This is a genomic window from Burkholderia diffusa, assembly GCF_902499115.1.
GTDB lineage: Bacteria > Pseudomonadota > Gammaproteobacteria > Burkholderiales > Burkholderiaceae > Burkholderia > Burkholderia diffusa.
The window spans coordinates 1-56731 of the sequence record NZ_CABVPN010000037.1; the positions used below are offsets into that span (position 1 = coordinate 1).

Here is a 56731-nt window from a genome sequence, read left to right on the forward strand (position 1 = left end):
GTCAAACAACTGGTCAAGCGAATCGATCAATTCGTTTCCCACTACAACGAAAACTGCAAACCGTTCGTCTGGACCGCGTCAGCCGATTCCATCCTCGAAAAGCTGCATCGACTTTGCTCGCGAATCAGCGGAACAGGACACTAGCCTCCCGGTTTCGGCCCCGGATACCGGCCTGCAGCGTCCGGCGACCGCATGCGCAGGCTCAGGCGACGGATCGCGAATATCCGCAGGTAATCATGCACGCGGGCATCTTTCGTCAGCGTCGCGATTTCGTCGTCGAGCATCCGTCGCAACGCGTCGTCCGAAATCGACAGGTCGCGCGCCAAGGCCGCCAACGACGCGAACAACCGATCCTGGTTCATCACCGCCCTCCCGCAAGGCCAAGGCCTTCATCCACGGTCGTCCTGGCTGAATCCATTGATACGCGCGGCAGCGCCACCGCGCTTGACATGAGTCAACAAGCCCCGGATCGATGCGCGGCCCTGACCGCAGATCCAGCCGGCCGGCGAGGGTGTTCCGGAGTTTGACTTGCGTCAATCGCCGACCTGGGACCACGCATAGACTGGATAATTTGCCGGACACCGCGCGATGGCAAGCGCTCGTGTGACATGCATGCCGGGAGACCTGCCCGCACTCGCGTGGCTCGCGGTTGGGACGGCGTCCGCCCAGGTGCCGGCGCCCGCCGCGCTCGTCGACCCGCATCAATGCATGTTCTGCCACACCGCCGACATGTCGTTCCTCGCACCGTCGTTACACCAGATCGCGGAGCGGTATCGGGACACACCGCGTGTCGAGGACTTGCTCGCGAACAAGCTGAGACTGGGCGGCCGCGCGCACTGGGGCGACACCGCGATGCGGCTGCCCGCCGAGCGTGGCGGCTCGCTGTCCTCCTGGCACGCGCATACGTTGACTCGCTGAGTCATGAGCCAGCAAAAACGTCGGCCGACGGTGACGGCGGCCACCCTCCTTCATCGATTCGGAGCCCATCGTGCGAATCACCCTGCATCTCGATACTTTCGCCTGCGACAACCCTTCCGCCTATGCCATTCTCTGGATCGACACGGCCATGGGCCGCTGGTCGCGCGAAGGTCATGCGGGGATGGACCTGCCCGCGTGGGGGACGCTCGTCCGCGACGGCAGCGCCACCCTGATGACGGGCCCCGACAACGCCGGCGCCCTGTGCTGGCTCGACGATTTCAGCCTCGACACACCGTCCGCGCCGTTCGAAGGCCAGGCCGGCATCGCGCGCTGGCTGCGCGATGCCCGGCAGGCGCCCGTGCCTGGCGAATGGCGGGTGCAGTGTGTCGACGATACGGCGGAGATCCCGGAGCACGAGATATTCACGGGTGACGAAGAAGATTAGCCGGACCAGCGGCGCCGGCTGCGCCGCCCCCGTCGCCCTGGCGGATCGACTCACGCCAGGCGAACCGCGGCGGACCGAAGCGTCGTGCCACGGCGAATCGCGTCCGATGCGCGGAACGTGTCAGCGCGGGTTCTCGTGGGTTTCAGCGGCGGTCCCGGCGAGCTGCCACTCCGCAAGATCGAACGCCCGCTGCAGCGCGTCCAGGGGATCCGCGCCCGTCATATGCGGAACGGGACGGAATTCCCCGTTGCGGGTGATCAGATCGAGTCGTACGTCATACGTCGGCTCGCGGGCCGACATGCCCATGGCCTCGATCGCGAGATGGCAGCCGGCCAGTTGCGTACAGAACGGCTCGAGGCGCATCAGCTGGATGCTCGCTTCCGCCTCCAGCCGAGCCGACCCGGCGAAGCCGAAGTAGGCGATCTGCATCCCGATTCCCATGTTCCGCTCCTGTTGATCGCACCGATTGACGGCGAGAGCCGGTTCTTCATCTTCAGTGTGGTGCGTTCGCAATGCCCGATTTCGTGCATCCATCTTCCGTGGCGCTGGGTTTGCATCGTTGATATGAGTCAAGCGACGGACATCGCCGCACGCTGTCCGCCAACCCGCGCCGGTCTCGCGAAATCGGTGCCGAGCATCCAGCCGGCCGGCAGCGCGGCGGCAACCCGCCGCCGGCTCGTTCCTCTGGAGACGGTGCCGGCATCGGCGATCCGCGCCGGCAACAGCCGCAGGCCCGATCGGTGCGCGGGTCGGACAACCGGACCTTCGGCAACACGCACGGCTGGACCCGCACGAAAGCCGGGGCGGTTTCATCCCGGGCGCCATCAGGCATCCGGCTACAGGCGATCGCGCCGGACCCGCACGACTCGCGGGATCGCCGGCCGCCGCATCGCGATCAATCCCCCGACGCCGGAACAACAGGACAGCATGCCGACATAGAGCGCCCAGCCGTCGTGGGCCAGCATGGCGTGCACCGTTGCGATGAGCCCGGCTTGCGACGCGAAGATCGCAACGTTGGCAAAACACTGGCGAAAATCGGTGGGAAACATGCCGCTCTCCTGGAAAGGGATGACGACTACGACGTTTAAGGCATCCTCATGGGTAGCCCGGGCCGCGGAAATCATCGGCACCGGACAGCCGGCCACGCGCGGGAACCGCACGGCCGCGCTGCCCGGCACTGCGCGCCGGATGCCGCGGCGGCGGCCTGCAAGACGGCAGACCGGGTTCTGCCCCCGCCCGCGCCGCCTGCCGCACGAAACCATCGAACGCGGCAGGCGTAGCCACACGTTCATCTTCGAAGCTTCGGAATCCGCAGCGTTGACTTTTATCAAGCGCTGACACCGTTCCGGCTGTCCGTAGAAAAAACGCGGTGCCGCCCGGATTGCCCGACTGCGCCGTCGACGACTCGCAGCGTCCCCCGTTCACGCCAGGCGATGCCGACCGCCTCGATCGCGCAGTCGACGCCGATCCCGTCGGTCAAGGTCAAGGTCATGATCTCGCCGGCCGTGTCGCCCGCGCGAGCGTCGATGCAGTCGGTTGCGCCGAACCGGCGCGCAACCTCGAGCCGGTTCCAGTCGGGATCGATCATGATGATCCACCCGCTTTGGTAAGCATGCCGAATTGACATACCGTGGATGAGGACTCGGTGAAAATCAACACGCGATCTGCATATAGAGGCCACCGCCTCCCCGACCCGCAGCGCGCTGAGTCGATGCAACCGTCGTCCAGCCATGTCGCCCCCCTACCCACCAACCCACATCGCTACCCGCACTTCGTGAGGAAATCGTGCGGGACGTCAACGGTAGCCGCGAGCACGCCGCCACCCGCAAAACGCTTTGAAATCAGCGATGCAGAGGACGTCACCGAAAGAGATCGGAACAGGCCGGAAGGCCAATGTGGCGGAAGGCAGCCGGAGTCGAACCGACCCGGGAGTGTCTGACACCCCCAACCGGGTTTGAAGCCCGGCCGTACCACCGGATACGAATGCCTTCCGTGGGAAAAACAAAAGAACGACGAGCGCCTACGCCTGTATACCCACCCAACCGCTATCAGGCCGCAGGAAGTGAAGATCGCGGTGGAAGCGAGTATACCCAACCCGATCGAAGAATTCGAGAATCTGGATCGCGCGCTTGCGGCCGAGCCCGGTCGCGTCACGAAACGTCGCCGCATCGAGCCCGCCGCCGCGCGTCGGGGCGAGAAGCGCCACCAGCCCGGCCAGCTCGCGCACGACATCCGCGTGATAGAACAGGTCGCGCACGACCTGGTGCACGTCGCCGCGTCGCGCGAGCTTGCGCAGCAGCGTGCGCACGGCATCCTCGGCCGCGCCCGTGTCGCGCGCCAGATCGCGGACCCACGGCGGATCGAAGCGCCCCGCACGAATCAGCGGCAGCAGTTGCCGCGCCAGCGCTTCCTCGCGCGCATCGAAACTCACCGAATGCGACGGCAGATGCAGCCACGGCCCGCTTCGCGCAACCTCCCCGCCATCCACCAGCGCATCGACCAGCGCACGCCACAGCGCATCGCCGACGAGCGGCGCCGCCATTCGCCGCAGGCGCGCCGCATCGAGCCCCTGCTCGTCCGGCATGCGCTCGTGATACGCGCGCAGCGTGTCGATCGCCCGCGCCTGCAGCGTATTCCAGTGCGCGCGCGCGATCACCGCGCCGTCGTTCGACGCGCGCTCGCGCTGGCCGATCGCCAGGGCGTCGTCCGGCAACGCGAGCGCGCCGGGCGCGAAGCCCGTCAGGTGCGTGAGCATCGTGCGTGCGATACCGAGCGGCGCCTGCGCAAGCAGTGCATCGAGCCGCCCTTCGTCGAGCCATGCCGCCAATGCGTCGAGCCATGCGCGACGCGCGGGCGTACGGCGTTTGCGTGCGGGACCGAACGGGTCGAGCACGCGGCCGCCGCCGACGGTGCGCGTCGCCTGCGGATTGCGGACGATGAAGCGATCGCCCGGCAGCGCGAACACAGGTTCTTCGAACACCAGTTGCACGCGCATCTGCTGGCCGGCCGCGAGCGTATCGCCGTCGAGCAGCGCGACGTGCGCGACGCGATGCAGCGTGCCGAGATGCACGTGCAGCGGCGCCCAGTGCGTCAGCGTGAGCCCCGCATCGGCCAGCAACTTCAGGTCGACGTCGAGACGCGACGACGTCGCGACGAGCCGCGCGTCCGCGACGGTATCGCCACGCTCGACGTCCGCCTTGTCGATGCCGGCCAGGTTCAGCGCGCAGCGCTCGCCCGCGCGGCCCGCGTCGACCGACCGGTTCTGCGCATGGATGCTGCGCACGCGCGCGGCGGCGCCGGTGCGCACGACCGCGAGCGTGTCGCCGGTCGCCACGCGGCCCGCGAACGCGGTACCCGTCACGACGGTGCCCTGCCCGGCGAGCGTGAACACGCGGTCGACCGCGAGCCGGAACAGGCCGTCGTCGCGGCGTGCACGCCACGCGAGCGCCGCATCGGCGAGATGACGCTTCAATGCGGCGACACCCGGATCGTCCGCGCGCGTCGCACAGGTTTCGAAGATCGGCGCGCCGTCGAGCGTCGTGCCGTGCAGCCACGCGGCAATCTCGTCGCGCACCGCCGACAGGCGTGCGGCGTCGACGCGATCGCACTTCGTCAGCGCGACCGCGCCATGCGTGATGCCGAGCAGTTGCAGAATCGCGAGATGCTCGCGGGTCTGCGGCATCACGCCGTCGTCGGCGGCGATCACGAGCAGCGCGAAGTCGATTCCGCACGCGCCGGCCGCCATCGTATGAATCAGCTTCTCGTGGCCCGGCACGTCGATCAGGCCAAGCACGTCGCCATTCTCGAGCGGCGTATACGCATAACCGAGTTCGATCGAGATGCCGCGCGCCTTCTCTTCCTTCAAGCGATCGGTATCGACGCCCGTCAGCGCGCGCACCAGCGTCGTCTTGCCGTGGTCGATGTGCCCTGCGGTTCCGACGATCATGCAGCCGGCCCCGCGACCTGCACGCATTGCGCGACGAATGCCGCTTCATCGGCCGCTTCGAGGCAGCGCAGGTCGAGCCGCAGCGCATTGTCGGCGATGCGGCCGATCACCGGACGCGGCCATTCGCGCAGTTTCTTTTCGAGTTGCGCGAGCGCACGGCCGCCGCGCTTGCCGTCCGACGTGCGCACGACGAGCCCGGCGCTCGGCAACTGATCGACCGGCAGCGCACCGCTGCCGATCTGGCTGAACATCGGCTCGACCGTCACGTCGAAACCGCTGTCGAGGGCGGCCTGCAACGCCGGGCGCACACGTTCGGCGGCCTCGGCGATATCGCGCTGCGGCCGCGTCAGCAGGCGCAACGTGGTGAGCCGCTCGCGCAGGAACTCCGGCGCCCGGTAGAGCCGCAGCACGGGTTCGAGCGCGGCGAGCGTCAGCTTGCCGACGCGCAGCGCGCGCTTGAGCGGATGTTTCTTGATCTTCGCGACGAGCGCGCGATCGCCGACGATCAGGCCGGCCTGCGGCCCGCCGAGCAGCTTGTCGCCGCTGAACGTGACGAGGTTCGCGCCGGCCGCGACGGTCTCCTGCACTGTCGTCTCGTGCGGCAGGCCCCATTGCGACAGATCGGCGAGCGTGCCGCTGCCGAGATCGACGGCGACGGGCAACCCGTGCTCGCGCGCGAGCGGCGCAAGTTCGGCCAGCGTCACTTCCTTCGTGAAGCCGCTGATCGCGTAGTTGCTGCAGTGCACCTTCATCAGAAGCGCGGTGCGCGGGCCGATCGCGTCCGCGTAGTCGCGCAGATGGGTGCGGTTGGTGGTGCCGACCTCGCGCAGCCTTGCGCCCGCGCGACTCATGATGTCGGGGATGCGGAATGCGCCGCCAATCTCGACCAGCTCGCCGCGCGACACGACGACTTCCCGCTTCGTCGCGAGCGCGGACAGCGCCAGCAGCACGGCCGCCGCGTTGTTGTTGACGACGGTCGCGGCGTCCGCGCCCGTCAGTTCGCACAGCAGATCGTCGATCAGGTCGTCGCGATCGCCACGACGGCCCGTGGCAAGATCGAATTCGAGGTTGACCGGCCGCGTGAGCACGTCGACCACCGCGCGCACCGCGTCGTCGGGCAACAGCGCGCGCCCGAGGTTCGTGTGCAGCACGGTGCCGGTCAGGTTGAACACGGTACGCACCGCGCCCGCGCTCTGCGCGGCCAGCGTGCGCGCGACGGCCGCGGCGATGCGCGGCTCGTCGAGCGGTTCGGCGGCCGCCGGATCGTGCTGCGCGGCGGTACGCCAGCGTTCGAGCTCGGCGCGCACTGCGTTCAGCACGCGCGTGCGGCCATAGTCGGCGAGCAGCGGTTGCAGCGGCGCCGACGACAGCACACGCTCGACCGACGGCACGCGCGCGAGCACGGCATTCAGTTCATTCAAACCCGGTTCGGTCACGTCGTGGTGGCTCCAGTCTCATGCTTCGCAGTTGGCCGGCGCCGGCGCTCGCGCACCGCCCCGGCGACTGCCGTCAATCCGCTTCCCGCGAGACGTCCGGCCACAGCAGCGGGTTCGGCGAACTGCGCTGGTAGCCGGCCTCGTTCATCAACAGGTCGAGCGTGAGACTCGCGAGATCGTCCGCCAGCGGCTCGAACTCGTAGTCCTTGTCCTGATAGCCGATCTTGCGATAGGTCTTGCACTCGTCGCACGATTCGGCCTTGACGGCTTCGCTGCCACCCTCGATCCCGTGATACGCGATGCCCTTCGTCGAGTCGCAATGCGAGCACTTCGTGCGCACCATGTGCCACTCGGTCGTGCACAGCCCGCATTGCAGGAAGCGGTAGCCCTGGTACTGGCCGCCGACCCGCACGACGCTCGCGACCGGATGCGTGCCGCACACGGGGCACAGCCCCGGCTGGTCAAGGTACGGAACGTCGGCCGGTGAAACGCGGCTGGCGAGATCCGTCCAGACGACCTGTAGCGCCGCCATCAGGAACGGCGCGGTGGCCGGGTCGACTTCGGCGAAGCGCAGCGCGAGGACCGCGTCGGCCTGCGCGTCGAGTTCGGCGGGCGCCATCAGGCGCAGCCGGTCGAGCAGCTTCGCGAGCTGCGGGTTGACCAGCCCGGCGCCTTCGACCCGGTCGAGCAGTTCGTACAGCACGGCGCGCCAGCGCGGGTCGCGCTCGCCGCCGAGCGCCGGCACGAGCGGCATCGAATGCTGCTGAGCACGTGCGATCGCTTCCTTCGACGGCAGCGGCAGCTCCAGCGTCTGCAGCGTCGCGTGCTGCGCATCGGCGACGGTGGCCATCAGCCGCAGGTAGCCGCTGATCGGGTTCAGGTCGGCCAGCTTGCGCAGCCGCGCGGCGCGGGCCGAGAACGCGGTGGCGCGCTCCGGCAGGCGAAAGCGCGGGATGGCCGAATGATCGAGTGCCGAGATCTCGGTCGGTTCGAGAATGCGTTGTGTCACAAAAATGTCTTCCAAATAAACAAGCGCCGACAGGTCGGCGCTTCGGGCGGTTCCGACGGCTGACGGGCCGGCCCGCCGCGATCGGCGAGCCGCCCCGCTCCGGTGCGTTATTTCACGCTTTCACGGAACCACTTCGGGTGATGCTTGCGAGCCCAGCCCAGCGTGACGGTGCCGCGCACCATCGCGCCGATCGAGCCCTTCACCCACAACGCCGCGTAAATGTGCACGATGATGCTCGCGATCAGCACGAAGGCCGCCACGGCATGCACGACAGCGGCCGCGCGGATCACCCCGATCGGGAAGTAGAACGAGAAGTAGCGCCGCCAGATCACGATTCCCGACAGCAGGAGCAGCAGCAGGCACGCCACCAACGTAAAGAATAGCAGCTTCTGCCCGGCGTTATAGCGCCCGACAGGCGGCAGCTTGTCTTCCTGGTTGGTCAGCACGTCGCCGATCTGCTTCAGCCACTGCCGGTCGTCCGCGTCGAGCGCGTTGTGGTGCCAGAAGCGCACCACCAGGATCGCGAACGACACGAACATCACGAGGCCGACGAACGGATGCAGGATCCGCGTCCACTGGCCGCCGCCGAACAGTGCGGTGAGCCAGAACATCGACGGATGGAACAGCGCGAGCCCGGACAGCGCGAGCAGCACGAACGTGATCGCGGTGATCCAGTGGTTCGTGCGCTCGTTCGCCGAGTAGCGGACGATCAGGTTGGGGTCGTCGTGCTTCATTTTCCGTCCTCCTTGATGCGTCGCGCCTCGTCGCGGGCGGCGGCTTCCTCGTCCTCGCTGACCTCGTTCGGACCGACCCGGGTGTAGTGGAAGAACCCGGCCAGCGCGGTGAGCGCGAGACCGGCGACCGCGAGCGGCTTCGCGATGCCCTTCCACAGCTTCACCATCGGGCTGATCGACGGATTGTCGGGCAGCCCGTGGTACAGCGACGGCTTGTCCGCGTGGTGCAGCACGTACATCACGTGCGTGCCGCCGACGCCCTGCGGGTCATACAGCCCCGCATGCTCGAAGCCGCGCTCTTTCAGGTCCTCGATCCGCTCGGCCGCGTGCTGCTTCATGTCCTCCTTGGTGCCGAACACGATCGCGCCCGTCGGGCAGGTCTTCACGCAGGCCGGTTCCTGGCCGACCGCGACACGGTCGGAGCAGAGCGTGCACTTGTACGCGCGATGATCCTTCTTCGAGATCCGCGGAACGTTGAACGGGCAGCCGGTCACGCAATAGCCGCAACCGATGCAGTTCTCCTCGTGGAAATCGACGATCCCGTTGTTGTACTGCACGATCGCGCCTGGCGACGGACACGCCTTCAGGCAGCCCGGATCCTCGCAATGCATGCAGCCGTCCTTGCGGATCAGCCACTCGAGGTCGCCTGCCGGGTTCTCGTATTCGGAGAACCGCATCACCGTCCACGAGTGCTCGGACAGGTCGGCCGGGTTGTCGTACACGCCGACGTTGGTGCCGACCTCGTCGCGCAGGTCGTTCCACTCCATGCATGCCGTCTGGCATGCCTTGCAGCCGATGCACTTCGATACGTCGATCAGCTTCGCGACGCTCCCGGTCACCGGTTCGCGCACCGTGGGCGGTGGCGTCGTGGTGGCCGAGACGCGCTTGATATCCAGCGATTGCAATGCCATCTCGTCCCCCTTACGCCTTTTCGACCTTCACCAGGAACGACTTGAATTCCGGTGTGTACGAGTTGCCGTCGCCTACGGACGGAGTCAGGGTATTGGCGAGATAGCCAGGCTTCGTCAGCCCCTTGAAGCCCCAGTGCAACGGGATGCCGACCGTCTGGACCTTCTTGCCCTCGATCGTCAGCGGCTTGATCCGCTTCGTGACGAGCGCGACCGCGACGATGTAGCCGCGCTTGGACGACACCTTCACGCGATCGCCGTGCGCGACGCCGACTTCCTTCGCGAGATCTTCGCCGATCTCGACGAATTGCTCGGGCTGGATGATCGCATTCAGCCGCGCATGCTTGGTCCAGTAGTGGAAATGCTCGGTCAGCCGGTAAGTCGTCGCGACGTGCGGGAACTCCGACACCTTGCCGAACGACGCGCGGTCGTCCGGGAACACGCGGGCAGCCGGGTTGTTCAGCGCCTGCGGGTTGTCAGGGTGCAGCGGATTCGCCGCGAGCGGCGTCTCGAACGGCTCGTAGTGCTCGGGGAAAGGACCTTCGTTCATCCCTGCGCGGGCGAAGAAGCGCGCGACGCCTTCCGGGTTCATGATGAACGGACCCATCCCGTTTTCGGGCGGCTCGTCCGCCTTGAAGTCCGGCACGTCGGCCCCCTTCCACGCACTGCCGTTCCAGCCGATCAGCTTGCGGGTCGGGTCGAACGGCTTGCCGGCGACGTCGCACGACGCGCGGTTGTACAGGATCCGCCGGTTGGCCGGCCACGCCCACGCCCAGTTCAGCGTCTGGCCGATGCCGGTCGGGTCCGAGTTGTCGCGCCGCCCCATCTGGTTGCCGGCCTGCGTCCAGGCACCGCAGAAGATCCAGCAGCCGCTCGCGGTCGTGCCGTCGTCCTTCAGCTGCGCGAACGCGGCGAGCTGCTCGCCCTTCTTCACGAGCGTCTTGGTCGGATCCTTCGGGTCGGGCAGATCGGCGAGCGCCTTCCCGTTGAACTCCATCGCGAGCTCTTCGGGCGTCGGGCTTTCCGGGTTCGCATACGGCCAGGTCAGGTTCACGATCGGGTCCGGATACTTGCCGCCGTCCGTCTGGTACATCTTGCGCATGCGCAGGAACAGCCCCGCCATGATCTCGAGGTCGCTCCTCGCCTCGCCCGGCGGCTCCGCGCCCTTCCAGTGCCATTGCAGCACGCGGCTCGAACTGACGAGCGAGCCGTTTTCCTCCGCGAAGCACGTGGTCGGCAGACGGAACACCTCGGTCTGGATCTTCGACGCATCGACGTCGTTGTAGTCGCCGTGATGCTTCCAGAACTCGGAGGTCTCGGTCGCGAGCGGATCCATGATCACGAGCCATTTCAGCTTCGCGAGGCCTGCTGCCGTCTTCACCTTCGACGGCGCCGCCGCGAGCGGGTTGAAGCCCTGGCAGATGTAGCCGTTCATCTTGCCGGCATTCATCAGCTCGATCGCCTGCAGCAGGTCGTACTGCTTGTCCAGCTTCGGCAGGTAGTCGTAGGCCCAGTTGTTCTCGGCTGTCGCCGCATCGCCCCACCACGACTTCATGAAGCTGACGTGGAAAGCCTTGTAGTTCTTCCAGTAGCTGAGCTGGTTCGGCCGCAGCGGCAGTTGCACGCGCTTCTTGATGTAGCCGTCGAAATCCTGCTCGGCCTGCATCGGCAGCGTCATGTAGCCCGGCAGCAGGTTCGACATCAGCCCGAGGTCGGTCAACCCCTGGATGTTCGAGTGGCCGCGCAGCGCGTTCATGCCGCCGCCGGCGATGCCGATGTTGCCGAGCAGCAGCTGCACCATCGCGCCGGTGCGGATGATCTGCGCGCCGATCGAATGGTGGGTCCAGCCGAGCGCGTACAGCACCGTGCCGGCGCGGCCGGGAACGGCCGTCGTCGCGAGCATTTCGCACACCTTCAGGAATTTCTCCTTCGGCGTGCCGCACGTCTGCTGAACCATGTCCGGCGTATAGCGCGCGTAGTGCTGCTTCAACAGGTTGTACACGCAGCGCGGATGCTGCAGCGTCGGGTCGACCTTCACGAAGCCGTCGTCGCCGCGTTCGTAGTCCCAGGTCGATTTGTCCGGGTACGCGTGTTTCTCCGCGTCGTAGCCGGAATAGATGCCGTCGTTGAACGCGAAGTCCTCGCGCACGATGAACGAGAAGTCCGTGTAGTTCTTCACGTACTCATGCTGGATCTTGTCGTTCGTCAGCAGATAGTTGATCACACCGCCCAGGAAGACGATGTCGGTGCCGGTGCGGATCGGCGCGTAGTAGTCGGCCACCGAGGCCGTACGCGTGAAGCGCGGGTCGACGACGATCAGCCGCGCCTTGCGGTGCGCCTTCGCCTCCGTTACCCACTTGAAACCGCACGGATGGGCCTCGGCTGCATTGCCGCCCATCACTAGAATCACGTCCGCGTTCTTGATGTCGACCCAATGGTTCGTCATCGCTCCACGGCCAAACGTCGGGGCAAGACCTGCCACCGTCGGGCCATGTCAGACACGCGCCTGATTGTCGAATGCGAGCATCCCCAGACTGCGGATGGTCTTGTGGGTCAGGTAGCCGACCTCGTTGCTGCCCGCCGACGCGGCCAGCATGCCGGTCGTCAGCCAGCGGTTGACCTTCGCGCCGTCTTCGGTCGTCTCGACGAAGTTCGCGTCGCGGTCGGCCTTCATCAGCTTCGCGATCCGGTCGAGCGCGTCGTTCCACGAGATCGGTTCCCACTTGTCCGAGCCGGGCGCCCGGTATTCGGGATGCGTCAGGCGGCTCGGGCTGTGGATGAAGTCGATCAGGCTCGCGCCCTTCGGGCACAGCGTGCCGCGATTGACGGGATGGTCGGGATCGCCTTCGATATGGATGATGCTCGGCTGTGCGTTCTTCGCGCCGTCACCGAGGCTGTACATCAGGATGCCGCAACCCACCGAGCAATACGGGCAGGTGTTGCGCGTTTCGACTGTGCGCGCCAGCTTGTACTGTCGGACCTCGGCGAGCGCTTCCGTCGGAGAAAAGCCCATCAGGGCAAGACTCGATCCGGCAAGCGACGTGGCCGTCACCTTCAGGAACTGGCGCCTGGACATTTGTAGCATGATGGTCTCGGCGTTTTTGTGGGGTGAGGTGAAACTGAAAGGAATTATAGACAGTTCAGGCAACTATGATCGAATCCTCGGATCAATACCGATGTGTCTGATCCCGCCGATGTCCTTGCGTTAAACGCCCAACCGAACCGTCATGAAACGACAGATTACGTCCGAAGCCACCCGTCTCGCACAACAACAGGCCAACTGGGCACTCAACGCGTTCAAGCGCTTCTCGTCCGACCGCTGCTCGGCGATGGCCGCGAGCATCGCGTTCTTCTCCGCTTTTTCGCTCGCGCCGACGCTCGTGATGGTGATCGCCGTGGCCGGCTGGTTCTACGGCGACGACGCCGCACGCGGCCAGGTATTCGAGCAGGCGCATCAGCTGATCGGCGACGACGCGGCGGCCAGCATCCAGACGATCGTGCAGAACGCCCATCGCGCGGGCCAGCGCGGCGGAATCGCGACGCTGATCTCGTTCGCCGCGCTCGCGATCGGCGCGTCGGCGACGTTCGCGTCGCTGAACACCGCGCTGAGCGTGATCTGGCCGAGCACGGAAAGCCGCTGGTCGAGCATGCTCGGGCTCGTGCGCGTGCGGCTGGTTTCGTTCGGGCTCGTGCTCGGCGTCGCGTTCCTGCTGATCGTGTCGCTGGTGCTCGACACCGCGATCACGTTCATCGGCACCTGGCTGCTCGGCGATTCGCCGTACGTCGCGATCACCAACCTGCTGCAGTTCTTCGTCGGCATCGCGGTGCTCGCGGGCGCGTTCGCCGCGCTGATGAAGTTCCTGCCCGATGCGCGCGTCGCATGGCGCGACGCGATGACCGGCGGGATCGTGTCCGCGATCCTGTTCTCGGGCGGCAAGAAGCTGTTCGCGCTGTATCTCGCGCGTGCGGGCACGGCAAGCGCATTCGGCGCGGCCGGATCGTTCGCGGTCCTGCTGATGTGGCTGTACTTCTCGGCAGCCGTGCTGCTGCTCGGCGCGGAATTCGCGGCCGCGCGCGGCGATGCGCATCGCCGCACCGGCAACGTTGCGGCCGTGTCCGCGCAGGCGGATCGCGCAAGCGGCGACTGATTCCCCACGTATTGCTTCGCGCGCACCGCGCGCATCGTGTCACCGCCCTACGCGACCGCCGCCCTTTGCGCAACCACCCCGCCCCGCAGGGCATTCCAGCACGTTGATGCGCTCTTTACATAGGCAGGCGATGCGCGCTGCGAAGGCAAACGTTTGCATGCCTCGATTTCCGTGCGCGAACCCGCGAAACTTGCCCTTCTCCTGCCGGGCGCATCACCCGCTGCAACAATCGCGGCGCAGCAATTGTCAACTATTTCAAAAAGAGGAACAGTCCTTGATGTGCTTGATATATATGGACTTTTTCCCGCTGTTACCTTTTCGAGACACTTTATTTTTTAAGCTTTCTTGCATGTATGGCACTGAGCTATTCTCCAATCCGCAACAAATAACGAATGACGATTCATTTGCGTGGAGATACTCAACGATGAAGAAACTCGCACTCTCGACCCTCTCGCTCGCCCTGCTGGGCGCCGCTGGCGCTGCTCACGCTCAATCGAGCGTCACGCTGTATGGTGTGATCGATACGTCGATCACGTATGTTCACGGTAACGACGGCCAAGCCAACAACTCGTGGTCGATGGGCAGCGGCAACCTGCAAGGCAGCCGCTTCGGCCTGAAGGGTGCAGAAGACCTCGGCGGCGGCCTGAAGGCGATCTTCCAGTTGGAAAACGGCTTCAACTCTGCATCGGGTGCGCTGGGTCAGGGTAAGCGCATGTTCGGTCGCCAAGCTTACGTCGGTCTGGAAAGCAACCAGTACGGTACGCTGACGCTGGGTCGCCAGTACGACCCGATCGTCGACCTGGTTCAGGGCGTCACGGCTGACAACTATTTCGGCAGCGTCTTCGCAACGCCGGGCGACGTCGACAACAACGACAACAGCCTGCGCGTCAGCAACGCGATCAAGTACACGTCGCCGGTGTTCGCCGGGTTGCAGGTCGAAGGCATGTACGCCCTCGGCGGTGTTGCAGGCAAGACGGGCTCAGGCCAAACCTGGTCGGTCGCAGCCGCCTACAACAATGGCCCGATCGGCGTTGCTGCTGGTTACTTCTACGCAAACAACCCGACGCCGACCGCCGGCGCGCGCACCGACTGGACGTCGACGACGTCGGACAACATCGTCGACGGCCCGATCAACCAGGGCTACGTCTCGGCGAAGTCGATCGGCATCGCGCAAGTCGCCGGCCAGTACGCCATCGGCCCGGTGACGCTCGGCCTCGGCTACAGCAACGCACAGTACAAGCCGGACGCATCGTCGGGCTTCGGTTCGACCGAGAAGTACAACACGGGCCGCGCGTTCGTGACGTATCAGGTCACGCCGCCGGTGCTGCTGGGTGTCGGCTACTCGTACACGAAGGCGAGCGGCAACACGGACGCCAAGTACCATCAGGTTTCGCTGGGCGCGGATTACTCGCTGTCGAAGCGCACGGACATCTACCTGGTTGGCGCATACCAGCACGCAAGCGGCACGCAGCTCAACGCCGACGGCACGACGTCGCCGGCACAAGCTTCGGTCGGTTCGTATGGCATCGCCGGCACGAAGTCGCAGGAAATCGTTGCACTCGGCCTTCGCCACAAGTTCTAAGAAGTACGTTTCCGGTGTGCATGGCGTCTCCGACGCCATGTCGCCGAACTGCAAAACCAGTCACCGGCTTCGGCCATGGCTGGTTTTTTTTCGTCCGTTGCCGGCGGCGCCGTGGCGGGCGATGGCCGCGGTCGGCACTCTGGGTACGGCAACCGGCCGGGAGCGGTTCCTGAGCCGCCTGTCGCGCGCTGGAAGCCTGTCCAACGCATCCGGACACCCCTTGCTGTCCGAGATCTGCATACGGCCGGTCAGGCGCACACCGCCGCACGGGCCACGCCACATCCCTCTTGACGCCTGACAACGGGATCCGTCATCGCAACGGACGCGTGTCCGTGCGCCCTGCCGATTTCGATGCCGTGACGCGAAGCACTATGCTTCGACGTGTCGATTTCGACGGCATTCGCCCGTCGTATCGATGGCGGCACGCGAATTGCGCCGTCCCTCATCGACATCCGACAGGAGACGCTCCATGACGATTCAGAAGATCACGCCGTTCCTCTGGTACGTGACGGAAGCCGAAGAAGCCGCGGCCTTCTACGCCGGCATTTTCCCGAACTCGCGCGTCGTGCGCGTCACGGCGGTAGCCGGCACCAGCGGCACCCGGATGGTCGAATTCGAGCTGTTCGGCCAGCCGTTCATCGCGATGAGCCACCCGCGCACCGAGACGTTCAATCACGCGATCTCGCTGATGGTCAGTTGCGCCGACCAGACGGAACTCGACCGCTACTGGAGCGCGCTGCTCGACAACGGCGGCACGGCCGACGGCTGCGGCTGGCTGCGTGACCGCTTCGGCGTCTCATGGCAGATCGTGCCCGACGCGCTGATCCCGATGATGGCCGACCGCGACGAGGCCAAGGCGGCGCGCGTGGCCGCGGCCATGATGCAGATGACGAAGTTCGACGTCGCCACGCTGAAGGCCGCCTACGCCGGCACGGCGGGCTGACGAAGCACGGGCGCTGCGGCCTCCTTCGCGCGGGCATCGGCACGCCTGTGGAGCGCGTGCGATACGCGCATGATCGCGGTCGTCGACGCGGTTGCCTCGCACCGCGATGCAATCGCGGGCAGCGGCCGTTCGCGCGCTGCTACGCCGACAACATGGCTTCGACGATCCGTCGCACGGAACGCACGAATGCGGCGACCGGTTCGCCCGACAACAGCGTGTCGGCACCCTCACCGCCGCCGCGCAGATAGACGGTACGCGCGGCCGACAGGACGGGCCGGTACGTGTCGGGCAGGCGCGCCGGCGCTCACGTCGCGGCGACATCCTTCGGCGCGATCCCGCCGGTTGCGGCGCCGTACCAGATGCGTGCGATCGCGAGCACGACGTTGCATTCGTCGCCGCGCCAGTCCGGCTCGGCATCCCACTGCGCACCGTGAAGTCGCTTGCGGGCACCGCGTCGAACCATGCGGCCGCGCGCGGCCCGCGCAGCGCAACGTCGTGCTGCCGCACCTTGGTCAACAGAATCGCCAGATCGTGATCGACGCACGCCGGCTCGACGATACCCGCGCGACACACGCGCAACGCGTGGCGATGCCCAGCCGCGCGCCGGCACGAACACGACGATCCGGCCATCCGTGCAAGCGGCCCGCAGCACCGGATGCGCATCACGTCATGCCGTATCCGCGCCATGCGATGCCGACGCGGCCGCGCGATTTGCGCGGCGCAATAAAAATCCCCGCACGCTTTCGCGTACGGGGACCGTCGGACATCGCAACGGCCGCCGCATTCGGCGACCGTTACGCGGCATTACGCAGCCGCGTCCTTCAGCTTCTTCAGCGCACGTGCCTTCACGCGCACGCTGGCCGGCTTTGCCGGGAACCAGCGCTCTTCGCCCGTGAACGGATCCTTGCCGAAGCGCTTCTTCTTCGCCGGCACGACTTGCGCCGTGATCTTCAGCAGACCCGGCAGCGTGAACTCGCCTGCGCCCTTCTTGTGAACCGAGCCCAGCACGACGTTCTCGAGTGCGACGAGCACTGCCTTGACCGCCTTCACTTCGACAGCTGCGCGCTCAGCGATGTGCGTTGCGAGCGATGCCTTCGTGAACTTGTCCTTCAGCGGCGTCGGAGCAGCCGGTGCTGCCTTCGCGACAGCCTTCTTGGCCACTACTTTCTTCGCGGGCGCAGCCTTTTTGGCAGCCACTTTCTTGGTGGCCGGTGCGGCAGCCTTCTTGGCCACCTTTTTTGCGGAAGTCGCCATGTTTCTCCTACCAGGTGTGGTCGTTGGATACACGAAGCGTGCAACGCGCGCGCTTCAACGCCGGATTCTACAAGCGCCTTGACGCTTCGTGGAGTACTTTTATGCGTTTTCGCGGGGTTTCCCGCAGGTTTTGTTGCGCGCGACCGACTTCGACGGCACGCCAGGGTCTGTTTACGCCTGGAACGCGCATGCGCAAACAGACCCTGGCATCGAAAAACGCCTTCACGTATACGTCCAAACGCGTCCGATCGCGAATTACGTTCGATATTTGCGCACCTATACTGACTTCGCTCAGTGCCCCGGATGCCTTCATGCGCGAAGTCAGATACGTCAAAGGACTCGACGGCCTGCGAGCCATCGCCGTCATCCTCGTTTTCCTGTCCCACAAGGGCCACGTCCTCGCTGTCGACGTGGGCAAGCTCGGTGTGTGGACGTTCTTCTTCATCAGCGGATTCCTGATCGTCGGCGAACTGCATCGCAATCGTCAGGCGATCGAGTGCGGCGCGATGACGCGCCGCCATGCGCTGGCGCTGTTTCTCGCGAAGCGCGCGCTGCGGATCTTTCCCGTCTACTACCTGCTGCTCGCCGCGCTCGCGATCGCGCACGCGCTGTTCTACCAGCGCGGCGTCGATCTCGGGCTCGCGTGGCACGCCACGTTCCTGTCGAATTACTGGATCGGTGCCGTCAAGGACGGCTGGCCGGGCTCCACGTCGCACTTCTGGAGCCTCGCGGTTGAGCAGCAGTTCTATCTGATTGCGCCGCTCACGCTGCTCGCGGTGCCGGCCGCACGCCACGTCGTGCTCGGCGTCGCGGCCGTCGCGCTCTGCGCGTTCGCGCATCTCGCGCTCTACGCGGTCGACGCATCGCCGGTGCTGATCTACGCGTTTTCCCCGTGGAATTTCGCGCTGATCGCGCTGGGTGGCGTCGGTGCGATGGCGCTCGCCGATCGCGGCCAGGACGTCGTCCGCCGCATTCCGCCCGGCTGGCTAGGCGCCGCCGGCGTCGTGTTCTTCCTCGCACTGCCCGCGTTCACGATGCTGCCGGACGTCGTCACGGGGCTCGCGGATCTCGGCCTGTCCGCGTCACTCGGCGCGCTGATGCTGTGGATCGTCACCGAACCCGACCATCCGGCCGTGGCACTGCTCGACTGGGCACCGCTCGTCTATCTCGGCACGATCAGCTACGGCTTCTATCTGTTCCACAACCTGATTCCGGCACGTTTCGGGGAGATGCCCGCGCTGTTCGCGCACGTGCCGATGCCCGCAATCGTCCGGGACGTGCTGCCCGAACTGCTGCAGTTCGCGCTCGCCGTGCTGCTTGCCCATCTGTCGTGGCGCTATCTGGAAAAGCGCCTGCTCGACTTCAAGAAGCCGATCGCCGCGATGCTGGACCGGTACTTCGTCGCGCGGCCGAGCACGTCGCCGCGCTGAGCGTGATACCGGCACGGACGCGACGCAGCCGGTAAGCAACCGTCGCTCGTCAGGCCGCAAGCGACCGGCGCTTCGGCACCGGTTTCATCACCGCGATGTCCCGCATCCGGCGCACCGTGCAACGCGCTCGAGCCGACGTCGCCGTCTGGCGGCATACCAGAATCGTCGCGCACGCACCCGCTGGAATGCGCCCGAAATCAGTATCGCCGCTCACCCGCCGCCGCACGCCCGCGCTTCGTCCACACGCAAAAAAGCCCCGACGCACGAGGCAGCCGGGGCCAACGGAACAACCACCACCTGAAACAACGGAGCAGCGCGACTGCTTATGCGACAGCAGCCAGCGCGGGCAGACAGGTACGCAGGTACGCCTCGAATTCGCGGCTCACTTCCGGATGCTGGAGCGCGAGTTCGACGGTCGCCTTGAGGTAGCCGATCTTGCTGCCGCAATCGAAACGCGTGCCGTAGTAGCGATACGCGAGCACCTGTTCGTTCGCGAGCAGCGTCTGGACCGCGTCGGTCAGCTGCAACTCGCCGCCGGCGCCCGGCTTGAGCTTGCGCAGGTGATCGAAGATCGTCGGCATGAACACGTAGCGGCCGACCACGCCGAGGTTCGACGGCGCGTCTTCCGGCGCCGGCTTCTCGATGATGCCCGACAGCTTGATGATGTCCTCTTCCCACTCGCGGCCTTCGACGACACCGTACGAGCGGCTGTCCTCGCGCGGGATCGTCTCGACCCCGATCACCGAGCTGTGATAGTGGTCGAACACGTCGACGAGCTGCTTGAGCACCGGCTGTTCGCCGTGCAGCAGGTCGTCGGCGAGAATCACCGCGAACGGCTCGCCGTGCACGAGCTTTTCCGCGCACAGCACCGCGTGGCCGAGACCGAGCGCTTCCGGCTGGCGCACGTAGAAGCAGTTCACATTGCTCGGCTTGATGCCGCGCACGAGTTCGAGCAGCTTTTCCTTGCCGCGCGCCTCGAGTTCGGCCTCGATCTCGTACGACTTGTCGAAGTGATCCTCGATCGCGCGCTTGCTGCGCCCGGTCACGAAGATCATCTCGGTGATACCGGCGTTGATCGCTTCCTCGACCGCGTACTGGATCAGCGGCTTGTCGACGACGGGCAGCATCTCCTTCGGGCTCGCCTTCGTTGCCGGGAGGAACCGCGTGCCGAGACCGGCGACGGGGAACACGGCCTTGGTGACTTTCAACATGTTCGCATCCTGGTTGCGTTGACTGCGCCGCGTCACTGGACGACCCGGCGCGATTGTTTTTCGAACGGCATATCGAGAACCGGCGGCACGGCCAATTCCACTCCGCTCATTTTCGATATGGACCTATTGCCCATGTTTCCGGAAAATGGATAATCCGCGCACCCGGTCGATATTGCCGAACCCAGTGCCGAAACATAAACAAATTACCGATTTTCCGGATACAAATTCTTACGATTCGAATTCCTCGATATACGGGACGCCGCCCCGCTCGAGGCCCGGGCGAATCGGCTCGTTCTTCAGCGCCTCGCGGTACGCCGACAGCACGGCCATGACCAGCAGTACTGCCGCGCTCGCGATCCAATGCATGTCCATCTTGCCGCTCCTTGCATCAATCAACTGGAGCTTCAAACTATCAGAAAAAAATCGGCAAATAATTGTGGCGGCGACGGAACCGCTTTCAGACCGGAATAAAACCACCATCTGAAACATCATTATTTCCCGGCGAGATTTTTTTATTCATTCGATCGAATTCTTGCGCATTACGATTGGACCATCCCCTTCATCCGTCGCAAGGAATCGAATCGCATGCAAGCTTTCAGCGGATCGTCTTTGACCGCGCCACCCGTCGCCGACCACAAGGAACACGTGATCGACGCGATGCGCGGGTTCGCGGCGCTGCTCGTCGCCTATTTCCACTGCCGCCAGGTCGTCTGGGTCGGCATGCAGAGCTTCCATCACGCTTACGGTCATGCGCTGAACCCGAGCGTGATCGCCGGCTACCTGACCTTCCCGTTCGCGTGGGGCTCCGCCGGCGTGCCGATCTTCTTCGTGATCAGCGGCTACTGCATCCATCGCAACGCGGCGCTCAAGCTCGCGGCCAACCCGGCGTACCGGCTCGACGCACCGAACTTCTGGGCGCGCCGCTTCGCGCGCATCTACCCGGTGCTGCTCGCCGCGCTGCTGTTCACGCTCGCGATGGACGCGGTCAGCCTGCAGATCGCGCCGGTCAGCCACAAGATCCGCGACGTCGGCCTCACCGCGTTCCTCGTGAACCTGTTCTCGCTGCAGGGCGTCGCCGGCTACACGTACGGGTCGAACGGCGCGCTCTGGACGCTGTCGCTCGAAGTGCAGTTCTATGCGATCTACCCGCTGCTGTTCGCGCTGCGCCGCCGGATCGGCATGCCGGCCATCGTGGCGGCCGTCGCGCTCGTCAACGTCGCGTCGGCGTGGCTGCTCGAACGGCACGACCTGCAGCTCTTCACGTCGTACTGGCTGTCCTGGACGGTCGGCGCGTGGATCGCCGACGTGCGCGCGCAGCCGGCGCGCGGCACGGCCGCCGTGCCGTCGCGCGCCTGGTATCTCGCGGCGGCCGCGCTGCTGGCCGCGGGCTGCGGCGCGTTCCATTTCGGCCAGTACGGCGCGTTCCAGCTGTGGGCTGCCGGCTTCGCGTGCTTCCTGTACCGCGCGCTCGCCTGCCCGCCGCGCCCGACGCCGCTCTTGCGCGTGCTCGGCTGGTTCGGCGACTTCAGCTACTCGCTGTACCTGATCCATCTGCCGCTGTTCGTCTGCGTCGGCTCGGTGCTGTTCCACTCCGAACTGCAACTGTCGATCTGGCCGTCGATCGCGTTCATGGCCGCCGCGATTCCGGTCGCCTACGTGTTCTACCGGCTGTTCGAACGCCCCGCGATGATGTGGTCGGCCAGCCTGAAGCCGACGCGTGCGGCCCGCGTCGTGGCACCGGCACCCGAACGGGCTGTCTGAGCGCGCCATTACCGGCGCTCCCTGCCCCCGCGCGAACTCGAGTCGTGCGGGGGCATTTTCATGGGCGTGACGCGCGCGGGGGATGCATTTGCGCGTCGGGTGCGGCTGGTATGACGCACCGAAGTGCACATACGGCGTCACACGCCGCCCGGGCGGCTGCACTACCGTCGCATCGCCCGCCCCCTCGCCGGCCTCACTGCATGGCCTCACGGCGTTCCGTGAAGCAATGCCGATCCAGACGGCGAGGGTTCCCCCAAGGCCCCGTGCGCGAACGCATCACCAGCTCGCCTCCGGCAACCCGCGCCTGACGCGTATCAGGCTCCCGCCCGCCCAAAAAGCGGAACCCTCATGCAGCGCACCGCCGCATGAGGGCCCGTTTCCCGGCGCATGGCGTCGATTCGCGCCGCCGCACCGCACCTACCGCTTCTTGGCCTTCGCGGCCTTCGCCGTATCCGCGAGGATCTTCTCGACCCGCTCCACATAGGTCTCGGTGCCGAACCGGCGCACCGCGGTCGCCCGCCCGCTCGCGACGAGCCGCTCGCGCAGCGCGGCGTCGTGCCGCAGCCTGCCCAGCGCATCGGCCAGCGCGGCCGCATTGCCCGGCTCGCACAGCAGCCCGTTTTCGCCGTCCTCGATGATCTCGACGACTCCGCCCGCGCGGGCCGCAACCACCGGCCGCCGTGCGAGCATGCCCTCGACGATCACGCGCCCGAACGGCTCCGGCGTGATCGACGTATGCGCGACCACGTCGACCGCCTTCATGCACGCGGCCACGTCGCGCTGGAAGCCGAGGAAGTGCACGCGATCGTCCATCCCGTGACGCGCGACGATCTCGTGCAGCTGCGCCGCATATTCGTCCTCGCCGAACAGCGGCGCGCCGACCAGCACCACGTGCATCTCGGGATGACGAGCCGCGGCCTCCAGCAGCAGGTGCTGCCCCTTCCAGTGCGCGAGGCGGCTGAACGAGCCGACCAGCCATGCGTGCTCCGGCAACCCGAAGCGCGCGCGCAGCGCGGCCTGGCTGGTCGTGTCCAGCGCGTCGAACGGTTCGGCCGAAATGCCGTTGAACACGACGTCGACGTGCTGCGGCGTGAAGCCCGTCAGCGCACGGAATGCCTGCGCGGACGCGTCGGAGTTCGCGATCACGCGCGTGACGCCGAACCGCGCGCAGTACTTGATCGCCATCAGCTGCTTGCTGCCGAAATGGTCGCCGCTGACGATGTCGCGCAGGTGCCAGACCACCGGCTTGCGCGCGAGCCGCCCGGCCAGCGCCGCGACCACCATCGCGCGCTGCGTGTTCGCGTAGATCACCTCGGCCCGGCGTGCGCGCCGTGCGACGTCCCGCACGAGCGCGAAAAGCTGCTTCAACGCGCCGGCCGACACGCCGCCCTGCTTGCGTACCCCGGCGAGCGCGCCCTGGTCGAGCACGTCGACGCGCGCGCCGATCTCGTCGAGCGCCGCGCGGAACGGGCCGTCGTCGAACAGCACCACGTCGGCGTTCGCGCGCATGTGCTTCATGATCTCCAGCAGCGACAGCTCCGCGCCGCCGAGCACACCGCTCTGGTCCAGCACGAGCGTCGCCGGGCCGCGCGCGGGCGGCATCGGCGCGACGGCCGTGCCGCGCTGCGCGGTCGAGCCGGGCAGCGCCGCCTCCACGTAGTCGAGAAAGCGCCGCCGGAACGTGTCGGCGGAGAAGCGCTCCGCATTCGCGCGGCACGCGTGCGGCGTGAAGCGCTGCGGCGCGCGTTCGAAATCGTCGACCGCCGCGACGATCGCGTGCGGCGTCTGTTCGTCGAAGAACAGCCCGGTCGGATTCGCGTGCGAGCACGGTTCGAGCACCGTCTCGAGCGCACCGCCCTTGCCGTATGCGATCACGGGGGTGCCGCATGCCTGCGCCTCGACCACCGAGATCCCGAAATCTTCCTCGGCCGCGAACACGAACGCCTTCGCGCGCCGCATCCGGTCGTGCAGCACCGCGAACGGCTGATAGCCCATGATCTCGACGTTCGGGCCGGCCTTCGCGCGGATCTTCTGCATCTCGGGGCCGTCGCCGATCACCACGAGCTTGCGCTCCGGCGTGCGCGAGAACGCTTCGACGATCAGGTCGATCTTCTTGTACGGCACCATCCGCGACGCGGTCAGGTAGAAATCGTCCTTCGCCTCGTTCAGCGAGAAGCCGTCGACGTCGACCGGCGGGAAGATCACCGCCGCGTCGCGGTGATACACCTTGCGGATGCGTCGCGCGATGAACGCGGAGTTCGCGACGAAGCCGTCCACCGCATTCGCGGTGCGCGTGTCCCAGTTGCGGATGTAATGCAGGATCATCCGCGCGAGCAGCGACTTCGGCCCGTGCGTGAGGTTCGACTGTTCCAGATACTGGTGCTGCAAGTCCCACGCGTAGCGGATCGGCGAATGCACGTAGCTGATGTGCATCTGGTCCGGCCCGGTCAGCACGCCTTTCGCGACCGCATGGCTGCTGGAGATCACGAGATCGTAGTCCGACACGTCGAGCTGCTCGATCGCGAGCGGCATGAGCGGCAGGTAGCTGCGGTACTTGGTGCGCGCGAACGGCAGTTTCTGGATGAACGAGGTCGTCACCCGCTTGCCGCGCACGAACGCGCGATCGTCGAGAAAATCGACGAGGCTGAACAGGTCCGCGTCCGGAAAGCACGCGACGATCTGTTCGAGCACGCGCTCGGCGCCGGCGTACGTGACGAGCCAGTCGTGGACGATCGCCACGCGCAGCGGGCGCGACGCATCGCGTGCGCCCGCCTGTGCGGCCGGTTCGGCCCGGCGCAGCGCGGCGGTGTCGCCGGCTTCGGCCACGGCGGCACCGGCCGTGGCGAGGTTCAGGATGGCGTGTTCCGCCAGATCGCGATTCATACGGTTTTCCTCGCATTGAGACGGACGAACAGGTCGCGCACCAGCGCGCGCAGGGCCGGCGTCATCGTGAACGACCATGCAAGGTTCAGCACCAGCACGACCGCGCAGAGGCCGATCGACTCGCCGAGCCCCGACCACGCTTGCGCGAGAAACAGGCTCGCGAGCAGGAAGGCGAGATGCGCGAGCATGTCGAGCACGATCGCGCGCATCCGGATCGCCGACAGGTAAAGCAGCACACCGTAATCGACCAGCGCGCGGGTCGCGACGACCACCGCCGCGCCGATCAGCCCGAAGTGATGAATGCCGAACCACAGGCCGCCGACGAAGAACGGCATCTCGACGAGCCCGGCGAACGCCGCCCGGGCCGGATTGACCTGCGACTGGATCAGGATCCGCGTGACGCTCGCCTGGCCGACGAGCCATACGCTGATCACCAGCACGCGCCCGACGGGCGCCGAATGCGCGGCGAGATCGGCGCCGACCCACAACGTGAGGAACGGCGCGAGCGCGAAGATCGCGATGATGCCGACCGGCGTGAACACGCCGTTCAGGAATTCGAGCGACTGGCGCGCGAGCGTGTCGGCATGCTCGCGGCCGACCGCCGACAGGCGCGGAAACAGCGTGCGCACCAGCGCGTTCGGCAGCATGTTCAGCCGCGTGACGAGGTTCTGCGGGACGGTGTAATAGGTGACGAACTTCGCGCCCATGCCGGCGCCGAGCATCACGCGATCGAGCGTGTCGGCGATCATGCTCGTCGTGCTCGCGATCAGCATCCAGCCGCCGAAGTTGAACAGCCCTTTCGCGGTGCCCCACTGCGGCGGATCGATGCGCCGGATCCCGAGCACCTTGATGCTTGCGTGACCGAGCATCACCGCCGCGATCAGCCGCGCGACGACGGCCGCGGCCAGCACCGTCTGCAGGTTCGGCGCGATCCACCATGCGGCGCCGAGCGGCAGCAACTGGAACAGGAACGTGCCGATCGTCTGGTTCGTGTTGAACACGCCGAACCGTTCGGCACCGTTGATCGCGCCGGCGAACACCCACGACACGTTCGCGAGCGGAATCGCGAGCGCGAGCCACGGCAACGCGAGATACACCTCGTGCTGCATCGCCGCCGACACCTTCGTGAAATACGCGGTGTAGACGAACGCGCCGAAATAGATCAGCAGGCCGCCAACGATGCCGGTGCCGAGGTTCAGCCAGAACGCGCTCCAGAAGACCCGCGCGCTTTCGTCCGCGTTGCCGCTCGCGAGCGCCTTCGAGATGTGGTTCTGCGCGGCCATGCTCATCCCGAGATCGAGGATCCCGAAATAGCCGATCAGCGTCCACACGAGGCTGACGACGCCGTAGCGTTCGACGCCCAGTGCGTGGATATACGCGGGCACCGTCACCAGCGACACGAAGGTCGGCAGGATCAGCCCGATGAAGTTGATCGAAACGTTCTTGAGTATGCCTTTGTCCATGCTTCTGCCTTGTGTGACGCCAACGACGACGGCGCGCCGCCCGTCACGGTTTCCAGCGATACATCAGCACCTTGCCGCGCGCGTCTTCCTCGACGAACACCAGGTATTCGCCGTTCTCGCGCCGGAACGCGCTGATGCCGAACGGCACGTCGACCCAGCCCGACGCCTTGCCGACCTCCGCGCCCGGGCTCATCACGCCGACTTCCTTGCCGGTTTCCTTGTCGTACACGTGGATCTTGCCGACCGGCTCCACCGTGAAGATGTAGCGGCCCTCGATCGTGATGCCGATCAGGTCGAGGATCGGCTTCGCGTCGAGCTGCCACGGCAGCGCGACCGTGTAGCGCACCACCGGCGAGCCGGTCGACCACTTGTCGAAGCGCACCAGCACGCGGCCGACTTCCTTGTTGATGCCCGGCTGCGGCGGCGCGTCGGCCGTGTAGCCCGTCACGTACAGCGTGTCCGTCTGCGGCTCGTAGATCGCGCGGCGCAGCTGCGTGAACGGCTGCGGCATCGGATAGGTCGTGACCTTGTCGTACGAGTAGATCGGGTTGCCGGCCTTGTCGATGCCGCCGTAACTGAAGCGGTGTATGCCGCGCACGTCGCTCGTGCGCCAGATGTCGCCCTTCGTGTCGACCCACCAGCCCCAGCCGCCCGCCTTCGCCTTGCCCGTCGTGTTGGTCGTGAACTCGTCCTCGTCGAGCCGGCCGTTGCCGTTCGCGTCGCGCCAGATCCAGTCGCCACCCGGCGGCTTGTTCGGCACCTTGTCGACCGGCCGCGCGCGGCCCGCGATCAGGCCCGACGGAATCGCCACCTCGCCGTCGCGCTTCGCATCGAAGCGGTAGATCTTCAGGTGATCGGCGTACATGTCGGTCAGGTACAGGAACGTGCGGCCGTCGACGCGCCGCGCCATCGGCATGCCCGGATACTGGTCCGTGTGGAACACGGGGTCGTCCGGATACTTGAAGCGGTTCGACAGGAATCCGACATATTTCCAGTCCTGGCCCGGCGGCTTCGACAGGTCGAGCTCGAAGCGCTTGTTGCCCGTATACATGCTGTTCGGCCGCGCGGGGTCGAGCCACGCGCCGTCGACGAACAGCAGCCCCTGCACCTGCCAGCGGAGCTTGCCGTCCGGCGTGTAGCTTTCCAGCACCGCGCCCAGCCCAGCCCCGATCGTGTCGTGGCGCGGCCCGATCCCGTTCATCGACACATAGATGTTGCCGGCGCGATCGACGCCCACGCCCGTCAGCCCGTTGAAGCGCTGCGGCCCCGGACGGCCAGGCACCGGGCCCGCGAAGATTCCGCCGCGCTCGCCGAGCGTGCCCGACGGCGCATAGCCCTTGCCGCCTTTCGAGAAAATCAGGATCTGCTGGCGCGGCCCGTTGTCCGCGACGAGCACGCGCCCTTTCGCGTCGACCGCCACGTCCACCGCATCGGTACCTTCCGGCAGCGGCGGCGCGTCATCGAGCTTGCGGCCGTCCGCGCGCACGTGCACGAGATGCGCGGGCCCGCCGATCGTATCGGTGAGCAGCCACAACGTGCCGTCGCCGGCGAGCGCGATGCGGCCCGGCTCGTGCGCACTCCACGTGGCCTTCTTCTGCATCGTCTCGGCGTCGTACACGTCCACCGCGTCGTGCGACGGATTCGTCGCGAACAGCGTCTTGTCGTCGGCCGCGAGGCCGCCGACTTCCGCCTTCGCCTCGCCCACTTCCGACCGGGCCGGGGCCGGCACCTCGTTGACCATCATGAAGCTGGCGGCCATCCGCGCGCGACCGGCATCGGCACGTCCGCCAGGCGCGACCTGCGGCGCCGCGCGGAACGGCGCCGGCTGCTTCATGTCGCCGATCGTGCGGCGCGAAATGCCGAACCACTGCTTGCCCTTGCCCGGCCAGATGCCGGGCGACTGCAGATGGCCGCGCTCGTTGCCCACGCCGATCGCGACGTACGCATACTTGCCGTTCACCGCGACCGCGTTGCCGCCGAGGTTGCCCCAGCCGTGCGTGCCGCCGGCGAAGCCGAGCATCTTCCCGTCCTGGTAGACGCTCGCCTCGGCGCCGCTCTCGTCCCACGGCGCGTTCGTATACACCTTGCCGTCGGGTGTCACCGCGATCGCGCGAATGTCGATCTGCGTCCAGCTGCCGTCGCCATAGCCGAACGTGTTGCCGATCCACGACGTAGTCGCGGGCAACACGGTTTCAGCCGGAGCGGCGCTCGCGGACAGCGCCGCGCATACCGTCATGCCAACCAGAATCAGACGTCGCAATGCGCTCTCCAGACTCGATACGGAAGCGACCGGCGCCGCGGCATGCTGCCTGCCCTGATGCCCTGTCGCTAAATAGGTTTCAAACGTCGCGATGCAGGTTACAAGCAAAAATAATCACAAGAAATTTGGAAATATTTGGGGATGTTTCGAGCTGAAATATCGAGCCGGAACAACGAGAAATTGGCCCGGCAAAGCGGAAATATCGACCGCCTTTCACGCGGCGATCCGTAGAAAATGCCGCTCCGGCCCGCGCGCCGGGGCGCGTAGCCTGCAAACCTTTCATGTCGCGATTGAAACAACCGGCATTCGAATGTTTTCAGCCGGATAAATGACATGCGTTTTTTTGCCGATTTCTTTTCCCTAGAATCGATTTCGATTCAATATTTCATTTAAACGCATGCATTACGTTCACGCATCGGATGCGCGGCGCGCCGCGGCATCGGCCGCGCGTCGCGAAGGAGCGGCGCGATGACGGGCATTTCGCGCACCACCGACCTCGCCCCGCCGCAACACGGCCGCATCGTGCAGCTCGACGGGCTGCGCGCGATCGCCGTCGGCGCCGTGTTCCTCCAGCACGCGCTGAAGGCGCCGCTATGGATGGGCGTCGACCTGTTCTTCGTGCTGAGCGGCCTGCTGATCACCGGCATCCTGCTCGATCGAAAGGCGCGCGGACAGTCGTACTTCAGCCACTTCTACGCGCGCCGCGTGCGCCGGATCCTGCCGCCGTACGTGCTGCTGCTGATCGTGTCGACGCTGCTGTTCGGCGCGAGCTGGCTGCCGCACTGGCCGTGGTTCGCGTTCTTCTCGACCAACATCGGACTGTCGCTCGGCAGCATCGGCCACGACAGCCTGAACGTGCTGTGGTCGCTCGCCGTCGAGGAGCAGTTCTACATCTTCTGGCCGTTCGTCGTGCTGTGGTGTTCGGAGCGAGCGCTGCTGTGGATCGCCGCCGCGCTGATCGTCGCGGCGCCCGTGCTGCGCGCGATCGCGACGCCGTGGTTCGATTCGTTCTGGCCGATTTACTACCTGACGCCGTTCCGCATGGACCTGCTCGCCGCCGGTGCGCTGCTCGCGATCGTGCTGCGCCGCGACCGGCGCGCGCTGGAGCCGTTCTATCCGCTCGCGATCGTCGGCGCGCTCGTGTCGCTCGCGATCCTCGGCTGGCTGCACCTGTCGTTCCCGCGTTTCCGCGCGGCGAACACGCCGCTGTCGAACGCCGCGCTCTACAGCATCTCGCTGCTGCTGTGCACGTCGATCGTCGTGATCGCGCTGCGCGGACGCGGCCTCGTGCAGCGCGTGCTGACGAACCCGCTGCTCGTGTACGTCGGCACCGTCAGCTACACCGTCTACCTGATTCACCTGAGCGTGCTGTACGCGCTGTGGCCGTTGCACCTGAACCGCTTCGTCACGGCCGCGCTCGCCCTCGCCATCACGCTCGCGTACGCCACCGTGAGCTGGTACGGCTTCGAGCGGCGCCTGACGCGCGGCCCCGCACGCGCCACGGTGCCCGCCACCGTGCGCACGACAGCCTGACTTTCTCAATCCATCGATTCGACCAGGACATTGCCATGAGCCAAACTCGCAAGAAGGCCATCATCACGGGGATCACCGGGCAGGACGGCGCCTACCTGACCAAGCTGCTGCTCGACAAGGGCTACGAAGTCACGGGCACCTACCGCCGCACCAGCTCGGTGAACTTCTGGCGTATCGCCGAGCTCGGCGTCGATACGCACCCGAACCTGTCGCTCGTCGAGCACGACCTGACGGATGCCGGCTCGAGCCTGCGGCTGCTCGAACGCACGCAGCCCGACGAGCTGTACAACCTGGCCGCGCAGAGCTTCGTCGGCGTGTCGTTCGATCAGCCGGCGACGACCGCCGAGGTCACCGGCATCGGCCCGCTGAACCTGCTCGAGGCGATCCGCGTGGTCAGCCCGAAGACGCGCTTCTACCAGGCATCGACGTCCGAGATGTTCGGCAAGGTGCAGGCCATTCCGCAAACGGAAACGACCGCGTTCTACCCGCGCAGCCCGTACGGCGTCGCGAAGCTGTACGCGCACTGGATGACCGTGAACTACCGCGAGTCCTACGACCTGTTCGGCTGCAGCGGCATCCTGTTCAACCACGAATCGCCGCTGCGCGGCCGCGAGTTCGTCACGCGCAAGATCACCGACACCGTCGCGAAGATCAAGCTCGGCAAGGCGACCAAACTCGAGCTCGGCAACCTCGACGCCAAGCGCGACTGGGGCTTCGCGCTCGAATACGTCGAAGGGATGTGGCGAATGCTGCAGGTCGACGAGCCCGACACCTACGTGCTCGCGACCAACCGCACCGAGACAGTCCGCGACTTCGTGCAGATGGCGTTCGCGGCGGCCGGCTACCAGATCGAATGGACCGGCAAGGGCGAACAGGAACGCGGCCTCGACGCGTCGAACGGCGACGTGCTCGTCGAAGTGAATCCGAAGTTCTACCGCCCTGCCGAAGTCGACCTGCTGATCGGCTGCGCGGACAAGGCCAAATCCAAGCTCGGCTGGGCGCCGGAAACGACGCTCGAGCAGCTTTGCCAGATGATGGTGGAAGCGGACCTGACGCGGAATCGTCACCATGACACGTACTGATGCCGGACGCTCGTCGCGCCGCGCATTCGTCACGGGCCTGACGGGCTTCACCGGCCGCTACATGGCGCAGCAGCTCGAGGCGGCCGGCTACGACGTGTGGGGCACCGTTGCGCCCGGCGCGGCGCGGCCGGACGATCCGGCGTTCGCGAACTGCACGCTGCTGCCGGTCGACCTGCTCGACGCGCAGGCGATGCGCGCAGCGGCCACCGATGCGCGACCCGATGCGGTCGTGCATCTGGCTGCGCGCGCACACGTCGCGCAGGACGAGCCGTCGCAGACTTACGCGGTCAACATCGTCGGCACGCGCAACCTGCTGGCCGCGCTCGCGGGTCTCGATCGCCGTCCGTCGGCGGTGCTGCTCGCCAGCAGCGCGAACATCTATGGCAATTCGACGGCCGGCGTGCTCGACGAAACCGTCTCACCCGCCCCCGCGAACGACTATGCTGTCAGCAAGCTCGCGATGGAATACGCGGCGAAGCTGTGGGCCGACCGCCTGCCAATCGTGATCGCGCGGCCGTTCAACTACACCGGCGTCGGCCAGGACGAGGCGTATCTGCTGCCGAAACTCGTGTCGCACTATGCGCACAATGCGCCGCGCATCTCGCTCGGCAATCTCGACGTGAGCCGCGATTTCTCCGACGTGCGCGACGTGACGACCGCCTATCTGAAGCTGCTCGAAACCGCGCCGGCCGGCGAGACGTTCAACGTCTGCTCGGAGCGCGCGTATTCGCTGAAGGAAGTGCTGGCGATGCTGTCGCGGATCGCCGGCTACGTGATCGACGTGACGATCGATCCACGTTTCGTCCGGCACAACGAAGTGAAGCGCCTGAGCGGGTCGCGCGACAAGCTGCGGCGCGCGGTGGGCGAGCTTCCGGTGACGCCGCTCGACGACACGCTGCGCTGGATGATGGAAGCGATGCGTGACGAGCATCGGCCCGCGCAGGCCGGGCACGCCGGCTGATTGCGTCAACGCGCGCGGCGCCGGCCAAAAAACACGGGCCGCTCGATCAGATCGAGCGGCCCGTCGTCATGTCGGCCCTGTAACCTGCCGCCGCGCTCAGCCCGCGAGACCGCGCGCGAGATCGTTGCGCAGGTCGCCCGCGTTTTCCAGGCCGACCGCGAGGCGGATCAGCCCTTCGGTGATCCCCGCGGCCGCACGCGCTTCCGGCGTGATGCGGGCATGCGTCGTCGTCGCCGGATGCGTGATCGTCGTGCGCGTGTCGCCGAGGTTGCCGGTGATCGAGATCAGCTTCGTGCTGTCGATCACGCGCCACGCATTCGCGCGCTGCTGCTCCGACGTGTCGCCCTTCAGCTCGAACGACACGATCGCGCCGCCCGCCTTCTGCTGGCGCTTCGCGAGTTCGTGCTGCGGATGCGATTCGAGCCCGGGATAAAACACGCGCGCGACGGCCGGGTGCGAATCGAGCCAGCGCGCGATTTCCAGCGCGTTCGCCGACTGCTTCTCGACGCGCAGCGACAGCGTCTCCATCCCCTTCAGCAGCACCCACGCGTTGAACGCCGACAGCGTCGGCCCCGCGCTGCGCACGAACGGGAACACCTTGCCCATGATGAATTCCTTCGAGCCGACCAGCGCGCCGCCGAGCACGCGGCCCTGCCCGTCAAGGAACTTCGTCGCCGAGTGCATCACGACGTCCGCGCCGAGTTTCAGCGGCTGCTGCAGCACCGGGCTGCAGAAACAGTTGTCGACGACGAACAGCGCGTTCGCGGCCTTCGCGATCTTGCCGATCGCCTCGATATCGGCGAGTTCGGTCAACGGGTTCGACGGCGTTTCGAGGAAGAACATCTTCGTCTCGGGCCGCACCGCTTCCTGCCATGCGTTCAGGTCGGTCGGATCGACGAAGGTCGTCGTGATGCCGAACTTGCTGAAGATCTGCGAGAACATCCCGAGCGTCGAGCCGAACAGGCTGCGCGAGCTGACGAGGTGATCGCCCGCCTGCAGGGCGGACATCACGACCGACATGATCGCGGCCATGCCCGATGCCGTCGCGATGCAGGCCTCGCCGCCTTCGAGCGCGGCGAGACGATCCTGGAACATGGTGACGGTCGGGTTCGTGAAGCGCGAATAGGTGAAATAGTCTTCCGAATTCGCGAAGCGCTCGGCCGCCTCGGCCGCGCTCGTGAAGCAGAAGCTCGACGTGAGGAACAGCGCTTCCGAATGCTCGTTGAAGTTGCTGCGCAACGTGCCCGCGCGCACGGCGAGCGTGTCAAAGTTGAGGGAGTCGTCCATGTTCCGTTTTCCGTATTCGAGGGTCGCGCCGCAGGTCATGCGTCGGGCGCGAACCCAGCCACAAAATCAGGCCAAAACAAAAAGCCCGCTATGCGTCGGCATCAGCGGGCTTCGGTGCGGTACGACAGCGATCGACTCGGGCCGACTGTCGCCGGCCTTCGCTTTAGCTGTTTTGGGAAGTCGCCCCGCGTCCGCAAGCTGAATCAAATCGACGCACGGCGACATCCTATCACGCTTCGTCGGAAGCGTGCGGCTGCATCACTCGACCGACAGTTGCAGGTTCATCTGCGAACGCGCGGCATCGCCAGCCGTGTCGCGATCAGCCTGCGACGCCGGTGCGAGACGCGCACGCTCGATCGCATCGAGGTACTCGGGCGTCACGGCGCCGGTGATGTAGTTGCCGTCGAAGCACGACGCCTCGAATTGCTCGAGCTTCGGGTTGATGTCGCGCACCGCGCGGCGCAGGTCGTCGACGTCCTGGTAGATCAGGTGGTCGGCGCCGATGATCTTCGCGACTTCCTCGTCGGTGCGGCCGTGGGCAACCAGCTCGCCGCGCGTCGGCATGTCGATGCCGTACACGTTCGGGAACTTCACGGGCGGTGCAGCCGACGCGAAGATCACCGACTTCGCGCCCGCATCGCGCGCCATCTGCACGATCTCGTGCGAGGTCGTGCCGCGCACGATCGAGTCGTCGACGATCAGCACGTTCTTGTCCTTGAACTCGATGCTCATCGCATTGAGCTTCTGGCGCACCGACTTCTTGCGCACGGCCTGGCCCGGCATGATGAAGGTGCGGCCGACGTAGCGGTTCTTGAAGAAGCCTTCGCGATACTCGACGCCGAGCTTCGCGGCGACCTGCATCGCGGCCGGACGCGACGAATCGGGAATCGGCATCACGACGTCGATCGGCACGTTCGGCAGCTCGCGCTTGATCTTCTCGGCGAGGTAGTCGCCCATGCGCAGGCGCACGTTGTAGACGGGCACGCCGTCGAGGCACGAATCCGGACGCGCGAGATACACGTATTCGAACATGCACGGATTCAGCGTCGGGTTCTCCGCGCACTGCTGGCTGTGGAAGTTGCCGGCCTTGTCGATGAAGATCGCTTCGCCCGGCTGCACGTCGCGCACGAATTCGAACCCGATGCCTTCGACCGCCACCGACTCAGACGCCACCATCCACTCGGTGCCGTGTTCGGTCTCGAGCTTGCCGATGCAGAGCGGGCGAATGCCGAACGGATCGCGGAACGCGAGCAGGCCGTAGCCGGCGATCAGCGACACGATCGCGTACGAGCCCTGCAGGCGGCGATGCACGCCCGCGACCGCCTTGAACACCGCGGCCGGATCGAGTTCGAGGCCCGTCGTCGACAGCTGCAGCTCGTGCGCGAACACGTTGAGCAGCACTTCGCTGTCGGAATTGGTGTTGATGTGCCGGCGGTCGATCCGGAACATCTCGTCCTTCAGCTGTTCCCAGTTCGTCAGGTTGCCGTTGTGCGCGAGGATGATCCCGAACGGCGCGTTCACGTAGAACGGCTGCGCCTCGGCTTCGCTCGACGCCGAGCCGGCCGTCGGATAACGGACCTGGCCGATGCCGAAGGTGCCGGGCAGGCTGCGCATGTTGCGCGTGCGGAACACGTCGCGCACCATGCCGTTCGCCTTGTACATGTGGAAATTGCTGCCGTCCGCCGTCGCGATGCCCGCTGCGTCCTGACCGCGATGCTGCAGCAGCAGCAGGCTGTCATAGATCAGCTGATTGACCGGGGATTGGGAGATAACGCCTACGATGCCGCACATGGCATGTCCTTCAGAATGACAAAATCGGTTCCGTCCTGCCCGGCCGCGTCGTCACACGCGTACGTACTGGGCCATGCCGTCGGGCAGGAGCTGCTTCAGCTCATGCACGCCCTGTTCGGCGAAAGGACGCAATAGCGCATTGCGCCAGAAATCCTGTTTGGGCAATTCGGTCAGCCCGGCCGCCGCGACCAGCAGCACCACCAGCACGCAGCCGCGGACGAGCCCGAACATCATGCCCAGCGAGCGATCGACTCCGCCGAGGCCCGTCGCCTGCGCGATCCGCGACAACAGCGCGTTCGCGACACCCGCGACGAACACCACGCCGATCACGATCAGCGCGAACGCCAGCACCCACTGTGTCAGCGCGCCGCCCGGCCAGTTCGCCGGGATATATGGCACCACCAGTCCGACATAGCGGGCCGCGATCGCAATCGCCGCGATCCAGCCGATCAGCCCGAAAATCTCCGAGACGAAACCGCGCCACGCGCCACGCAGCGCGGACAACGCGATCACCGCCAATACAGCGTAGTCGAAAGCCGTCAGCATCGCACGTTACTGCGTGAGTCCGGCTTCGCGCACCTTCGCAATCGCGGCGGACGCCGCCGCGCGATCCGCGAACGGGCCGGCACGCAGCAGTGTAGCCGTGCTGCCGTCCGCCTGCTTGCGATGCTCGACATATGCGGGCACCCCCGCCGATTTCAACTTGGTGGCCCACGAACGGGCCGTCGTGTCGTCCTTGAACGAACCGAGCTGCACCGCGAAGCGCGCACCGGCCGACGATGCGTCGCCGCCGTCGGCCGCGGCGTCGGCGTTCGCGACCGTCGCGGGCGCCGGCTTCGGCGCGGGTGCGGCCGTGGCCGGCTTCGCAGCGGGCTTCGGCGGCGTCACATTCGCCGTGGTCGCCGGGGCCGTGGTATCGGGCTTCGCGGCCGGCTTGGCCGCATCCTTGGCCGCCGGCGCGGGCACGGCCGCCACGACGACATCGGATGCCGGCGGTTCGTCATGCGCGACACCTGCCTGCACGTCGGACGCGTCGTCGTCGCGCGGCGCGACCGCCTGATGCGCGGGCCGGTTCGGGATGTCGATCGCGATGTCGTCCGTCACCGGCTTCGGGTGCGAATCGAGCACCATCGGCAGCACGATCACCGCGGCGACGACGAGCGCGATCGCGCCGACGAGACGCCGGCGGGCGCGTTGCTTTTCTGGAAGGGTCGGATCGAGGAGCAGTGCGTCCGATTCCGGACGCTCGGTGCGGCGCGTGCGTCGCTCGACGCGTTCAGTGCGCTCCGTGCGCACGTTCCGGGAGGCCCCGGTACGACCGCCGCGCCGCGGGGGCGCGTCGTCGTCTTTCTTGCCGAACGAGAAAATTCCCATGAATGGCTGAGTCCGAAACTGCCCGTCAGTCAGTGTTGCTGCGATTTCCGGTAGGCCATCACACCTGCCACCGTATGGAAACTGCCGAAAACCACGATTCTATCATTCTCGGATGCTCTTTTTAGTGCATCGCGAAACGCTTCGGCGGGCGACGCGAACCGCGTCACGCTCGAATCGGCCCCCTCCTCCACGCCGACCTTGCGCAGCGCGGCTTCGAGCTGCTCCGCGCTCGCCGCGCGCGGCAGCGGCAGGTCGGTCACGCACCAGTGGTCGACCTCGCCCTTCAGATGCCGCAACACGCCGTCGATGTCCTTGTCGTGCATTGCACCGAACACCGCGTACGTGTACGGGAAGAAGCCCATGTTGCCGAGATTTTGCTCGAGCACGGCCGCCGCATGCGGGTTGTGCGCGACGTCCAGCACGATCGCCGGCTTGCCGGGCAGCACCTGGAAGCGGCCCGGCAGTTCGACGTTGGCGAGCCCGAGCCGGATGTCCTGCGCGGACACCGGCAGCACCGGGCGCAGCGCCTCGAGCGCGGCCAGCGCGGCCGATGCATTGATCAGCTGATTCGCACCGCGCAGCGCCGGATACGCGAGCGCCGGGTAGCGCTTCTCGCGACCGAGGTAGCTCCACTGCTGGCGCTCTGCGCCCGCCTGCGCCTCGTAGCGGAAATCGCGGCCGACGAGCCACAGGTCGGCGCCGATCGCTTCGGCGTGATCGATCAGCGTTTGCGGCGCGGCCGGATCGCCGCAGATCGCCGGCTTGCCGGCACGGAAGATCCCCGCCTTCTCGAAGGCGATCTTCTCGCGCGTGTCGCCGAGGTATTCGGTGTGATCGATGTCGATGCTCGTGACGATCGCGCAATCGGTATCGATGATGTTGACCGCATCGAGCCGGCCGCCGAGGCCGACTTCGAGGATCACCGCGTCGAGCCCGCGCGACGCGAACAGGTGCAGGATCGCGAGCGTCGTGAATTCGAAGTACGTGAGCGACACGGGCTCGGGCAGCGACGTGCACGCTGCCTCGACGGCTTCGAAGTGCGGCAGCAGCTCGGCGTCGCTGACCTGCTGGCCGTTCACGCGCGCGCGCTCACCGAATTCGAGCAGGTGCGGCGACGTATGGCAGCCGACCTTGTAGCCCGCGCGCACGAGGATCGTCTCGAGAAACGCGCAGGTCGAGCCCTTGCCGTTCGTGCCGCCGACGGTGATGACGGGGCACGCGAATTCGAGCTGCAGCGCCGCCTTGACCTGCCCGATGCGGGTGAGGCCCATGTCGATGCCGACCGGGTGCGCGCGTTCGAGATGCGAAAGCCACGCGTCGAGAGTGGGAAAAGTGCTCATCGGTTCAAATCTGGATCGGGACCGCCACTACGCCAAAAAACGAAGCGCGCCGCCTGACGCTGAAGCCAGGCGACGCGCAGTGTTCACAACCTCGCGCCAATCAGGCCAGCGCGTCGGCCGGTTGCCGCTGCAGCAGCGCGAGCAATTGCGCGATCTCGTCGCGCATCTTGCGGCGGTCGACGATCATGTCGATCGCGCCCGTCTTCAGCAGGAATTCCGCGCGCTGGAAGCCTTCCGGCAGTTTCTCGCGAACCGTCTGCTCGATCACGCGCGGGCCGGCGAAGCCGATCAGCGCCTTCGGCTCGGCGATCACGACGTCGCCGAGGAATGCGAAGCTCGCCGACACGCCGCCCATCGTCGGGTCGGTCAGCACCGAGATGAACGGCAGCTTGGCTTCTGCCAGCTTGGTCAGCATCGCGGTGGTCTTGGCCATCTGCATCAGCGACAGCAGGCTTTCCTGCATCCGTGCGCCGCCCGACGCCGTGAAGCAGATGAACGGCACTTGCTGCTCCAGCGCATTCTGCGCGCCGCGCGCGAAACGCTCGCCGACGACCGAGCCCATCGAGCCGCCCATGAACGAAAACTCGAAGCAGGCAGCGACGACGGGCAGCGTATGGATCGCGCCGCCCATCACGACCATCGCGTCGGTCTCGCCCGTTTCGTCCATCGCTTCCTTCAGACGATCGGGGTACTTGCGGCTGTCCTTGAACTTCAGCGAGTCGACCGGCACGATTTCCTGGCCGATTTCATAGCGGCCTTCCGGATCGAGCAGCCCGTCGAGACGCTCGCGCGCACCGATGCGCATGTGGTGATCGCACTTCGGGCACACGTGCAGGTTCGCGTCCACGTCGTTGCGGTACAGCACGGCCTCGCAGGACGGGCACTTGACCCACAGGCCTTCCGGAATGCCCTTGCGGCTTTTCGGGTCGGTCTGCTTGATCTTCGGCGGCAACAGTTTGTCGAGCCAGCTCATCGTATGGTTTCCTGTTCCGTGGCGGGGCGGGCCGACCGGCCCGTTCCCGCTTCCTGTGTTGTGTTTATCGCGCCGTATTGCCAGCGCCGTCCAGGGCGGCGCGCAGCTCGGCGATGAAAGTCTTCAGCGCGGCGACGGCGCCTTCCGGCGCGGCGCTCTCGAGCAGTTGCACCAGCCGGCTGCCGATCACGACGGCGTCCGACACTTCGGCCACCGCGCGCGCCGTTTCGGCGTCGCGGATGCCGAAGCCAACGCCCACCGGAACCGGCACGCGCGACTTGATGGCCGGGATTTTACCCGCAATGCTCGAAACATCCAGATTTCCGGCGCCGGTCACGCCCTTGAGCGACACGTAGTACACGTAGCCGCTCGCGATCTTGCCCACGTCGGCGATGCGTTCGTCGGTCGACGTCGGCGCGAGCAGGAAGATCGGATCGATCTGCGCGGCGCGCATTTTCTCGGCGAACACGCCCGCTTCCTCGGGCGGATAGTCGACGACGAGCACGCCGTCGACGCCGGCCGCCTGCGCCTCGGTCGCGAACGTGTCGACGCCCATCCGCTCGATCGGGTTCGCATAACCCATCAGTACGACGGGGGTTTTCTGGTCGGTCTCGCGGAAGCGCTTCACGTCGGCGAGCACGCTCTTGAGCGTGACGCCGCGCGCGAGCGCACGCTCCGACGAGCGCTGGATCACCGGGCCGTCGGCCATCGGGTCCGAGAACGGCACGCCGAGCTCGATGACGTCGGCGCCGCCTTCGGCGAGCGCGTGCATGAATTCGACGGTTTTCGCGGGATCGGGGTCGCCGGCCGTGATGAACGGGATCAGGCCCTTGCGGCCTTGTTCGGCGAGTGCGGCGAAGGTCTGCTGGATACGATTCATGGCAATTTTCCTTTGTCGACCGGAGTTAGCGCTTCAGCGCTTACTCCGGTCCCATGCAAAGCAGCGATCGGCACTGCGGCGGCGCGACTCACGCGCACGCCGGCGTGGCGAGCGCGTTCACGCGCTCGTGCGCGATCGCGCAATAACTTTCGTTGATCTCGTAGCCGACGAAGTCGCGCCCCTGCCGTGCGCAGGCCACCGCGGTCGTGCCGCTGCCCATGAACGGATCGAGCACGCGGCCGCCCGGCGGGCAACTTGCGAGCACCATCCGCTCGATGATTTCCAGCGGCTTCTGGGTCGGATGATCGACGCGCTCCGCGTGCTGCCGGTGCAGGCGCGAGACCGACCAGACGTCCTTCGGGTTGTAGCCCATCTCCAGCCACTTGCTGCCTTCGAACAGCTTGCGCGAGCGGGCCTTCTTCGTGTCGGCGTCGTACGGGATGCGGACCGGATCGAGATCGAAGTAATACGCCTTGGAAACCGCGAAAAAGCCGATGTTGTCGTGCACCGACGTGAAACGGCGCGTCGTGCCGCCCATGCTCGGCACGCGCCGGTCCCAGATGATCTCGTTGACCATCGTGAGCTTCGTCTTCAGGAAGCTGAAGATTTCCGGCGCGTACTGCCACGTGCAGAAGATGTACATCGACCCGCTCGGCTTGAGCTTCGGGATCGCGAGTTCGAGCCACTCGCGCGTCCACGCGAGAAAATCGTCGCCCGAGCGCTTGTCCGAGTCGTTGCCATAGTCCTTGCCGAGCCCGTACGGCGGATCGGCGACGATCAGGTCGATCGACGCATCCGGCAGGCGCGCGGCTTCGGACATGAAATCGCGGTTGTGCAGCTCGATCCCGGACGGCAACGCGCACGGCACGGCGACGGCAGACTGCACCGCCTCCGCTTCGCTCGCGGCGCCGCCGCCCGGTTGTTCGATCAGGTCACGCATCGGTCGGGGTCAGAGCGCGATGCCCGATCGCTCGGCGACCGTGTGCATGTCCTTGTCGCCGCGGCCCGACAGGTTGACGAGGAGGATCTTGTCCTTGGACAACGTCGGCGCGAGCTTCACGGCGTACGCGATCGCGTGGCTCGACTCGAGCGCGGGGATGATCCCCTCGATCCTGCAGCAGTCGTGGAACGCCTTCAGTGCCTCTTCGTCGGTGATGCCGACATACTGCGCGCGGCCGCTGTCCTTCAGCCATGCGTGCTCGGGACCGACGCCCGGATAGTCGAGCCCGGCCGATACCGAATGCGTCTCGATGATCTGGCCGTTGTCGTCCTGCAGCAGGTACGTGCGGTTGCCGTGCAGCACGCCGGGGCTGCCGGCGATCAGCGACGCCGCGTGACGGCCCGTGTCGAGGCCGTCGCCGGCCGCTTCGACGCCGATCAGCTGCACCGACGTGTCGTCGATGTACGGATAGAAGATGCCCATCGCGTTCGAGCCGCCGCCGACGCACGCAATCACCGCGTCCGGCTGCCGGCCGGCGAGTTCCGGCATCTGCACCTTGCACTCGTCGCCGATCACGCGCTGGAAGTCGCGCACCATCGCCGGATACGGGTGCGGGCCCGCGACCGTGCCGATGATGTAGAACGTGCTTTCGATGTTCGTGACCCAGTCGCGCATCGCTTCGTTCAGCGCGTCCTTCAACGTGCGCGAACCCGATTCGACCGGCACGACCGTCGCGCCGAGCAGCTTCATCCGGTAGACGTTCGCGGCCTGGCGGCGCACGTCCTCGGCGCCCATGTAGACGATGCACTCCATCCCGAAGCGCGCGCAGATCGTTGCCGTCGCGACGCCGTGCTGGCCCGCGCCCGTCTCGGCGATCACGCGCTTCTTGCCCATCCGCTTCGCGAGCAGCGCCTGGCCGATGACGTTGTTGATCTTGTGCGCGCCGGTGTGGTTCAGGTCCTCGCGCTTCAGGTAGATCTGCGCGCCGCCGAGCATCTCGCTCCAGCGCTGCGCGTGATAGATCGGCGACGGACGACCGACGAAATACTTCAGTTCCCGCTCGTATTCGGCGACGAAATCGGGGTCATGACGGAATTTTTCATACGCCGCGCGCAGTTCGTCCAGCGCGTGAATCAGCGTTTCGGCGACGAACACGCCGCCATACGGGCCGAAGTGGCCGTGATCATCAGGAAGGTTGTACATGGTGTCACTCTCGATCGGTCGGCGCGCCCCGCTGTCGGGGCCGCACCGGCTTGCATCACCTGGCGTCCGCTTCGCGCACCGCGCGTACGAACGCCGCCATCCGGGCGTGATCCTTCACGCCCTTCGCGCCGTCCACTTCGATGCCGCTCGAGACATCGACAGCAAACGGACGCAACTGGCGGATCGCATCACCGACGTTTTGCGCGTTCAAGCCACCACTCAAAACGGCCCGATGCGCGAGCTCTGCGGGAATAAGTGACCAATCGAAGACCTTGCCGCTACCGCCATAGTCCGGCACCAGGGTGTCGAACAGGAGGCCGCGCGCTTTCGAATAATGAAGAGCCGATTCTACCAAATCGGCCGGCTGCGTCGAGGGGCCGACGCGCACCGCGCGCAACCACGGCAGGCGTGCCGCGCGGCCGAGGGCGTCGCACTGCGCGGGCGTCTCGTCGCCGTGGAATTGCAGCATCGTGAGCGGCACGTCGCGCACGACCGCGTCGATCTCGGCTTCGGTCGCGTTCACGAACAGTCCGACCACCGACACGAACGGCGGGGCGAGGCGTGCAAGCTCGGCTGCCTGCGCGATCGACACCGCGCGCGGGCTCTTCGGATAGAACACGAGGCCGATCGCGTCGGCGCCGAGCGCGGCGGCGTGCAGCACGTCCTCGGGCCGCGACAGGCCGCACAGCTTGATGCGCGTACGCGGTGCGAGGCCACCCGCGGCGGGAGTCGAAGAAGACACGGCGTGATTCGTCATGGTTGTGGGTCCAGGTCGGCCCAGACGCTGCTCCACGGCACACTGCCGAGCTGCGCGGGCGGGACGGCGAATTCCGCCGGGTAGCCGACATGGGCGAGGTACAGCCCGTCGGCCATGAACGTGGGCGCGGCGAGATTGCGGTCGCGCCCGGCCAGCACGTCGGCGAGCCAGTCCGCCGGGTAGCGGCCGCGGCCGACTGCGACGAGGCAGCCCATCAGGTTGCGCACCATGTGGTGAAGGAACGCGTTCGCGCGGAAGCGGAAATGAATGAAGTGGCCCGCACGCCGCACGTCGATCTGGTACAGGTGTTTGACCGGCGTTTTCGACTGGCATTCCGACGACCGGAACGACGAGAAGTCATGCTCGCCGATCAGGTGCGCGGCGGCGGCGCGCATGGCGTCGTCGTCGAGCGGCGTGTGGATCCAGCCCGCCCGGCCAGCCAGCATCGGCGAGCGCACGGGATGTACGTACAGCGCGTAGTAGTAGGTGCGTTCGAACGCCGAGAAACGCGCATGGAACGTGTCCGGCATCGGCTTCGCCCACTGCACGGAAACGGTCGGCGGCAGGAACGCGTTGGTACCGCGCACCCACGAGAAATCCGCGCGGTCGAGGTCCGTGTCGAAATGCGCGACCTGCCCGAGCCCGTGCACGCCCGTATCGGTCCGTCCCGCGACCGTCGTATGCAACGGCACGCACGCGAATTCGCCGAGCGCGCGCTCGAGCGCGTCCTGCACGGTCTTGCCGTGCGGCTGCGCCTGCCAGCCACAGAACGCGGCGCCGTCGTACTGAATCCCCAGCGCGATCCGCATCACGCCTCGTCCGCCAGTTTCGCGAGCAGCGCGCGCGCATCGTCGCGCGTCGCGGCGTCGTTCGCATCGACGACTTCCTGCAGCAGCGTGCGCGCGCCGGATAGGTCGCCCAGCTCGACGTACTCGGATGCGAGATCCAGCTTGTTGCGCGCGATGCGCGCAAGCTCCTCCGGTGTCAGCGCGGGCAGCACGGCGCCCGGCGCGGACGGCAGGTCGAGATCGAAATCCAGTTTCAACGCACCGAACTGCGCGCCGCCGAGCGGCGGCAGCGACGACGGCGCGGATGCGCCACCCGCGTGCGGCACGGGCGTTGCCGCATCCGGATCCCAGTCGAACTCGTCGTCCTGGTCGGCCGGGTGTTCCGGTGCCGGATCGTTCGCACCAACGGGCGGGTGCGACGCGGGTTGACCGTTAGTTGCGATTCGATCGCTTTCGGCTTGATCTTCCGGGGCGGCCGGCTCTTCCGCCGTACGCGGCGGCAGCGGCATGTCGAGGCTGTTCAGCGCGCTGATCGCGTTCTGCATCAGCGCCGCGTGCTGCGCGTCGTGCGTCGCCGGCGCGGCAGGTGCTTCGATCGGCTCACCCGGGGGCGTCTCCGCGATGGGCTGCGCGTCGTGCGGTGCCGCCTCTGCAGCGCCCGCCAGCGCGGCAGGCGCTTGCTTTTGATCGTCTTGCGTCGTTGCCGCTTCCGGCGACGACGGCACGTCGAGATCGCGCGTTTCGGCCACCTCTGCCGCTACCGCGGCGGCCGAAACGAGATTCACGTCGGCGGCTGCGTCGCGTGCGACCGGCGTCTCGGGAAGAATCGGCGGCACGGGTTCGACGGACGACGAGGCGCTGGTATCCGAAGCAGCCGCCCCGCCGGACTCCGGAGTGAGCGCATCGGCGCGCCGCGCTTTCCGGCGCTTGCGCCACGCAAACCCGGCCGCGAGAACGACCACGGCCGCGCCGGCCGCCGCGGCCGGGCGCCAGTCGATCTGTTCGGAACCACGCGCGAACGGCGTCGCCGCCACGGGCACGGCTGGCTGCACGGCTGCCGATGCCGGCTGCGCCGCACTGGCGGCCACGCCGGACGCCGCCTCGCTCGCGGCGGGCGACGACGCGGCAGCAGATGCGCCGTCATTCGCAGCGGGACGCGGGGCAGCCGGTGCCGGTGCCGGTGCAACGTTGTTCGTCGCGGCCGGCTTGCCAATGCCGTGTTTCTGCAGCTCCATCAGCACGCGGTTCTTCAGCGCGAGCAGTTGCTGCAGGCTCGACGGCCGCGGCTGCGATGCGCCCGCGACGGGTGCCGCCGCGGATGGTTCGTGCATGCCTTGAGCCGGGCCGCCCTGCGCGGGCGGGATGGCGGCATCGCTCGCGGACGACGGGGTCGCGGACTGAATCGCGCCGCTCCACACGTGCGGCCCGCTTGCACCGGCCGCAGGCGCGGCCGGCTGAACCGGTTCGACCGTCGACGCGCCATGCGCGGCGGATGCTGCGGACGCGCCGGTCGAAGCCGACGCCCCTGCCACGACCGCCGCCGCGACGCTTGCACCGCTGACCGGTGCCGCGTGCGCAGCCGGTGCGGCCGGCGCCGTTTGCACGGCCGACCCCGGATGCGGCGCGGACGCACCATGCTGCGCAGCCGCGACCGTACCCGACGCGGCGGCCACCGCGGATACTGCCGATGCACCGGAAGCACCGGCCGCCGCGAGCGCCGCGCCCGTCGCGTCGAGCGCCGGCACCGTCAGCGTCGCGCCGACTTTCAGGCGGCTCGGATCGCGCTTCATGAATGCCTGCGGGTTGGCGTCGAACAATGCGCGTCCGGCGCGCGCGAGCACGCCCGGATCGTGCGACTGCGTGGCCGCCTTCGCGAGATCGTTCAACGACTGGCCCGGCTGGACCGTCACGGTAAGCGGCGCGGGACCGCCTGCGGCGGAAGCCGGCAGTTCGACGGCGCCGGTCGCCCAGGCCGACGCGGCCGCGCCGAGTGCCAGGATCGCCAGCGCGCCACGCACGGCGCGCGACAGACGGGACTGACGCGGAAACAAGGAAATTCGGGACATCGTAGACTCAATCGCCGCGCGCGGGCGCGGCTCGGATTCGCGTAGGGAAGCGTCAATAAAATCGCCGCAGAAATGCAAAAGCGTCGCGCTGAACGCGACGCTTTTGGCGACTCCGCGCGTCGTAACCGCATAGTTTACTTCACGCGATCGGGTTCCGGCCGAATTCGTCGCCGGCGGATGCGGCCGTCCATGCCGGCGCATCGGCGCGATCGCTACCCGCACCGCGCCGCCGGCGCGCGAATCGCGCGACGGCCACGCCGATCCTCACCGTCAATCGCGCACGGCAGTTTTATCAAAAATGGATCATCAATCAATGAAAATTGTGGCAACCGCATCGCCCCCGACATGAATTCATGTCCGTATGGATCGCGTCCCGTCCCGCTCACAAGCGTCTCGGGATTTTCGCGCGTATGCCGCGGCGCCAACCAATAAAAAAACGCCTGCCGCCCCGCGAAGGGCTGGCAGGCGTTTCGCGTCGCGCGCCGACGGGGCGCGCGCGGCGCAGCCCGATTCTTACTTGTCGAGCAGGATGCGCAGCATGCGGCGCAGCGGCTCGGCCGCGCCCCACAGCAGCTGGTCGCCGACCGTGAACGCCGACAGGTATTCGCCGCCCATCGCGAGCTTGCGCAGGCGACCGACCGGCACCGTCAGCGTGCCGGTGATCTTCGCCGGCGACAGGTCGCGCATCGACGCTTCGCGCTCGTTCGGCACGACCTTCACCCAGTCGTTCGCCGACGCGAGGATGCCGTTGATTTCGTCCAGCGGGACGTCCTTCTTCAGCTTGATCGTCAGCGCCTGCGAGTGGCAGCGCATCGCGCCGATCCGCACGCACAGCCCGTCGACCGGGATCGAACCCGGCTCGCCCATGGCCGGCTTGCCGAGGATCTTGTTGGTTTCCGCGCCGCCCTTCCACTCTTCCTTCGACATCCCGTTGCCGAGATCCTTGTCGATCCACGGAATCAGCGAACCCGCGAGCGGCACGCCGAACTGGCTCGTCGGCATTGCATCGCTGTTCATCGTCGCGAGCACGCGGCGGTCGATGTCGAGAATCGCGGAAGCCGGATCGGCGAGCTGTTCCTGCACCGAACCGTGCAGTGCGCCCATCTGCGACAGCAGTTCACGCATGTTCTGCGCGCCCGCGCCCGATGCGGCCTGGTAGGTCATCGCCGTCATCCAGTCGACGAGGTTCTCGCGGAACAGGCCGCCGAGCGCCATCAGCATCAGGCTGACCGTGCAGTTGCCGCCGACGAAGTTCTTCGTGCCCTTGACGAGCGCGTCCTTGATCACGTCGAGGTTGACCGGATCGAGGATGATGACTGCGTCGTCCTGCATCCGCAGCGACGAGGCCGCGTCGATCCAGTAGCCGTTCCAGCCGGCCGCGCGCAGCTTCGGGAACACGTCGTTCGTGTAGTCGCCGCCCTGGCACGTGATGATCACGTCGCACTTCTTCAGCTCGTCGACGTTGGTCGCGTCCTTGAGCGTAGTCTCGTTTTTCGCGAACGACGGCGCCTTGCCGCCCGTATTGCTGGTGCTGAAAAACACCGGCTCGATCAGGTCGAAATCACCTTCTTCCTGCATGCGCTGCATCAGCACGCTGCCGACCATGCCGCGCCAACCTACGAGACCTACGTTCATGACTAACCCTTTGAATGGAGCTTCCCCGCCATTTCCGCCCCCGGCGTGACCGCGCGGGGAAACAGGCGGGCACGACGGACGATCAGCGTTTAATGATCGTTTTCGTGGTAATGGTGTTCGTGATGACGATGGCGCGCGTACCCGCACGGGCAGTGTTGCCGTGGAGTTTCAGGACCGGGGAGATCAGGGAAATCAGCGCCATCGTTCGAGTCTACACAAAGCCGGTTGGCCGCACAACGGCCAACCACGCGCGAACCGGCCGATTTCGCGGCCCGTTCGCGCCCTTTCCACAATTCACTGCATTACTGCATTGCCGTGCGCGTTACAGCGCAGCGACCACCGCGTCGCCCATCGCCGCCGTGCCGACCTGCTTGCAACCCGGCGTCGCGATGTCGCCCGTGCGATAGCCTTGTTCGAGCACCGTTTTCACCGCGTGCTCGATGCGATCGGCCTGCTCCGCGCGATTCAGCGAGTAGCGCAGCAGCATCGCGGCCGACAGGATCGTCGCCAGCGGGTTCGCGATGCCCTTGCCCGCGATGTCCGGCGCCGAACCGTGCGACGGCTCGTACAGGCCCTTGTTGTTCTTGTCGAGCGACGCCGACGGCAGCATGCCGATCGAGCCCGTCAGCATCGACGCTTCATCCGACAGGATGTCGCCGAACATGTTGCCGGTCACGATCACGTCGAACTGCTTCGGCGCCTTCGCGAGCTGCATCGCCGCGTTGTCGACGTACATGTGCGACAGCTCGACGTCAGCGTATTCCTTCGACACGTCGATCATGATGTCGCGCCAGAACTGCGACGTTTCGAGCACGTTCGACTTGTCGACCGACAGCAGCTTCTTCGCACGCTTTCGCGCGGCCTGGAACGCGACGTGCGCGATGCGGCGCACTTCCGGTTCCGAATAGCGCATCGTGTCGAAGCCTTCGCGCTCGCCGGCGAACGGGCCGTCGGGAGCAGCGCGCACGCCGCGCGGCTGGCCGAAGTAGATGTCGCCGTTGAGTTCGCGCACGATCAGGATGTCGAGGCCTGCGACCAGCTCGGGCTTCAGCGGCGACGCGTCGACGAGTTGCGGATAGCAGATCGCCGGACGGAAGTTCGCGAACAGCTCGAGATGCTTGCGCAGCCCGAGGATCGCCTGCTCGGGGCGCAACGCGCGCTCGAGCGAGTCGTACTTCCAGTCGCCGACCGCGCCGAACAGGATCGCGTCGGCTTCCTTCGCGAGTTTCAGCGTCGCGTCCGGCAGCGGGTGGCCGCTCGCCTCGTAGCCCGCGCCGCCGACCGGCGCCTGTTCGAGTTCGAACTTCTCGTCGAGGGCGTTCAGCACCTTGACCGCTTCGTTGACGATTTCCGGACCGATGCCGTCGCCGGGCAGCACTGCAATCTTCATGCGTTATTCCTGACTGGGTAGGTATGAATGGCAGGTCGGCGAGCGCGTCATGCACGCCCGCCCGGAGGCAATCTCAGCCGACCAGCTTGTTGTTGAGCCACGGCTGCTTCGCGAGCCGCTCGGCTTCGAACTGGCGGATCTTGTCCGCGTGACGCAGCGTCAGGCCGATGTCGTCGAAACCGTTCACCAGGCAGTACTTGCGGAACGCGGTGATGTCGAACGCATACTCGCGGCCGTCGCCCGTGCGCACGACCTGCGCGTCGAGGTCGATCGTCAGCTGATAGCCGTTGAACGCGTACGTCTCGTTGAACAGGTGATCGACCTGCTGCTCGGTCAGCACGATCGGCAGCAGCCCGTTCTTGTAGCAGTTGTTGAAGAAAATGTCGGCGAAGCTCGGCGCGATGATCGCGCGGAAGCCGTACTGCTGCAGCGCCCACGGCGCGTGCTCGCGCGAGCTGCCGCAGCCGAAGTTCTTGCGTGCGAGCAGCACCGATGCGCCCTGGTAGCGCGGCTGGTTCAGCACGAAATCCGGGTTCAGCGGGCGCTTCGAGTTGTCCTGGCCCGGCTCGCCGTGATCGAGGTAACGCCATTCGTCGAACGCGTTCGGACCGAAGCCCGTGCGCTTGATCGACTTCAGGAACTGCTTCGGGATGATCGCGTCGGTGTCGACGTTCTCGCGATCGAGCGGCGCCACGACGCCGGTATGCACATTGAATTTTTCCATGATCCGTCTATCCGGTTGAGGGGCCGGCATTCAGCCGGCGCACATCGACAAATTCTCGGCGGATGTCACTCCGCGGCGCGCTGCAGCGCGTTGCCGGCGGCATTGACGTCCTGGCCGAAGCCTCGGACGGTATTGCAGCCCGCAAGGCCGAAGCCCAGCCCCGCGAGCGCCAGCGCGGCAACCAGCCGCGCGATGAGCTTCGATGCCGTCACGCGTTACCCCAGCTTGCGAATGTCGACGAAATGGCCTTCGATCGCCGCCGCCGCCGCCATCGCGGGGCTCACGAGGTGCGTGCGGCCGCCCGCGCCCTGCCGGCCTTCGAAATTGCGGTTCGACGTCGATGCGCAGCGCTCGCCCGGATCGAGCCGGTCGGCGTTCATCGCGAGGCACATCGAGCAGCCCGGCTCGCGCCATTCGAAGCCCGCATCCGTGAACACCTTGTCGAGGCCTTCGCGCTCGGCCTGCGCCTTCACGAGGCCCGAGCCCGGCACGACCATCGCGAGGCGCACGTTCGACGCGATGCGGCGATTCAGCTTCTTCACGACGTACGCGGCCGCGCGGATGTCCTCGATGCGCGCGTTCGTGCACGAACCGATGAAGATCTTGTCGACCTTGATCGACTCGATGGGCGTGTTCGGCTCCAGCGCCATGTAAGCCAGCGCGCGCTCCATCGCGTCGCGCTTGACCGGATCCTTCTCGCGCTCGGGATCGGGCACGCGACCGTCGATCGACGTGACCATTTCCGGCGACGTGCCCCACGTGACCTGCGGGACGATCTCGGCCGCGTTCAGCTCGACGACGCGGTCGAACTGCGCGCCTTCATCGGACTTGAATTCGCGCCAGTACTCGACGGCCTGATCCCATTCCGCGCCGGTCGGCACGAACGGACGGCCCTTCAGGTAGTCGATCGTCGTGTCGTCGACGGCGACCATGCCCGCGCGTGCGCCGGCTTCGATCGCCATGTTGCAGACGGTCATCCGGCCTTCCATCGTCAGCGCACGGATCGTCGAGCCGCCGAATTCGATCGCGTAGCCCGTGCCTCCGGCCGTGCCGATCTTGCCGATGATCGCGAGCACGATGTCCTTCGCGGTACACCCGCGCGGCAGGGCACCCTCGACCTTCACGAGCATGTTCTTGCTCTTTTTCTGCAGCAAGGTTTGCGTCGCGAGCACGTGCTCGACTTCCGACGTGCCGATGCCGTGCGCGAGCGCGCCGAATGCGCCGTGCGTCGACGTGTGCGAATCGCCGCAGACGATCGTCATGCCCGGCAGCGTCGCGCCCTGCTCCGGCCCGATGATGTGCACGATGCCCTGGCGTACGTCGTTCATCTTGAACTGCGTGATGCCGAAGGCGTCGCAGTTCGCGTCAAGCGTGTCGACCTGCAGCTTCGAGACCGGATCGGCAATGCCGTGGCTGCGATCCGTGGTCGGGACGTTGTGGTCCGACACGGCCAGGTTCGCGCTGATGCGCCACACCGGGCGGTGCGCGACGTTCAGCCCTTCGAACGCCTGCGGGCTCGTGACTTCGTGCAGCAGCTGACGGTCGATGTAGAGCAATGCCGTGCCGTCGTCCTCGGTGTGGACGACGTGGGTATTCCACAGTTTGTCGTAGAGAGTCTGTGCCATGGGTATGCGGGGTCGTTGTGACTACAAGCCTTGCGGATGCGGTCGATTATGCCACGCAGAACGCGCCACGGCGCAGGCCAGACGCGAAAAAACCCATTAAAAACAGTGGTTTGGCTGGTAGTGCCAATACCTGTATCGGCATTACCAGCCAAACGGGGCATCGGACGCCGCGACGCCCCGCGCTCGCGATGTTCGCTTCGCGGCGGGTTCCGGCATACGATGGGACGACGTGCATCTGCACGTCCCAACGGTCCGGACCCGGAGCCCACGACGATGAAGCTCGGCATCACCCCATCGCTTGCCCGCCTGGACGACGAAGGCACGCTGTTCACGACGCTGTTTCGCCACGGCACGCTCGACGTCGAGCTGTACCGTCCGCGCGGCGAGGACCTGCAGACGCCGCATACGCGCGACGAGGTCTACGTGATCGCCGCCGGCACGTCCCGCTTCGTCGTCGACGGGCGCGAATGCAGCGTCGCGACGGGCGACGTGTTGTTCGTCCCCGCATTCGCGTCGCACCGTTTCGTCGGCTTCTCCGACGATTTCTCGACCTGGGTGTTCTTCTACGGCCCCGAAGGCGGCGAACGCGACGAGCGCGGTGCGTGACGCGCGGCAAGCACCGCGCTTCCCGCACGATCTCCTAGACTGTCTATTCGCAACGGGCGGCGCGGCCGCCCTCCCCGCCATCACGATGCGCGCATCGCCCGGCGCATCGACCGGACAGGAGCACGGCATGCGATACGAACTTTATTACTGGCCAGAGATCCAGGGCCGCGGCGAATACGTGCGGCTCGCGCTCGAGGCGGCCGAGGCCGACTATGTCGACGTGGCGCGCGAATCGGGGCGCGGCATGGGCGTATCGGCAATGATGCGGCTGATGGACAGCACGAAGACCGAATGCGTGCCGTTCGCGCCGCCGTTCCTGAAGGCCGGCGATGTGCTCGTCGGACAGACCGCGAACATCCTGCTGTTTCTCGGCGCGCGGCTCGGGCTCGCGCCCGACGACGAAGCCGGACGGCTGTGGGTGCATCAACTCCAGCTGACCGTCGCCGATTTCGTCACCGAGATCCACGACACGCATCACCCGATCGGCAGCGGCCTGTACTACGAGGACCAGAAAGCCGAGGCCGCCGAGCGCGCGGCCGATTTCCTCGCGCACCGCCTGCCGAAGTTCCTCGGCTACTTCGATCGCGTGCTCGAGCAGAATCCGCACAAAGGCGGCTATATCGCCGGCGGCGCGCTCAGTTATGCGGACCTGTCGATCTTCCAGCTGATCGAAGGGCTGCGCTACGCGTTCCCGAAGGCGATGCAGCGCGCGGAGCGCAAGGTCGAGGGGCTCGTCGGCCTGCACGACCGCGTTGCGCGGCATCCGCCCGTCGCGCGCTATCTGGCGTCGGCGCGCCGCATCCCGTTCAACGACATGGGAATCTTCCGGCACTATCCGGAGCTGGACCGGTAGCGCCGGACGCCACGTCAGTCGCCGTAGCGATAGCGGCTACGCATCGCGTCGAGCGGATTGCCGTCGGCGAGCGTCCCGCCGAGACTGCGGATCACCGCGCTCGCCGCGTTGATCGCGGTCTGCACCGCGCCCTCGATCCAGCCGCCCGTGAACGAGCAGCAGCAGCCGGCCAGGTAGATGCCTCGGTCCGACGACGGATCGGCGGCCGTCTGGAACTGATAGAACAGCGCCTGCGAGTGAATGTCCTCGCCCGGATAGTTCAACTTGAATGCCCCGAGCGCATAGCGGTCCGACAACCAGTCGTGGCTCGTGACGTTGCGCGCGTAATCGTCGTCGAGCGGACGCAAGTGTGCGGCGAACGCCGGCGAAACAATGCCGATATCGGCCACGAGACGCTTGAACCGCTCGACCTTGTCGGTCAGCGACAGGATCTTGTGCGAATCGTCCTCCCACGTGTAGCTGATCAGCACGACGCCGTGCGCGTCGGGATCGTCGGGCGCGTAGTCGAGACAGTAGATGCCGCGCGCCAGCGTGTCCGTCTGAATGTTGTGCGGCAGCCCGTGCTTGAGCCAGAACTTGTCGCGGGTCAGCACGAACAGCTTCGACGAGCTGACCATGTGCGTCTCGTTGATCGCGCGAACGACGTCCGGTGCGAACAGGTTCGCGATGCCGGTGATGCCCATGCCGACCTGCATCGCCCGCGTCGTGGTCGCGACGATCACGCGGTCGAATATGTGCGTCGCTCCGTCGTCGAGCGTGAGCGCAAAGGTGTCGTCCGGCTGCTTCGCCACGTGCCGCACGGCCGCATGGACGATGCAATCGCGCACCCGCACGCCGTGCCCGCCATCGTCGAGCAGTCCCTGCGCGAGCGCGAAGATGCCGGCCGGGATAAGCCGCTGGTCGACTTCGAGCTCGTTGACCACGATCCGCAGGATTTCGAGGAACGATGCGCGATAGACCGGCTGGAAGCCGCCCGAGCCGATGCCGAGCGTGCCGAACAGGCGCAGGTCCTCGCCCTTGCGCCAGCGCGCGCCGCCCGGCGGCGTCGCGCCCGTGAAGATCTTGACGATCGCCGAGTAGAACGACTCGTCGCCGAATCGGTCGATGTACTGCTGCCAGCCATGCCGCGCGTCGTCGTAGCGATGCGCGCGCAGCTGCGCTGTCAGTTCGGCCGGGGCGGGCAGCCGCGTGCCGTCGTCGAGCCGCACGCCGTCGCGAATGAACGCGCGCCAGCCGCGGTCGACGCGATCGAACAGCGCGGGAGGCGCATCGCCCGCGGGCCAGCGGTACGCACGGCCCTGATAGTGGATCTCGGTGTCGACGATGCCCGGATCGGGAAACGCGGATGCACTGTCGACGCCGAATCGCTCGAGATAGTGGTAGAGCGCGGCCTGCGACGGCGGGAAACGCATCGCGCCCATTTCGGCGAGCAGGTGCGGATGGTCCGGATTGATCGACTGCGACAGCAGGCGCCCGCCCACGCGCGCGCGGTTCGCCTCGAACACGACGACCTGCCGTGCACCCGCGCGCAGCAACTCGCAGGCGGCGACGAGACCGCCGACGCCCGCGCCGACGATCGCGATCCGCGCGTCGCGTGCGCACTGCGCCGGCAGCGTGCCGAGGTGCCCGCCGGTGCGCGACAGGAAGGCGCCGTAGTCGTACAGCGTGTCGATGTACGGCAACGTGTGCGTCAGGAATTCAGGAGCATTCATGTGGTCGGGAACGAAAAAGGACGTGCTGGCCGCACGCGGTCAGACAGGCAGGTGGATGCTGCCGTGCGGCGCGTCGGCATTGACGAGATCGACACGCTTCACGCGGATGCGCAATGTGTCGTCGCATACCGCGAGTTCGTGCGTGTACCAGCCGGCGAACAGCGTCTGCTCGTCGCGTCGCGTTTCGACGTAGTGAAACGGCGTGCGCAGCACATAGGCGCCGCGCCCGAGGTCGGCCTGATCGACATGCGGCTGCTGGAGCAGATGATGACCGCGACTCGCCGGCTGCTGCGAGAACGTCCGGCGCCCGGCCAGCCGCTCGATGCGGATGCGCAGCAGCAGCCGGTCCTCGTCCATCAGCGCGCCGTGCAGCCCGGTATCGGGCTGATCCGGCGACAGCGGCATCCAGTAACGCGCGTCGTCCGCGTAGAGCGCGAGCCATTCCTCATAGCGCCGCTCGTCGAGCAGGCGTGCCTCGCGATAGACGAACGCGACGAGCTCATCGTGCGGAAATGCGCGCATCTGCGGCCTCCTGCGTCGATACGGGCGCGATGTACTGCAGCCATGCCCGGAACTGGTTGCGGATCTGCTGCTCGCTGGTGCCGTTCGTTTCCGACGTCGGCTGCGCGAATTCCTGGGGATCGAACAGCCTCCCGACATGCACCCAGTCGCGCGCCTGCGTGGCGAGGCCGCGCTGTGCGCGTTCGTACATTTCGAGATCGTCGTGCGCGACGATCGACGTCGGCGCGTTGATGAGGCGGTTGTAGGCGAGCGTGCGCTCGAACAGCGAATCGGGCGCGCCGACGAGACGAAACGACCACGACTCCACCAGCGTGCGGTCGACCGCCAGCGGCTTGAATACGCGCAGGATCTGGATCGGCCCTTTCACCATCGCATTCGGAAACAGCACCGTGTTGTGACGCACCTCGCCCAGAATCCGCGCGGCGCGCGCTTCGCCGTAGGCCGCGGTCATCTTCTCGTGATAGCCGGGAATCGGCGTGTAGCGCGCGTGAATCGAATCGGCGGTGCCGGTGTGACCATGTCCGTTGGGCCACACGCGCAACCCCATCTGCTCGAAGAACGCGTGCGGCTGGATGAACGGCTCCAGCAGCTCGACCGCCATCGGCTTCGCCTGCTGCGTGCCGTCACGCTCCCACACGCGCACGGCCGTGCCGGCCGAGGACTCGTGCGCGACCATCGGATGACAGGTGTCGGTCTGATTCTCGACCAGCATCTTCCAGTTGCATCCGTGCACGTAGCGGAACACGCCGCCCGCGACTTCCACGCGCCCTTCCGGCGAACGATCGACGAGGTTGTCGAGCGACGACAGCGCGTTGCCGAAGTACGCATCGAAATCGACACCGGACTGACTGAGGCGGCAGAACACGAAACCGCGATGCTCATGGCTCGCGCCGACCGCCTGCATGCCCTTGCTCGCCTCGCACGATTCGAAGCCCGTGTTTTCGTAGCCGCGCCGCAGCGGAATCGCGTAGAGGCTGCCGTCGGTCCGGTACGACCATGCGTGGTACGGGCAGCGGAAGAATGTGCCTGTGTTGCCGGAGGCATCCGTTACGAGCTGCGTGCCCTTGTGCGAGCAGCGGTTGTGCAGCACCCGCACCGAACCGTCGACGTGGCGCACCATCACGACCGGCTCGGCGCCGATCGTCGTCGTCACGTAGTCGCCCGTGGCCGGAATCTGGCTGACGTGGCCGACATAGACCCAGGTGTTCCAGAACAGATGGCGCATCTCCAGCTCGAAGATGCGCGGCGACAGATAAAGGTCCTTGTGCACCTCGGTATCGCGCACGAGTGAAGCCACCGCATCGGTGAACGATGGTGCCGTCATGCGCGCCCCCGACTGCGGACGCGATGCGGCCGCGCGTCCTCGCGACGCGCAATGTCGATTGCTTTTATTGTCATCTCTCAGGTTCTGGTTGGTATGCCGCTCGGAGGAGCGTGTGCCTGCCGCCGCGCGACGGGCGGCAGGCGTTGCGGGTAACGGTCAGCCCGTCACCGGCGTCTCATGCAGGCGCAGCCAGCCGATGCGGCCATCCGTGTCGCGCTCGAACACGACGGTCGAACGGCGCACGGTTCGCCGCCCTGCCGCGTCGGTCTGCGTCTCGCGATAGGCGATCGTCGCGCCATCCTGCCACGCGCTCACTTCGTGCAGTTCGTCGATCGCGATCCGCAGGCCGGGCCGCGCGCCGAAGCCGCGCGAGAACAGGATGTCGATATCCGCGTAGTCGAGCGCATGCCCGTGCAGCGAGATCATCGAGAAGTCCCGCGAAAACCGCGCGAGCAGCGGCGCGAGCCCGTCGCGCGCCGCGCTGCCGGACAACCATTGCTCGATGTCGACGTGTGCGTCGACCACTTCCTGGAAAAACGGGTTTGACGAATTCATCTCGAAACTCACGAACGTTGAGAAGCCGCACGCCCGGCGGGCGCACGGTACGCGGCGAGGCGCGCGACGAACGGCAGCGGCAGCAGCGTCGCCAGGGTGGCCAGGCCGAAACATTGCCGGTACGGCAGCGGCCCGTCGTCCCCGTGCAGCGACAGCAGGAAGTTCAACGCGCTGCCCAGCACCGCGACGCCGATGCAGAAGCTCAGTTGCCGGTTGATGTTCCAGAGCGCGCTCGCGTCGCCCATTCGCGCGGCGGGGACATCCAGAAACGCCGCGCTTTGCGACGTACTCGTGCACATGCTGGCGCCAAGCCCCATCGCGACGAACGCGAGTACGCGCCCGGCCTCGAAACCGGCAAGCGGGGTCGCGAGCAACACGATCCCGATCGCGTCGATCGCGATCCCGCACATGAAAAGCGGCTTCGGCCCCCACTTCGGGAAACAGCGGCGCGTCGTCGCGATCGCGACGAACGACGCGAT

General features: G+C 66.6%; 52 protein-coding genes, 1 tRNA gene and 2 pseudogenes (1 of these 55 cut by a window edge). 13 read left to right on the forward strand and 42 right to left on the reverse strand.

What is annotated here, in order from left to right:
* A pseudogene (locus tag BTE28158_RS29180) lies at positions 1-144 on the forward strand (IS630 family transposase); the annotation flags it as partial.
* On the opposite strand, the gene BTE28158_RS29185 reads toward BTE28158_RS29180, so the two are convergent.
* Positions 141-362, reverse strand: a complete 222-nt coding sequence (locus BTE28158_RS29185; RefSeq protein ID WP_124904845.1) for a DUF3562 domain-containing protein — start codon at positions 360-362, stop codon at positions 141-143. The pseudogene BTE28158_RS29180 and the gene BTE28158_RS29185 overlap by 4 nt on opposite strands.
* A gap of 226 nt (positions 363-588) precedes the next feature.
* Between BTE28158_RS29185 and BTE28158_RS29190 the strand changes: the two genes are divergently transcribed.
* A complete protein-coding gene (locus BTE28158_RS29190; RefSeq protein WP_420868026.1) occupies positions 589-918 on the forward strand; it encodes a c-type cytochrome in 330 nt (109 codons plus the stop codon).
* Positions 919-988: 70 nt separating this feature from the next.
* Positions 989-1363, forward strand: a complete 375-nt coding sequence (locus BTE28158_RS29195) for a DUF3564 family protein (RefSeq protein ID WP_124904843.1) — start codon at positions 989-991, stop codon at positions 1361-1363.
* A 120-nt stretch (positions 1364-1483) separates the two neighbouring features.
* On the opposite strand, the gene BTE28158_RS29200 is transcribed toward BTE28158_RS29195, so the two are convergent.
* The 10 genes and pseudogenes from BTE28158_RS29200 to fdnG form a co-directional block, all read right to left on the reverse strand.
* On the reverse strand, positions 1484-1792 hold the full coding sequence (locus BTE28158_RS29200; RefSeq protein WP_170296452.1) for a hypothetical protein: 309 nt from the start codon (positions 1790-1792) through the stop codon (positions 1484-1486).
* Between the two features lie 407 nt (positions 1793-2199).
* Positions 2200-2694 (reverse strand): DUF2964 family protein, encoded by a 495-nt coding sequence (locus BTE28158_RS29205; protein ID WP_151050448.1) that lies wholly within the window; start codon positions 2692-2694, stop codon positions 2200-2202.
* 56 nt (positions 2695-2750) lie between these two features.
* Positions 2751-2972 (reverse strand): annotated as a pseudogene (locus BTE28158_RS29210) (alcohol dehydrogenase); the annotation flags it as partial.
* Between the two features lie 287 nt (positions 2973-3259).
* Positions 3260-3355, reverse strand: a tRNA-Sec gene (locus BTE28158_RS29215).
* A 28-nt stretch (positions 3356-3383) separates the two neighbouring features.
* On the reverse strand, positions 3384-5309 hold the full coding sequence (selB, locus tag BTE28158_RS29220) for a selenocysteine-specific translation elongation factor (RefSeq protein WP_151050446.1): 1926 nt from the start codon (positions 5307-5309) through the stop codon (positions 3384-3386).
* Positions 5306-6745, reverse strand: coding sequence for an L-seryl-tRNA(Sec) selenium transferase (gene selA, locus BTE28158_RS29225; protein ID WP_151050444.1), 1440 nt, complete (start codon positions 6743-6745; stop codon positions 5306-5308). The genes selB and selA overlap by 4 nt, the downstream gene beginning before the upstream one ends.
* Before the next feature lie 73 nt (positions 6746-6818).
* A complete protein-coding gene (gene fdhE, locus BTE28158_RS29230; protein ID WP_174920224.1) occupies positions 6819-7754 on the reverse strand; it encodes a formate dehydrogenase accessory protein FdhE in 936 nt (311 codons plus the stop codon).
* 107 nt (positions 7755-7861) lie between these two features.
* On the reverse strand, positions 7862-8488 hold the full coding sequence (locus BTE28158_RS29235; RefSeq protein WP_059599523.1) for a formate dehydrogenase subunit gamma: 627 nt from the start codon (positions 8486-8488) through the stop codon (positions 7862-7864).
* The gene (fdxH, locus tag BTE28158_RS29240; protein WP_059679246.1) at positions 8485-9399 is read right to left on the reverse strand and encodes a formate dehydrogenase subunit beta; all 915 of its coding nucleotides are present in this window, start codon (positions 9397-9399) and stop codon (positions 8485-8487) included. Before fdxH ends, BTE28158_RS29235 begins: the two co-directional genes overlap by 4 nt.
* A 10-nt stretch (positions 9400-9409) precedes the next feature.
* Complete coding sequence (fdnG, locus tag BTE28158_RS29245; RefSeq protein WP_148096086.1) at positions 9410-12481, reverse strand: formate dehydrogenase-N subunit alpha; 3072 nt, start codon at positions 12479-12481, stop codon at positions 9410-9412.
* A 142-nt stretch (positions 12482-12623) separates the two neighbouring features.
* Here fdnG and BTE28158_RS29250 point away from each other — a divergent pair, with 142 nt between their 5' ends.
* From BTE28158_RS29250 to BTE28158_RS29260, 3 genes are all read left to right on the forward strand, one after another.
* Positions 12624-13544, forward strand: coding sequence for a YihY/virulence factor BrkB family protein (locus tag BTE28158_RS29250; protein WP_151050442.1), 921 nt, complete (start codon positions 12624-12626; stop codon positions 13542-13544).
* Between the two features lie 424 nt (positions 13545-13968).
* Positions 13969-15126: a porin gene (locus BTE28158_RS29255; protein WP_151050440.1), complete on the forward strand. Its 1158-nt coding sequence runs from the start codon at positions 13969-13971 to the stop codon at positions 15124-15126.
* Between the two features lie 469 nt (positions 15127-15595).
* Positions 15596-16069: a VOC family protein gene (locus BTE28158_RS29260; protein ID WP_151050438.1), complete on the forward strand. Its 474-nt coding sequence runs from the start codon at positions 15596-15598 to the stop codon at positions 16067-16069.
* Positions 16070-16373: 304 nt separating this feature from the next.
* Here BTE28158_RS29260 and BTE28158_RS33150 read toward each other — a convergent pair whose 3' ends face one another.
* Together BTE28158_RS33150 and BTE28158_RS29270 are read right to left on the reverse strand one after the other, a co-directional pair.
* On the reverse strand, positions 16374-16532 hold the full coding sequence (locus BTE28158_RS33150; protein ID WP_420868027.1) for an aminoglycoside adenylyltransferase domain-containing protein: 159 nt from the start codon (positions 16530-16532) through the stop codon (positions 16374-16376).
* 341 nt (positions 16533-16873) lie between these two features.
* Positions 16874-17323 (reverse strand): HU family DNA-binding protein, encoded by a 450-nt coding sequence (locus BTE28158_RS29270; RefSeq protein WP_011548077.1) that lies wholly within the window; start codon positions 17321-17323, stop codon positions 16874-16876.
* Between the two features lie 311 nt (positions 17324-17634).
* On the opposite strand from BTE28158_RS29270, the gene BTE28158_RS29275 reads away from it, so the two are divergent.
* Entirely contained in the window at positions 17635-18753 is a 1119-nt protein-coding gene (locus tag BTE28158_RS29275) for an acyltransferase family protein (protein ID WP_124904813.1), read from the forward strand.
* A 323-nt stretch (positions 18754-19076) separates the two neighbouring features.
* Here the strand turns inward: BTE28158_RS29275 and galU are convergent, their stop codons facing one another.
* Entirely contained in the window at positions 19077-19964 is an 888-nt protein-coding gene (gene galU, locus BTE28158_RS29280) for a UTP--glucose-1-phosphate uridylyltransferase GalU (RefSeq protein WP_047901323.1), read from the reverse strand.
* A gap of 228 nt (positions 19965-20192) precedes the next feature.
* Positions 20193-20336, reverse strand: coding sequence for a hypothetical protein (locus BTE28158_RS29285; protein WP_006479318.1), 144 nt, complete (start codon positions 20334-20336; stop codon positions 20193-20195).
* Between the two features lie 213 nt (positions 20337-20549).
* On the opposite strand from BTE28158_RS29285, the gene BTE28158_RS29290 reads away from it, so the two are divergent.
* A complete protein-coding gene (locus tag BTE28158_RS29290; RefSeq protein WP_174920226.1) occupies positions 20550-21725 on the forward strand; it encodes an acyltransferase family protein in 1176 nt (391 codons plus the stop codon).
* A 417-nt stretch (positions 21726-22142) separates the two neighbouring features.
* On the opposite strand, the gene BTE28158_RS29295 is transcribed toward BTE28158_RS29290, so the two are convergent.
* The 4 genes from BTE28158_RS29295 to BTE28158_RS29310 all read right to left on the reverse strand — a co-directional run bounded on the left by BTE28158_RS29295 (position 22143) and on the right by BTE28158_RS29310 (position 28614).
* The gene (locus BTE28158_RS29295) at positions 22143-24608 is read right to left on the reverse strand and encodes a glycosyltransferase family 4 protein (RefSeq protein ID WP_170296471.1); all 2466 of its coding nucleotides are present in this window, start codon (positions 24606-24608) and stop codon (positions 22143-22145) included.
* The gene (locus tag BTE28158_RS29300) at positions 24605-26071 is read right to left on the reverse strand and encodes a flippase (protein WP_124628472.1); all 1467 of its coding nucleotides are present in this window, start codon (positions 26069-26071) and stop codon (positions 24605-24607) included. The genes BTE28158_RS29295 and BTE28158_RS29300 overlap by 4 nt, the downstream gene beginning before the upstream one ends.
* Positions 26072-26114: 43 nt before the next feature.
* On the reverse strand, positions 26115-28307 hold the full coding sequence (locus tag BTE28158_RS29305) for an NHL repeat-containing protein (RefSeq protein WP_170296472.1): 2193 nt from the start codon (positions 28305-28307) through the stop codon (positions 26115-26117).
* 103 nt (positions 28308-28410) lie between these two features.
* Positions 28411-28614, reverse strand: a complete 204-nt coding sequence (locus BTE28158_RS29310) for a hypothetical protein (protein WP_170296470.1) — start codon at positions 28612-28614, stop codon at positions 28411-28413.
* Positions 28615-28799: 185 nt separating this feature from the next.
* Between BTE28158_RS29310 and BTE28158_RS29315 the strand changes: the two genes are divergently transcribed.
* From BTE28158_RS29315 to BTE28158_RS29325, 3 genes are read left to right on the forward strand one after another with little or no spacing between them, the layout of a single operon-like run.
* Positions 28800-29864 (forward strand): acyltransferase family protein, encoded by a 1065-nt coding sequence (locus BTE28158_RS29315; RefSeq protein ID WP_059599536.1) that lies wholly within the window; start codon positions 28800-28802, stop codon positions 29862-29864.
* Between the two features lie 35 nt (positions 29865-29899).
* The gene (gene gmd, locus BTE28158_RS29320) at positions 29900-30946 is read left to right on the forward strand and encodes a GDP-mannose 4,6-dehydratase (RefSeq protein ID WP_059599537.1); all 1047 of its coding nucleotides are present in this window, start codon (positions 29900-29902) and stop codon (positions 30944-30946) included.
* Complete coding sequence (locus BTE28158_RS29325; protein WP_151051192.1) at positions 30933-31907, forward strand: NAD-dependent epimerase/dehydratase family protein; 975 nt, start codon at positions 30933-30935, stop codon at positions 31905-31907. The genes gmd and BTE28158_RS29325 overlap by 14 nt, the downstream gene beginning before the upstream one ends.
* 96 nt (positions 31908-32003) lie before the next feature.
* On the opposite strand, the gene BTE28158_RS29330 is transcribed toward BTE28158_RS29325, so the two are convergent.
* From BTE28158_RS29330 to leuC, 18 genes are all read right to left on the reverse strand, one after another.
* Positions 32004-33194 carry an O-succinylhomoserine sulfhydrylase gene (locus BTE28158_RS29330; RefSeq protein WP_151051194.1) on the reverse strand — a complete coding sequence of 397 codons (1191 nt, stop codon included), beginning with the start codon at positions 33192-33194 and terminating at the stop codon, positions 32004-32006.
* 258 nt (positions 33195-33452) lie between these two features.
* Complete coding sequence (purF, locus tag BTE28158_RS29335) at positions 33453-34985, reverse strand: amidophosphoribosyltransferase (protein WP_059599539.1); 1533 nt, start codon at positions 34983-34985, stop codon at positions 33453-33455.
* A 51-nt stretch (positions 34986-35036) separates the two neighbouring features.
* On the reverse strand, positions 35037-35531 hold the full coding sequence (locus BTE28158_RS29340) for a CvpA family protein (protein WP_059524763.1): 495 nt from the start codon (positions 35529-35531) through the stop codon (positions 35037-35039).
* Positions 35532-35537: 6 nt separating this feature from the next.
* Positions 35538-36359: an SPOR domain-containing protein gene (locus BTE28158_RS29345; RefSeq protein ID WP_174920228.1), complete on the reverse strand. Its 822-nt coding sequence runs from the start codon at positions 36357-36359 to the stop codon at positions 35538-35540.
* 29 nt (positions 36360-36388) lie between these two features.
* A complete protein-coding gene (gene folC / locus BTE28158_RS29350) occupies positions 36389-37699 on the reverse strand; it encodes a bifunctional tetrahydrofolate synthase/dihydrofolate synthase (protein WP_151051867.1) in 1311 nt (436 codons plus the stop codon).
* Between the two features lie 100 nt (positions 37700-37799).
* Entirely contained in the window at positions 37800-38672 is an 873-nt protein-coding gene (gene accD / locus BTE28158_RS29355) for an acetyl-CoA carboxylase, carboxyltransferase subunit beta (protein WP_044843820.1), read from the reverse strand.
* Positions 38673-38736: 64 nt separating this feature from the next.
* Complete coding sequence (gene trpA / locus BTE28158_RS29360) at positions 38737-39552, reverse strand: tryptophan synthase subunit alpha (RefSeq protein WP_151051865.1); 816 nt, start codon at positions 39550-39552, stop codon at positions 38737-38739.
* Positions 39553-39640: 88 nt separating this feature from the next.
* Positions 39641-40492: a DNA-methyltransferase gene (locus BTE28158_RS29365; RefSeq protein WP_059524755.1), complete on the reverse strand. Its 852-nt coding sequence runs from the start codon at positions 40490-40492 to the stop codon at positions 39641-39643.
* 9 nt (positions 40493-40501) lie between these two features.
* Entirely contained in the window at positions 40502-41695 is a 1194-nt protein-coding gene (trpB, locus tag BTE28158_RS29370) for a tryptophan synthase subunit beta (RefSeq protein WP_059599544.1), read from the reverse strand.
* 55 nt (positions 41696-41750) lie between these two features.
* Entirely contained in the window at positions 41751-42452 is a 702-nt protein-coding gene (locus tag BTE28158_RS29375) for a phosphoribosylanthranilate isomerase (protein WP_151051863.1), read from the reverse strand.
* Positions 42449-43261, reverse strand: a complete 813-nt coding sequence (truA, locus tag BTE28158_RS29380; RefSeq protein WP_059599546.1) for a tRNA pseudouridine(38-40) synthase TruA — start codon at positions 43259-43261, stop codon at positions 42449-42451. The genes BTE28158_RS29375 and truA overlap by 4 nt, the downstream gene beginning before the upstream one ends.
* Positions 43261-45306: a FimV/HubP family polar landmark protein gene (locus BTE28158_RS29385; RefSeq protein ID WP_174920230.1), complete on the reverse strand. Its 2046-nt coding sequence runs from the start codon at positions 45304-45306 to the stop codon at positions 43261-43263. Before BTE28158_RS29385 ends, truA begins: the two co-directional genes overlap by 1 nt.
* Positions 45307-45819: 513 nt before the next feature.
* Positions 45820-46941 (reverse strand): aspartate-semialdehyde dehydrogenase, encoded by a 1122-nt coding sequence (asd, locus tag BTE28158_RS29390; protein WP_059466419.1) that lies wholly within the window; start codon positions 46939-46941, stop codon positions 45820-45822.
* A gap of 82 nt (positions 46942-47023) precedes the next feature.
* A complete protein-coding gene (locus BTE28158_RS32670; protein ID WP_151050140.1) occupies positions 47024-47143 on the reverse strand; it encodes a 3-isopropylmalate dehydrogenase in 120 nt (39 codons plus the stop codon).
* Between the two features lie 120 nt (positions 47144-47263).
* A complete protein-coding gene (gene leuB, locus BTE28158_RS29400; RefSeq protein WP_151050138.1) occupies positions 47264-48331 on the reverse strand; it encodes a 3-isopropylmalate dehydrogenase in 1068 nt (355 codons plus the stop codon).
* A 73-nt stretch (positions 48332-48404) separates the two neighbouring features.
* Positions 48405-49055: a 3-isopropylmalate dehydratase small subunit gene (leuD, locus tag BTE28158_RS29405; protein WP_059599548.1), complete on the reverse strand. Its 651-nt coding sequence runs from the start codon at positions 49053-49055 to the stop codon at positions 48405-48407.
* Between the two features lie 65 nt (positions 49056-49120).
* Complete coding sequence (locus tag BTE28158_RS29410; protein WP_059450800.1) at positions 49121-49267, reverse strand: entericidin A/B family lipoprotein; 147 nt, start codon at positions 49265-49267, stop codon at positions 49121-49123.
* 3 nt (positions 49268-49270) lie between these two features.
* Positions 49271-50680: a 3-isopropylmalate dehydratase large subunit gene (leuC, locus tag BTE28158_RS29415; RefSeq protein WP_057923944.1), complete on the reverse strand. Its 1410-nt coding sequence runs from the start codon at positions 50678-50680 to the stop codon at positions 49271-49273.
* 273 nt (positions 50681-50953) lie between these two features.
* Between leuC and BTE28158_RS29420 the strand changes: the two genes are divergently transcribed.
* Both BTE28158_RS29420 and BTE28158_RS29425 read left to right on the forward strand, forming a co-directional pair.
* Positions 50954-51286 (forward strand): cupin domain-containing protein, encoded by a 333-nt coding sequence (locus tag BTE28158_RS29420; RefSeq protein WP_124628493.1) that lies wholly within the window; start codon positions 50954-50956, stop codon positions 51284-51286.
* Between the two features lie 127 nt (positions 51287-51413).
* Entirely contained in the window at positions 51414-52139 is a 726-nt protein-coding gene (locus BTE28158_RS29425; protein ID WP_151050136.1) for a glutathione S-transferase, read from the forward strand.
* Positions 52140-52153: 14 nt separating this feature from the next.
* On the opposite strand, the gene BTE28158_RS29430 is transcribed toward BTE28158_RS29425, so the two are convergent.
* The 5 genes from BTE28158_RS29430 to BTE28158_RS29450 form a co-directional block, all read right to left on the reverse strand.
* Complete coding sequence (locus BTE28158_RS29430) at positions 52154-53851, reverse strand: flavin monoamine oxidase family protein (protein ID WP_151050134.1); 1698 nt, start codon at positions 53849-53851, stop codon at positions 52154-52156.
* A gap of 39 nt (positions 53852-53890) precedes the next feature.
* Positions 53891-54373, reverse strand: coding sequence for an aromatic-ring-hydroxylating dioxygenase subunit beta (locus tag BTE28158_RS29435; protein ID WP_151050132.1), 483 nt, complete (start codon positions 54371-54373; stop codon positions 53891-53893).
* Positions 54351-55697, reverse strand: a complete 1347-nt coding sequence (locus tag BTE28158_RS29440; protein ID WP_151050130.1) for an aromatic ring-hydroxylating dioxygenase subunit alpha — start codon at positions 55695-55697, stop codon at positions 54351-54353. The genes BTE28158_RS29435 and BTE28158_RS29440 overlap by 23 nt, the downstream gene beginning before the upstream one ends.
* Before the next feature lie 156 nt (positions 55698-55853).
* Positions 55854-56252 carry a DUF4440 domain-containing protein gene (locus tag BTE28158_RS29445; protein WP_151050128.1) on the reverse strand — a complete coding sequence of 133 codons (399 nt, stop codon included), beginning with the start codon at positions 56250-56252 and terminating at the stop codon, positions 55854-55856.
* Between the two features lie 8 nt (positions 56253-56260).
* Positions 56261-56731, reverse strand: partial view of an MFS transporter gene (locus BTE28158_RS29450; protein WP_151050126.1) — the end only. 912 nt of this gene lie beyond the right edge of the window; the window shows 471 of its 1383 coding nt (coding positions 913-1383); the start codon falls outside the window, past its right edge — the gene reads right to left on this strand; the stop codon is at positions 56261-56263.

Bases quoted from the DNA above. Each gene is read 5' to 3' on its own strand.
- BTE28158_RS29185 (WP_124904845.1), bottom strand. From the start codon at position 362: ATGAACCAGGATCGGTTGTTCGCGTCGTTGGCGGCCTTGGCGCGCGAC.
- BTE28158_RS29190 (WP_420868026.1), top strand. From the start codon at position 589: ATGGCAAGCGCTCGTGTGACATGCATGCCGGGAGACCTGCCCGCACTC.
- BTE28158_RS29200 (WP_170296452.1), bottom strand. From the start codon at position 1,792: ATGCAGATCGCCTACTTCGGCTTCGCCGGGTCGGCTCGGCTGGAGGCG.
- selB (WP_151050446.1), bottom strand. From the start codon at position 5,309: ATGATCGTCGGAACCGCAGGGCACATCGACCACGGCAAGACGACGCTG.
- BTE28158_RS29235 (WP_059599523.1), bottom strand. From the start codon at position 8,488: ATGAAGCACGACGACCCCAACCTGATCGTCCGCTACTCGGCGAACGAG.
- fdxH (WP_059679246.1), bottom strand. From the start codon at position 9,399: ATGGCATTGCAATCGCTGGATATCAAGCGCGTCTCGGCCACCACGACG.
- BTE28158_RS29250 (WP_151050442.1), top strand. From the start codon at position 12,624: ATGAAACGACAGATTACGTCCGAAGCCACCCGTCTCGCACAACAACAG.
- BTE28158_RS29255 (WP_151050440.1), top strand. From the start codon at position 13,969: ATGAAGAAACTCGCACTCTCGACCCTCTCGCTCGCCCTGCTGGGCGCC.
- BTE28158_RS29260 (WP_151050438.1), top strand. From the start codon at position 15,596: ATGACGATTCAGAAGATCACGCCGTTCCTCTGGTACGTGACGGAAGCC.
- BTE28158_RS33150 (WP_420868027.1), bottom strand. From the start codon at position 16,532: ATGGTTCGACGCGGTGCCCGCAAGCGACTTCACGGTGCGCAGTGGGAT.
- BTE28158_RS29270 (WP_011548077.1), bottom strand. From the start codon at position 17,323: ATGGCGACTTCCGCAAAAAAGGTGGCCAAGAAGGCTGCCGCACCGGCC.
- BTE28158_RS29275 (WP_124904813.1), top strand. From the start codon at position 17,635: ATGCGCGAAGTCAGATACGTCAAAGGACTCGACGGCCTGCGAGCCATC.
- galU (WP_047901323.1), bottom strand. From the start codon at position 19,964: ATGTTGAAAGTCACCAAGGCCGTGTTCCCCGTCGCCGGTCTCGGCACG.
- BTE28158_RS29285 (WP_006479318.1), bottom strand. From the start codon at position 20,336: ATGGACATGCATTGGATCGCGAGCGCGGCAGTACTGCTGGTCATGGCC.
- BTE28158_RS29290 (WP_174920226.1), top strand. From the start codon at position 20,550: ATGCAAGCTTTCAGCGGATCGTCTTTGACCGCGCCACCCGTCGCCGAC.
- BTE28158_RS29295 (WP_170296471.1), bottom strand. From the start codon at position 24,608: ATGAATCGCGATCTGGCGGAACACGCCATCCTGAACCTCGCCACGGCC.
- BTE28158_RS29300 (WP_124628472.1), bottom strand. From the start codon at position 26,071: ATGGACAAAGGCATACTCAAGAACGTTTCGATCAACTTCATCGGGCTG.
- BTE28158_RS29305 (WP_170296472.1), bottom strand. From the start codon at position 28,307: ATGACGGTATGCGCGGCGCTGTCCGCGAGCGCCGCTCCGGCTGAAACC.
- BTE28158_RS29310 (WP_170296470.1), bottom strand. From the start codon at position 28,614: ATGAAAGGTTTGCAGGCTACGCGCCCCGGCGCGCGGGCCGGAGCGGCA.
- BTE28158_RS29315 (WP_059599536.1), top strand. From the start codon at position 28,800: ATGACGGGCATTTCGCGCACCACCGACCTCGCCCCGCCGCAACACGGC.
- gmd (WP_059599537.1), top strand. From the start codon at position 29,900: ATGAGCCAAACTCGCAAGAAGGCCATCATCACGGGGATCACCGGGCAG.
- BTE28158_RS29325 (WP_151051192.1), top strand. From the start codon at position 30,933: ATGACACGTACTGATGCCGGACGCTCGTCGCGCCGCGCATTCGTCACG.
- BTE28158_RS29330 (WP_151051194.1), bottom strand. From the start codon at position 33,194: ATGGACGACTCCCTCAACTTTGACACGCTCGCCGTGCGCGCGGGCACG.
- purF (WP_059599539.1), bottom strand. From the start codon at position 34,985: ATGTGCGGCATCGTAGGCGTTATCTCCCAATCCCCGGTCAATCAGCTG.
- BTE28158_RS29340 (WP_059524763.1), bottom strand. From the start codon at position 35,531: ATGCTGACGGCTTTCGACTACGCTGTATTGGCGGTGATCGCGTTGTCC.
- BTE28158_RS29345 (WP_174920228.1), bottom strand. From the start codon at position 36,359: ATGGGAATTTTCTCGTTCGGCAAGAAAGACGACGACGCGCCCCCGCGG.
- folC (WP_151051867.1), bottom strand. From the start codon at position 37,699: ATGAGCACTTTTCCCACTCTCGACGCGTGGCTTTCGCATCTCGAACGC.
- accD (WP_044843820.1), bottom strand. From the start codon at position 38,672: ATGAGCTGGCTCGACAAACTGTTGCCGCCGAAGATCAAGCAGACCGAC.
- trpA (WP_151051865.1), bottom strand. From the start codon at position 39,552: ATGAATCGTATCCAGCAGACCTTCGCCGCACTCGCCGAACAAGGCCGC.
- BTE28158_RS29365 (WP_059524755.1), bottom strand. From the start codon at position 40,492: ATGCGTGACCTGATCGAACAACCGGGCGGCGGCGCCGCGAGCGAAGCG.
- trpB (WP_059599544.1), bottom strand. From the start codon at position 41,695: ATGTACAACCTTCCTGATGATCACGGCCACTTCGGCCCGTATGGCGGC.
- BTE28158_RS29375 (WP_151051863.1), bottom strand. From the start codon at position 42,452: ATGACGAATCACGCCGTGTCTTCTTCGACTCCCGCCGCGGGTGGCCTC.
- truA (WP_059599546.1), bottom strand. From the start codon at position 43,261: ATGCGGATCGCGCTGGGGATTCAGTACGACGGCGCCGCGTTCTGTGGC.
- BTE28158_RS29385 (WP_174920230.1), bottom strand. From the start codon at position 45,306: ATGTCCCGAATTTCCTTGTTTCCGCGTCAGTCCCGTCTGTCGCGCGCC.
- asd (WP_059466419.1), bottom strand. From the start codon at position 46,941: ATGAACGTAGGTCTCGTAGGTTGGCGCGGCATGGTCGGCAGCGTGCTG.
- BTE28158_RS32670 (WP_151050140.1), bottom strand. From the start codon at position 47,143: ATGGCGCTGATTTCCCTGATCTCCCCGGTCCTGAAACTCCACGGCAAC.
- leuB (WP_151050138.1), bottom strand. From the start codon at position 48,331: ATGAAGATTGCAGTGCTGCCCGGCGACGGCATCGGTCCGGAAATCGTC.
- leuD (WP_059599548.1), bottom strand. From the start codon at position 49,055: ATGGAAAAATTCAATGTGCATACCGGCGTCGTGGCGCCGCTCGATCGC.
- leuC (WP_057923944.1), bottom strand. From the start codon at position 50,680: ATGGCACAGACTCTCTACGACAAACTGTGGAATACCCACGTCGTCCAC.
- BTE28158_RS29420 (WP_124628493.1), top strand. From the start codon at position 50,954: ATGAAGCTCGGCATCACCCCATCGCTTGCCCGCCTGGACGACGAAGGC.
- BTE28158_RS29425 (WP_151050136.1), top strand. From the start codon at position 51,414: ATGCGATACGAACTTTATTACTGGCCAGAGATCCAGGGCCGCGGCGAA.
- BTE28158_RS29430 (WP_151050134.1), bottom strand. From the start codon at position 53,851: ATGAATGCTCCTGAATTCCTGACGCACACGTTGCCGTACATCGACACG.
- BTE28158_RS29435 (WP_151050132.1), bottom strand. From the start codon at position 54,373: ATGCGCGCATTTCCGCACGATGAGCTCGTCGCGTTCGTCTATCGCGAG.
- BTE28158_RS29440 (WP_151050130.1), bottom strand. From the start codon at position 55,697: ATGACGGCACCATCGTTCACCGATGCGGTGGCTTCACTCGTGCGCGAT.
- BTE28158_RS29445 (WP_151050128.1), bottom strand. From the start codon at position 56,252: ATGAATTCGTCAAACCCGTTTTTCCAGGAAGTGGTCGACGCACACGTC.